The sequence below is a fragment of the Bacteroides sp. LFL-34 genome, assembly GCF_027257075.1.
GTDB lineage: Bacteria > Bacteroidota > Bacteroidia > Bacteroidales > Bacteroidaceae > Bacteroides > Bacteroides ovatus.
Map to the genome: position 1 here is coordinate 115,344 of NZ_JAPQKZ010000011.1, position 42,577 is coordinate 157,920.

At 45.3% G+C, this 42,577-nt stretch carries 34 protein-coding genes; 12 read left to right on the forward strand and 22 right to left on the reverse strand.

All coding sequences use genetic code 11. The features are described 5' to 3' along the window. Positions 1 to 416 precede the first annotated feature (416 nt). The 9 genes from N5O98_RS08965 to atpD form a co-directional block, all read right to left on the reverse strand. Positions 417 to 1,313 (reverse strand): F0F1 ATP synthase subunit gamma, encoded by an 897-nt coding sequence (locus tag N5O98_RS08965; protein ID WP_004308865.1) that lies wholly within the window; start codon positions 1,311 to 1,313, stop codon positions 417 to 419. A 123-nt stretch (positions 1,314 to 1,436) separates the two neighbouring features. Then, a complete protein-coding gene (gene atpA / locus N5O98_RS08970) occupies positions 1,437 to 3,020 on the reverse strand; it encodes a F0F1 ATP synthase subunit alpha (RefSeq protein ID WP_004308864.1) in 1,584 nt (527 codons plus the stop codon). After that, positions 3,020 to 3,580 (reverse strand): F0F1 ATP synthase subunit delta, encoded by a 561-nt coding sequence (locus N5O98_RS08975; protein WP_004295760.1) that lies wholly within the window; start codon positions 3,578 to 3,580, stop codon positions 3,020 to 3,022. Before N5O98_RS08975 ends, atpA begins: the two co-directional genes overlap by 1 nt. A 5-nt stretch (positions 3,581 to 3,585) precedes the next feature. Continuing rightward, positions 3,586 to 4,089 (reverse strand): F0F1 ATP synthase subunit B, encoded by a 504-nt coding sequence (gene atpF / locus N5O98_RS08980; RefSeq protein WP_004295759.1) that lies wholly within the window; start codon positions 4,087 to 4,089, stop codon positions 3,586 to 3,588. A gap of 56 nt (positions 4,090 to 4,145) precedes the next feature. Continuing rightward, complete coding sequence (atpE, locus tag N5O98_RS08985; RefSeq protein WP_004308863.1) at positions 4,146 to 4,403, reverse strand: ATP synthase F0 subunit C; 258 nt, start codon at positions 4,401 to 4,403, stop codon at positions 4,146 to 4,148. Positions 4,404 to 4,511: 108 nt separating this feature from the next. Next, positions 4,512 to 5,654 carry a F0F1 ATP synthase subunit A gene (atpB, locus tag N5O98_RS08990; RefSeq protein ID WP_004303465.1) on the reverse strand — a complete coding sequence of 381 codons (1,143 nt, stop codon included), beginning with the start codon at positions 5,652 to 5,654 and terminating at the stop codon, positions 4,512 to 4,514. Beyond that, complete coding sequence (locus N5O98_RS08995; protein ID WP_004303466.1) at positions 5,638 to 6,072, reverse strand: hypothetical protein; 435 nt, start codon at positions 6,070 to 6,072, stop codon at positions 5,638 to 5,640. Before N5O98_RS08995 ends, atpB begins: the two co-directional genes overlap by 17 nt. Before the next feature lie 83 nt (positions 6,073 to 6,155). Next, entirely contained in the window at positions 6,156 to 6,401 is a 246-nt protein-coding gene (gene atpC / locus N5O98_RS09000; protein WP_004303467.1) for an ATP synthase F1 subunit epsilon, read from the reverse strand. Between the two features lie 12 nt (positions 6,402 to 6,413). Beyond that, complete coding sequence (gene atpD / locus N5O98_RS09005; protein ID WP_004295754.1) at positions 6,414 to 7,934, reverse strand: F0F1 ATP synthase subunit beta; 1,521 nt, start codon at positions 7,932 to 7,934, stop codon at positions 6,414 to 6,416. A gap of 678 nt (positions 7,935 to 8,612) precedes the next feature. Here atpD and purT point away from each other — a divergent pair. Together purT and N5O98_RS09015 are read left to right on the forward strand one after the other, a co-directional pair. After that, positions 8,613 to 9,779, forward strand: coding sequence for a formate-dependent phosphoribosylglycinamide formyltransferase (purT, locus tag N5O98_RS09010; RefSeq protein WP_004303468.1), 1,167 nt, complete (start codon positions 8,613 to 8,615; stop codon positions 9,777 to 9,779). Between the two features lie 21 nt (positions 9,780 to 9,800). Then, positions 9,801 to 10,271 (forward strand): GNAT family N-acetyltransferase, encoded by a 471-nt coding sequence (locus N5O98_RS09015; RefSeq protein WP_004308860.1) that lies wholly within the window; start codon positions 9,801 to 9,803, stop codon positions 10,269 to 10,271. A 151-nt stretch (positions 10,272 to 10,422) separates the two neighbouring features. Here the strand turns inward: N5O98_RS09015 and N5O98_RS09020 are convergent, their stop codons facing one another. From N5O98_RS09020 to N5O98_RS09040, 5 genes are all read right to left on the reverse strand, one after another. Beyond that, entirely contained in the window at positions 10,423 to 11,574 is a 1,152-nt protein-coding gene (locus N5O98_RS09020) for an acyltransferase family protein (protein ID WP_004308859.1), read from the reverse strand. Positions 11,575 to 11,671: 97 nt separating this feature from the next. Further along, the gene (locus N5O98_RS09025) at positions 11,672 to 12,235 is read right to left on the reverse strand and encodes a Crp/Fnr family transcriptional regulator (RefSeq protein ID WP_004308858.1); all 564 of its coding nucleotides are present in this window, start codon (positions 12,233 to 12,235) and stop codon (positions 11,672 to 11,674) included. Between the two features lie 24 nt (positions 12,236 to 12,259). Further along, the gene (locus N5O98_RS09030; protein ID WP_004295748.1) at positions 12,260 to 13,654 is read right to left on the reverse strand and encodes an acyloxyacyl hydrolase; all 1,395 of its coding nucleotides are present in this window, start codon (positions 13,652 to 13,654) and stop codon (positions 12,260 to 12,262) included. Positions 13,655 to 13,687: 33 nt separating this feature from the next. Beyond that, positions 13,688 to 14,311 (reverse strand): chloramphenicol acetyltransferase, encoded by a 624-nt coding sequence (locus N5O98_RS09035; RefSeq protein WP_004295747.1) that lies wholly within the window; start codon positions 14,309 to 14,311, stop codon positions 13,688 to 13,690. A gap of 101 nt (positions 14,312 to 14,412) precedes the next feature. After that, entirely contained in the window at positions 14,413 to 15,930 is a 1,518-nt protein-coding gene (locus N5O98_RS09040; protein ID WP_004295746.1) for a DUF4301 family protein, read from the reverse strand. A gap of 106 nt (positions 15,931 to 16,036) precedes the next feature. On the opposite strand from N5O98_RS09040, the gene N5O98_RS09045 reads away from it, so the two are divergent. Further along, positions 16,037 to 18,256, forward strand: coding sequence for a RelA/SpoT family protein (locus tag N5O98_RS09045; protein WP_004308819.1), 2,220 nt, complete (start codon positions 16,037 to 16,039; stop codon positions 18,254 to 18,256). 14 nt (positions 18,257 to 18,270) lie between these two features. Here N5O98_RS09045 and N5O98_RS09050 read toward each other — a convergent pair whose 3' ends face one another. The 3 genes from N5O98_RS09050 to N5O98_RS09060 all read right to left on the reverse strand — a co-directional run bounded on the left by N5O98_RS09050 (position 18,271) and on the right by N5O98_RS09060 (position 21,152). After that, entirely contained in the window at positions 18,271 to 19,428 is a 1,158-nt protein-coding gene (locus tag N5O98_RS09050) for an MFS transporter (RefSeq protein ID WP_004308817.1), read from the reverse strand. 9 nt (positions 19,429 to 19,437) lie between these two features. Further along, positions 19,438 to 20,259: a 3-methyl-2-oxobutanoate hydroxymethyltransferase gene (gene panB, locus N5O98_RS09055; protein WP_004295743.1), complete on the reverse strand. Its 822-nt coding sequence runs from the start codon at positions 20,257 to 20,259 to the stop codon at positions 19,438 to 19,440. A 245-nt stretch (positions 20,260 to 20,504) separates the two neighbouring features. Continuing rightward, positions 20,505 to 21,152: an HAD family hydrolase gene (locus N5O98_RS09060; protein ID WP_004295741.1), complete on the reverse strand. Its 648-nt coding sequence runs from the start codon at positions 21,150 to 21,152 to the stop codon at positions 20,505 to 20,507. Positions 21,153 to 21,302: 150 nt separating this feature from the next. On the opposite strand from N5O98_RS09060, the gene N5O98_RS09065 reads away from it, so the two are divergent. Further along, entirely contained in the window at positions 21,303 to 22,667 is a 1,365-nt protein-coding gene (locus N5O98_RS09065) for an MATE family efflux transporter (RefSeq protein ID WP_004295740.1), read from the forward strand. A gap of 39 nt (positions 22,668 to 22,706) precedes the next feature. Here N5O98_RS09065 and N5O98_RS09070 read toward each other — a convergent pair whose 3' ends face one another. The 3 genes from N5O98_RS09070 to N5O98_RS09080 are packed head-to-tail and all read right to left on the reverse strand — an operon-like array spanning position 22,707 to position 28,051. Further along, entirely contained in the window at positions 22,707 to 25,025 is a 2,319-nt protein-coding gene (locus N5O98_RS09070) for an ABC transporter permease (protein ID WP_004295739.1), read from the reverse strand. Positions 25,026 to 25,043: 18 nt separating this feature from the next. Continuing rightward, entirely contained in the window at positions 25,044 to 25,718 is a 675-nt protein-coding gene (locus N5O98_RS09075) for an ABC transporter ATP-binding protein (protein ID WP_004295738.1), read from the reverse strand. A gap of 23 nt (positions 25,719 to 25,741) precedes the next feature. Beyond that, on the reverse strand, positions 25,742 to 28,051 hold the full coding sequence (locus N5O98_RS09080) for an ABC transporter permease (protein WP_022199593.1): 2,310 nt from the start codon (positions 28,049 to 28,051) through the stop codon (positions 25,742 to 25,744). 268 nt (positions 28,052 to 28,319) lie between these two features. On the opposite strand from N5O98_RS09080, the gene N5O98_RS09085 reads away from it, so the two are divergent. The 6 genes from N5O98_RS09085 to hcp all read left to right on the forward strand — a co-directional run bounded on the left by N5O98_RS09085 (position 28,320) and on the right by hcp (position 35,119). Continuing rightward, positions 28,320 to 29,123 carry a metallophosphoesterase family protein gene (locus N5O98_RS09085; protein ID WP_004308814.1) on the forward strand — a complete coding sequence of 268 codons (804 nt, stop codon included), beginning with the start codon at positions 28,320 to 28,322 and terminating at the stop codon, positions 29,121 to 29,123. Then, on the forward strand, positions 29,104 to 29,907 hold the full coding sequence (locus tag N5O98_RS09090; RefSeq protein WP_004295735.1) for a hypothetical protein: 804 nt from the start codon (positions 29,104 to 29,106) through the stop codon (positions 29,905 to 29,907). Before N5O98_RS09085 ends, N5O98_RS09090 begins: the two co-directional genes overlap by 20 nt. Positions 29,908 to 30,004: 97 nt before the next feature. Continuing rightward, positions 30,005 to 31,345: a sigma-54-dependent transcriptional regulator gene (locus N5O98_RS09095; protein WP_008777333.1), complete on the forward strand. Its 1,341-nt coding sequence runs from the start codon at positions 30,005 to 30,007 to the stop codon at positions 31,343 to 31,345. Beyond that, the gene (locus N5O98_RS09100; protein WP_004308812.1) at positions 31,342 to 32,655 is read left to right on the forward strand and encodes a sensor histidine kinase; all 1,314 of its coding nucleotides are present in this window, start codon (positions 31,342 to 31,344) and stop codon (positions 32,653 to 32,655) included. Before N5O98_RS09095 ends, N5O98_RS09100 begins: the two co-directional genes overlap by 4 nt. Positions 32,656 to 32,665: 10 nt before the next feature. Further along, positions 32,666 to 33,334 (forward strand): Crp/Fnr family transcriptional regulator, encoded by a 669-nt coding sequence (locus tag N5O98_RS09105; RefSeq protein ID WP_004325775.1) that lies wholly within the window; start codon positions 32,666 to 32,668, stop codon positions 33,332 to 33,334. Positions 33,335 to 33,487: 153 nt separating this feature from the next. Next, positions 33,488 to 35,119: a hydroxylamine reductase gene (gene hcp, locus N5O98_RS09110; protein WP_004308810.1), complete on the forward strand. Its 1,632-nt coding sequence runs from the start codon at positions 33,488 to 33,490 to the stop codon at positions 35,117 to 35,119. Between the two features lie 213 nt (positions 35,120 to 35,332). Here hcp and N5O98_RS09115 read toward each other — a convergent pair whose 3' ends face one another. After that, on the reverse strand, positions 35,333 to 36,517 hold the full coding sequence (locus tag N5O98_RS09115) for a uracil-xanthine permease family protein (protein WP_008777334.1): 1,185 nt from the start codon (positions 36,515 to 36,517) through the stop codon (positions 35,333 to 35,335). A 166-nt stretch (positions 36,518 to 36,683) separates the two neighbouring features. On the opposite strand from N5O98_RS09115, the gene N5O98_RS09120 reads away from it, so the two are divergent. Next, a complete protein-coding gene (locus tag N5O98_RS09120) occupies positions 36,684 to 38,150 on the forward strand; it encodes a potassium/proton antiporter (protein WP_004295729.1) in 1,467 nt (488 codons plus the stop codon). Between the two features lie 281 nt (positions 38,151 to 38,431). Further along, on the forward strand, positions 38,432 to 40,096 hold the full coding sequence (locus N5O98_RS09125) for a long-chain fatty acid--CoA ligase (protein ID WP_004295728.1): 1,665 nt from the start codon (positions 38,432 to 38,434) through the stop codon (positions 40,094 to 40,096). Positions 40,097 to 40,336: 240 nt separating this feature from the next. Here N5O98_RS09125 and N5O98_RS09130 read toward each other — a convergent pair whose 3' ends face one another. Beyond that, positions 40,337 to 42,346, reverse strand: a complete 2,010-nt coding sequence (locus N5O98_RS09130; RefSeq protein ID WP_004308808.1) for a glycoside hydrolase family 97 protein — start codon at positions 42,344 to 42,346, stop codon at positions 40,337 to 40,339. Between the last annotated feature and the right edge of the window lie 231 nt (positions 42,347 to 42,577).

Below are 42,577 nucleotides of genomic sequence, written 5' to 3' on the forward strand. Positions count from 1 at the left end.
GTAGCCTATGTAGTATAAAGAGACTTATGAAAGGTTTATACCCCTTATAAAAAAGCTTTGCTATATAAAAATCGCAGACGTTATACGACTCAATATAGCAAAGCAGAACAATATATAATAAAACTATTAACGATATAACAGCGACTCACCAAAGCAATATCAGACATATCGCACAGCTTCCCCACAAACCTACCCTAGAACATTCAAGCAGCAACACCCACCCCACCAGGTTCCCCGGCCTACTTTTTTCTCCATCAGGCGAGCGCCCGTAACGGAGCGTTAAGAAGGGCAGACTGTTTGAGCGTAGCGAGTTTCTGCCCTTTAGCGAAGTGAAGGAAGCGAGTAGGAGAAAAAAGTCAGCCTTGAATTTTTCTTTGCTTCTTTCTTTTGTTTCAAGACAAAAGAAAGATGATTAATTACTTCATGGATCCCCCTACAATATCCAGCAATTCGTTTGTAATCGCCTGCTGACGACTCTTATTGTACTGCTTCGTCAAATCCTGGATCAGCTCGTTTGCGTTGTCCGTAGCCACTTGCATAGCCAACGTACGTGCAGCATGTTCCGAAGCATTGGAGTCAACAGCGGCAGTAAAAATCTTCTGGCTCAATACAGTGGGGATTAAGCTCGCGATTAATTCCTCTGCGTTCGGTTCGATGATATAATCATTGGCAATCTCGTTCTCCTGTACCTCCTCTTTATTCTCTCTGTCCTCTTCACTTACGACGTTCGTCAGATTAATGGGGAGATACGTCTCACGAAGAAGAATCTGTACCCCCATTGATTTGAAGTGATGATAGATTATTTCCACCCGGTCCACTTCGCCTGCTACATACAGATCCATCAGTCGGTGAGCCAGTTCGGCAGCCTCCTGATACGTTGGTTTGTCGGAGAGCGTTGGAGAAACCTCCTGCGGTTTGAAACCCATCCGTTTGGCCGCTTCATCCACCTTCTTGCCTACCGGGAATATCAAGATATTATCCTGTCCTAAAGTACGGAATTCCCCGATAGTCTGCATCATCATTTTGATGACATTGGCGTTGAAAGCACCACAAAGAGAAGTGTTCGAAGAAAAAACAACGATTGCTACACGCTTCACTTCACGCTCCTGCACATAAGGAGATTCGATAGGCAGGTCCGCGCTTAGGAAGTTAGTCAGAATCTTGTTCAACTTCTTTTGATAAGGCAGCATATTCTCAATGGCCCCTTGTGCCTTGTGTAATTTGGCAGAAGCCACCATCTTCATTGCTGAAGTGATTTTTCGGGTACTCTTGACCGAATTTATTCTGGTTTTTACTTCTTTCAGTGAAGCCATAGTGATAATTAAAAATTAATAATTAAAAATTAAAGGGCGATCTGATTTATAAAAAAGCCAATTAGATAAATCAAAAACCATTCAGATTTATTTTAAAGGCCAATCAGATAAATCAATGACCGATTAGATAAATTGTTTAGTGACCATGGCGGCAGTCTCTTCGATAGCCTTAATCACATTATCATCAATCACACCCGTTTTCAATACATCCAATACATCCTCCTGATGATTCAGTTGCAGCGATTCGATGAAGCTACGTTCAAAGTCCTGCACCTTATCCAGAGGAACATCGTGGAGCAGTCCGTGTGTACCACAGTAGAGAATAGCAATCTGCTGTTCTACGGGCATCGGGCTGTATTGAGGCTGAATCAACAGCTGGCCGTTCTTACGTCCCTTGTCAATCGTCAATGCGGTAATCGGGTCCATGTCGCTACTGAACTTGGAGAACGCTTCCAGTTCACGATACTGTGCCTGGTCGATCTTCAATGTTCCCGCCACTTTCTTCATAGCCTTAATCTGCGCGTTACCACCTACACGGGATACAGAGATACCGACGTTGATAGCCGGACGCGTACCCTGGTTGAACAAGTCAGTTTCAAGGAATATCTGTCCGTCGGTGATAGAAATCACGTTCGTCGGGATATAAGCCGATACGTCACCAGCCTGCGTTTCGATGATAGGCAATGCCGTGAGCGAACCACCGCCTTTGACAATTCCCTTCAGACTTTCCGGAAGATCGTTCATTTCGCGAGCCACTTCCTCCTGACTGATAATCTTGGCAGCACGTTCCAACAGACGGGAGTGCAGATAGAAGATATCACCCGGATAAGCCTCACGACCTGATGGACGGCGAAGAATCAGAGAAACCTCACGATAAGCTACCGCCTGCTTGGAAAGGTCATCATAAACCACCAACGCATGACGACCGGTATCACGGAAATACTCGCCAATGGCAGCACCCGCAAAAGGAGCGTAATACTGCAATGCAGCCGGATCACCAGCCGTAGCAGCCACCACAATCGTGTAGTCCAGTGCTCCGTACTCACGAAGCGTATTAACGATAGAAGCAACGGTAGAACCCTTCTGACCGATAGCCACATAAATACAATATACAGGATCACCTGCCAGGAAGTTACTGCGCTGGTTGATAATCGTATCAATAGCGATGGCAGTCTTTCCCGTCTGGCGGTCGCCGATAATCAACTCACGCTGTCCGCGACCGATAGGAATCATGGCGTCTACCGCCTTCAATCCCGTCTGCAACGGTTGGTTCACAGGCTGACGGTAGATTACCCCCGGAGCTTTCCGTTCCAATGGCATATCATACAGTTCGCCACCAACCAGCCCCTTGCCGTCGAGCGGTTCGCCCAGCGGGTCGATCACACGTCCCAGCATGTCCTCTCCTACACGGATGGAGGCGATACGTTTGGTACGCTTCACGACGAATCCCTCTTTGATCTTGTCCGTCGGACCCAACAGCACAGCACCCACGTTGTCCTCTTCGAGGTTCATCACGATTGCTTTGATACCATTGTCAAACTCCAGCAATTCATTGGCTTCGGCATTTCGCAATCCATAGATACGCACTACGCCGTCGCTCACCTGGAGCACCGTACCGATTTCGTCAAGTTGCACATTGGCGTTGATTCCTTCGAGCTGCTTGCGCAATATATCAGATACTTCGCTTACTTTTATATTTTCAGACATTATACAATTCTCCTATTCTTATCAATAAATTGTTGTTTCACTCGCTTCAACTGCGTGGCAACGCTTGCATCCAGTCGGTAGTCGTTGACATCAAAGATAAATCCGCCTTCGATCGAAGGATCTATCACCGTTTCGAGTTCCATCTGGGCGTGCAAGATATGCTCTGCTGCGGAACGAATCCGGTTTTCCGTTTCCTTGTTGACGGGAACGGCTGTAATGAGCTTACCCACTCCGATATGCTTCAGCTTCCGGTAGAGATCCAGATACATCAGGCTGATAAATTGCAGATAGCCTTCACGCCTGTTTCGCAGTACCAAAGTGATAAAACGGACAAACTCTCTGGTCGATTTTCCGTCACCGTCGGCAGCCGTGCAGACTAACGCCAACTTTTCCTTCGTTGTGATGACCGGATTATCAAGTGCTTCGCGCAAACCGGGCTGTTCACAAAAACTGTGCGACAGCGTCAGGAACTCCTGATATAACCTGTCCTCCAGACCTTTTTCCTGTGCATATTCAATGATGGCTTTTGCATAACGCATTGAGAGTATTCCGACTTCCATCTTCCTTAGTTCTTATTCGGGGTTAGTACTTCATCCAGCATACGGTCGATCATGCCCATCTGTGCTTCCTTGTCCTCAAGACTCTTGCGGAGCACTTTCTCGGCGATGTCCACAGAAAGCACGGCTACCTGGCGACGGATGTCGCGGATGGCTTCGTCTTTCTCTATCTGGATTTGTTGTTTCACCGCATCCAGTTCTTTTTGTGCGGCAATTTCGGCTTGTTTACGGGCCTCGTGAACAATCTTGTCACGTTCTTCCATTGCTTCCCTCAAGATGCGTCCTTGTTCTTTGTTGGCGGCAGCCACCAATGCGTCGCCTTCCTCTTTCAGTTTAGACAACTGGGCATTAGCCTCTCTCGCCACCTCCAAAGACTGGTCGATATAGGTCTTACGACCCTCCACCATCTTGATGATGACGGGGAAGCCGTATTTCGCCAATATCACGAACACAATCCCGAATGAGAGAAACATCCAGAACAGCAGGCCACTATCAGGTAATAGTAATGACATATCTTTTAATTAGAAATTAAAGACTATAAATTAAAAGCTGGGGTGGGTTCTCCCTTTTAGAGGAAGAACACCAACAGACAAACTACTACCGCCAACAGAGCCACACCTTCAATCAAGGCGGCGGCGATAATCATGTTCATACGGATGTCCCCTGATGCTTCCGGCTGGCGTGCGATTGCCTCCATTGCCGAACTACCAATCTTACCAATACCCAAACCAGCTCCGATTACTGCAAGACCTGCACCGATAGCTGCACCTAATTTACTAACTCCTACTGCTGCTGCAGTGGCTTGTAACAATACTGATAGTAACATAATTTTCAGTTTTAAAATGGTTTATATTTTCTCTTGTTTATTATTTAATCATTCATTCCGCGCGTTTATTCCGTATTCTTTTTATCAACGTTTTCACCGCGTTTCATTTCAATTTTCTTCAGCTTTCACTTTGGCACCTTCCTGTGCCAGACCGATAAACACTGCCGACAACATCGTAAATACGTAAGCCTGGATGAAAGCAACCAACAACTCAAGCGCATTCATAAAGATGTTGAACAATACAGAAGCCACCGTCAGCGTGCCGTTCAGTGCAGGCCCCATGCTTGCCGAGATAAAGATCAGGCAGGTAAGCACCAGCATCGCCATGTGTCCCGCCAGCATATTGGCAAAAAGACGAATCATCAAAGCAAACGGTTTCGTAAAGATTCCGAAGAACTCGATGAATGGCATCATCGGTATAGGCACTTTCAGCCACCAAGGTACATCAGGCCAGAAAATATCCTTCCAGTAATGTTTCGAACCGAAGATATTCACTGCCAGGAATGTGCAGACTGCAAGCACCATAGTGATAGCGATATTTCCCGTCACGTTCGCACCTCCGGGGAAGAACGGAATCAATCCCATCATGTTATTGATAAAGATGAAAAAGAACGCTGTCAGCAGATACGGTGCAAACTTCCGGTAGTTGGGTCCTACACAACTCTTGATAATATCGTCGTTCACCATCATGATGAACATCTCCATGAATCCGATAAATCCTCCCGGCGCTTTCGCTCCTTGCGGACGTTTTCTGTACCAGTGTGACACGCTCAATACGATGATGAGCAACAACACGCTGTTGAACAGCAAAGCAAATGTCACTTTCGTGATGGAAATATCCCACGGGCGGACCTGTTCGCCTGCCGCATTATACTCTACCAGTTTGCCCTCGTACTTACTTCCTTCGGGAGCGATGGAAAGTCCTTCATAAGTCCCTCCATTCTCTTCGAGACGGGAAGAAAGGAACGTGTGCCAACCTGTAGTGCTACTATAAACAATAATAGGTAATGGTATAGTAATGTGCGTGTTACCCCACGTCGTAATATGCCATTCGTAGGAGTCGCCGATATGACCGAACACAATTTCTTTCACATCCACCGTGTTCTCCTGTTCCTCTTTCGGAGTAATCTCGTCCTGCGTCTGTTGTGACACCGCTTCCCCCTCCTGTTCCTGTGCAAGAACCGGCAAGCTGACTGCCGCCATGAGGCAGAACAGAATCAACGGAGCTACTATGTTATGCAACTGTTTCATTTTTCTTCTTATTTTTCTTTTTCCGTTTCTGATTCAACTCAAAAGAGAAGAAGAACCAGGTTTCGAATACCAGATATATCAAATAGAACAAGATAAACGTCAGCAGAAAGGCTCTGGCTTCTTCGCGAACGGCAAGACAATAAATCAATACCAGAATCAGCGAAAGAATCATTTTTATCATCTTCGTTGCCAGATACAACAGTAACATTCTCTGTGGAGCATGCCGACGGCAAGCGTCGAAAGCATAAATGCTAAACAGCCCGAAGAAGTAAAAATAGATCGGAATAAACGGATACCCTCCGAAATAATGCCCCGGCAAAGCGAAGTGTAGAATGACAGCTCCGAGTGCCCCGCTAATTACCGCAAATAAGGTATGCCACCAAATAAAATTCCGTTTAGTTTTACTAATATTCACCATGTTACTGTGTTTTTCTGTAAGATTATAACCTCGTTTTTTTCAATTTTTTAATGCTTAGTCTTTGTGCCGGTGAGGAGTTTCCGTCAGGAAACACAGGCAGAAACCGTACCGTCACTCATTTCGACAAAACCGCCCTGAATATCCATCGTGTGCTCTTCTCCGTCCATCGTCGTGTAACTCAACGTTCCCGCTTTCAACGACGAAACAATGGGCGCATGCCCGGGGAGAATAGAAAACGAACCGATCATTCCCGGCAATGTGACAATCTTCACATTTCCGTCGAATATGCTCTTTTCGGGCGATACTATACTCAAATGCAGTTCTTTCATCATGCTATCTTTTTATTTTTTTGCTGCCTGTTCCAGCAATTTCTTACCTTTCTCTATTGCCTCCTCAATGGTTCCGACATTCAAGAAAGCCTGTTCGGGAAGATAATCCACTTCTCCTTCCAGAATCATCTTGAATCCCTTGATGGTGTCTTCAATACCCACCATCACACCCGGAACGCCTGTAAACTGTTCAGCCACGGCAAACGGTTGTGAAAGGAAACGCTGCACACGGCGGGCGCGGTTCACTACCATCTTGTCTTCTTCCGAGAGTTCTTCCATACCGAGGATGGAGATAATATCTTGTAATTCCTTGTTACGTTGCAGAATTTGTTTCACTTGCTGCGCTACGTCGTAGTGTTCCTGGCCAACAATGTGCGGGTCGAGGATACGTGACGTAGAAGCCAACGGGTCTACCGCCGGATAAATACCCAGCTCCGTAATCTTACGGTCGAGCACGGTAGTTGCGTCCAAGTGGCTGAAAGTTGTTGCAGGAGCCGGGTCGGTCAAGTCATCGGCAGGCACATACACCGCCTGTACGGAGGTGATAGAACCTTTGCGGGTAGACGTGATACGTTCCTGCATCGCACCCATTTCCGTAGCCAACGTGGGCTGGTAACCAACAGCGGAGGGCATACGTCCCAAAAGGGCGGACACTTCCGAACCTGCTTGCGTGAAACGGAAGATATTATCAATAAAGAACAGAATATCGCGTTTCTCACCTTCTTTTCCTGCGTCGCGGAAAGATTCCGCCACCGTCAGTCCGGACAATGCCACAGAGGCACGTGCGCCCGGAGGCTCGTTCATCTGACCGAAAATCAGAGACACTTGCGATTTCTCCAGTTCGTTATAATCCACTTTCGAAAGATCCCAGTGACCTTTCTCCATTCCTTCTTTGAATGCTTCGCCGTAACGGATTACACCGGATTCAATCATTTCGCGCAGCAAGTCGTTACCTTCACGGGTACGTTCACCTACTCCGGCAAATACAGAGAATCCATTATGTTTCTTGGCGATATTATTGATAAGTTCCTGAATCAATACAGTCTTTCCTACACCGGCACCGCCGAACAAACCGATTTTACCACCTTTGGCATACGGTTCGAGCAGGTCGATCACTTTGATACCTGTGAAGAGCACCTCTTGCACAGTAGTCAAATCCTCAAACTTAGGGGGGTCGCGATGAATGGAATATGCACCTTTGCGGTCGAGTCCTTTCATACCGTCGATCGAATCACCGACTACGTTCATCAGTCGTCCTTTAATCTGTTCGCCAATCGGCATCGTGATCGGGCCTCCGGTGGGATACACTTTCATGCCTCTCTGAAGTCCGTCAGTACTGTCCATCGCTACGGTACGCACCGTATTTTCGCCGATATGTTGCTGAACTTCTACAACCAGTATTTTGCCGTTTGGCCTCTTTATCTCCAGTGCGTCGTGGATGCTTGGCAGCACCAATTCTGCATCCGTACCCTCAAAGTACACATCGACCACAGGGCCGATCACCTGCGAGATATGTCCGATAATCTGTGACATAAGCAATCTCTAATTTATTTATATTATTCTTTTCTCTCCTTTTTGACTTTATAATATGAAAGGAATGCACATTTTTCGCGTTTTACCTATTTCATTATTATAATAAACAGTTGAGTTCAGTTTTTGTTCAACTATTTTCTATATCCCATAAACTTCTGTCCTTAGAAATAGTTAAAGAAACAACTGCGCAAATGTAGAAACAATTCCGTGTCGTTGTGCTTCCTTTTTCATAATTTGTCGTTCGATAACACTTATTAGACCTACAATGACTACAGATTGACCAATTCAGGCAAATTTCTGCTACAAATCAATAGCAAAACAAGTTTGGGGGCAATAATCTATCAATAAACTAAATTAACCCATCGAGTTTCCTATCTCTTTGTTAAAAATCAATGGATTAGCAAAAACAAGAAATAGTGGCAAAAACAACTAGTTTTGTGCTCGAACACAGAAAAGTCCGTATTTTCATGTTTTCCTTAAGAAAGTTTAAAGCCATATTTCCTGTTTTTCTCCTATCTATTCTATTCCTTATATATTCCGCATTTTTGCATTAAGATTCACATCCATCTTTATAAAGTTCCCAATTTGCATAAAAGAGCAATATAATAACGCCACATACAATTATTATCTCATTTTTTTGCTGTAATTTTGCACCACTAATATAAAACACTCAAAATGATGAAGAAAATACTGTTACTCGGTTCTGGCGAACTAGGAAAAGAATTTGTAATTTCAGCTCAACGTAAAGGCCAGCACATCATTGCTTGCGACTCCTATGCAGGAGCACCGGCTATGCAAGTGGCCGATGAATTTGAAGTATTCGACATGCTGAACGGTGAAGAGCTGGAACGCGTGGTGAAGAAACACCGCCCGGACATCATCGTTCCGGAGATTGAAGCCATCCGTACAGAACGTTTATACGACTTCGAAAAAGAAGGCATTCAGGTAGTTCCCAGCGCTCGTGCTGTGAACTTCACCATGAACCGTAAAGCCATTCGCGACCTTGCCGCCCAAGAACTCGGACTGAAAACAGCCAAATACTTCTATGCCAAAACTCTGGAAGAACTGAAAGAAGCTGCCGATAAAATCGGTTTCCCTTGTGTCGTTAAACCATTGATGTCTTCTTCCGGCAAAGGACAATCGCTCGTGAAGAGTGCCGACGAACTCGAACATGCCTGGGAATACGGATGCAGCGGCAGTCGTGGCGATATTCGCGAACTTATCATTGAAGAATTTATCAAGTTCGACAGCGAAATCACCCTGCTCACCGTTACCCAAAAGAACGGCCCTACCCTCTTCTGCCCTCCTATCGGACACGTGCAGAAAGGTGGCGACTACCGCGAAAGTTTCCAGCCTGCACACATTGATCCCGCCCATTTGAAAGAAGCGGAAGAGATGGCGGAGAAAGTAACCCGTGCCCTCACAGGTGCAGGACTTTGGGGAGTTGAGTTCTTCCTAAGCCATGATAATGGAGTCTATTTCTCCGAACTCTCTCCTCGTCCGCATGACACAGGTATGGTGACACTGGCGGGCACACAAAACCTGAATGAATTTGAATTGCATCTGCGTGCCGTACTCGGCCTGCCCATTCCCGGCATCAAACAAGAACGGATAGGCGCAAGCGCTGTGATCCTTTCCCCGATTGCCAGCCAGGAACGTCCTCAATATCGCGGACTAGAAGAAGTGACCAAAGAAGAAGATACTTATCTCCGCATTTTCGGCAAACCGTTTACACGTGTCAACCGCCGTATGGGTGTGGTACTTTGTTATGCTCCGCTTGATTCTGATTTGGATGCGTTGCGCGACAAGGCTAAGAGAATTGCAGAGAAAGTAGAAGTTCATTAATACAAGAAATTCAGAGATAAGATGAATAAAATCCGCCAAGTAAACCTGTCTGATATTCCAGCACTGCAAGAGCTATATCAGCATACAGTTCTGACTGTGAACCGAAAAGATTATACAGCCGAAGAAGTAGCAGATTGGGCTTCGTGCGGAGACGATACGTCACACTGGAATGAGCTTTTCGAAGAACAACATTATGTGGTTGCAGAAAACGAAGAAGGCGTGATTGTAGGCTTTGGCTCTGTAAACGATGACGGATATATGCACACGCTGTTCGTTCACAAGGACTTTCAGCATCAAGGTGTCGCAACATCTTTGTATAAGCATCTCGAAGCATATGCACGAGAAAGAGGTGCGAAAAGATTAACATCGGAAGTTAGCATCACGGCAAAACCATTTTTTGAAAAACAAGGTTTTCAGGTCGATGAAGAGCAAAAGCGGAAAGCTAATCAAATGTGTCTCACCAATTATAAGATGAGCAAGCAGTTCTGTTAATCACATCTAATCATTTCTAAGATGAAAACATAGAAGAAAGCTCATTTGCAGATAAAGAAAGTCTTATTTTATATAAGAAAAACTCCAGCTATGGTGACGGATAAAGTTACATTAGTGGAGTTTTTCTTTTTAACTTCATGAAATGAAAACGTCATTTCTTACTCAATAAACGTTTAGCCAAATATTTACGTATTGGTTCATCATACAGCTTCAAACACAGATAAGCAAGAATAATACTCAAAATAAAGACACACAAAGCTACGTGCCAGGTTTCACCTAACGTGTAGAGTTGATTCTCAATCAGCCATGCATAGAACAGATACATCAACGGATAATGTATCACATAAACCGGATAAGATATATCTCCCAAAAACTTACATATCTTTGTCGATTGCTTGTCCGTGGTGGTACCCGACGCTCCTATCCACAGAATGATAGGGAAAGCCACAATCACGCAAAACGCTTCATAAACACCATTCATGCAAAGCGGCTCCAACCCTTCCAGATAAGGAACAGAGAACAGGGCAATCAGCGCAATAGCACATATCCAAAATGCACCTTTCACCTTCATAGGCTTGAAATTGCGCGACATAAGCATACCCAACGAAAAAGGGAAAAGCATACGCAAGGAACCGCCCAAAAAGTTAACCCCATCCAGCGTCCAGCCCACTCCTATGTTTCCATAAGTGGAGACATTAAAAACAGCAAACGCCGCCAACGCTACGCCCAGCAACACCACAAACACCGTCAGTGCCTTGTTGGACAAGCGGCGAATGAACAACGCATACAGGATATTGCCGATATACTCAAAAAACAATGACCAGCAAGGACCATTCAACGGAAACATCTCACCGTTGCCACGAACTTCGTACCCAACACCCGGCATGGCAGGAATGAAGAAGATCGTACAAAGCAGAGACAACATTATCATGGAGATAGCTACGTGCGTCCCGTCCCATTGCACACTCCCCTGAATACAGAACGTGATAGCACCGAGAACGGCACCCATAATGACCATCGGATGAAGACGTATCAATCGGCGTTTAAAGAAATCTTTCATGGTGAGACTTTTACCCCAACGGTCGTCGTAAGCATAACCGATCACAAAACCCGAAAGGATAAAAAAGAAATCCACGGCTAAATATCCGTGATTCAGAGTTTCAATAGCGCTATTACTGGCAAAAGCGAAGCCCTCGAATACGTGATACCATATCACCATAAGAGCCGCCACACCGCGAAGTCCGTCAAGAAGATCATAATGCGCCTTGGTGTCTGAAAAAGCTGAAGCAGAAATGTTCGACATTTGTTTTTCTATTAGTAAGTTAGTATTTTCAGAAGGCAAAGATACGGTTTGCGCTACGAAGTTTCTTTGCTCTAAAGCAAAAAAGCCCTGCTAATCGCTATTTTTTAGCACGTACCCGACTAAGGGTATAGATGGAAATGCCCAGAAAAGCAGCCACATATTTCAGCTTCACTCGGTTTATTAATCCGGGATAGCGACGGTTGAACTGTTCGTAGCGTTCTTTGGGCGAAAGTTGGAGGCGCTCCACAAACATGTGGCTAAGCTCCTTATTCACATTCTGATGCAGGATTCTTCCCCAGTTGGCTATGTCGATATATGTTTCGTAGAGGGCATTCAGCTTGTCGATGTGGATGACGTAGATTTTGCAATCGGAAAGCGTTTCAACGCTTTCTACCGATGGTTGCTGATAGTAGAGCGAATCCATGCCGAACGTGACGTCGCCCTCCTGACTGAACCACGTAGTGGTGTCCTCTCCGTTGTGGTGGAATACGGAACGGGCGATGCCCTCTTCAATGAAATATACCAGGCGGTCTGTGACGCCTGCCTGAACGATACGGGTATCTTTGGGATAATACCTTAATTCCATATTCGCCTGAAGCGCTTGAAGTGCTTCGTCGGAAACCGGATAGATTTGCCTGATTTTACGAATGATATGTTCCATTTGGGGGTAATGGCGTATTGGGGGTTAATGACGTACTTTAGGATATTTATTATTAAAACGGAAACCAAGACCGAGCATCAGATAATTAGGGGTCTGGAAATCCTGAAGATTGTAGCCGATGTGAAGGAATGAACTCCGGGTGACGTTGATCTTCAACGCAAAGACCTGATACAGTCCGCGCAAATCGCCACGCCCCAGCACATTCGTTCCCAAGCCGACACCGATGGTAAAAAACGGCATCACGTATTCTGCCCGTCCGGAAAGTCCGAGCGCAAGCTGATTCTGAATGCCCGGCACGAGAAATTTACGACGGGAGGAACCACTGCCTGCATCGTACTCCACCAGCGCATCTTCAGTGTACACATTAGCACTACCGTCATAAACACCGTCCAGCGAAACTCCGAAACGCAGCTTATAGTTGAGATTGTACATCGGAGCAAAGTTGAATCCCGCTACGGGATAGCTGCCCGGTGATGCAATCTGCTTCTCGCCTACATAGACGCCTTTGCGACGCCACGAGCCGAACAACACAAGGTCATAACTGACGTGTCGCGGAAAACGGGGAACGTAGGGATGAACCAATGATTTAGTGAGGTCGGCTTCTTCCCGGTTGAAGTTGTACACCAGTCCGATTTTCGCTCCGGTGGTGTTGACACCTGCATTGGGAAACTTGGTGTTGCCGTTGGAGAAATGCGTGAAGTCTCCGCCGATGATAAAGTCGAAATAACGGGAAAGCGACCAGTTAAGGTAGATACCCGCATTGAGGTAGGCATTCACCCGTGAGCCTACGGCTCCGTTGTAGGAGTTGTAATCGTTGTCATAAGGTTTCCATCCGGCAGAAATACCGAAATTCCACTCGTAATTGAGCGAAAGGCGGGGATTGAAACGGGCAATGCGTGCACCTTGAAAGACATAGAACGTCATCGGATCACCCAGTTGCTTTTTGTCGCCAAAGGTGGTGAAAGCCAAGCCGAAACCTTGATAAGCTCCGCCATAGATGCGGTCGGCACAGGTGTTGGGACGAAACTTGAAAGAGTATTTCAGATGAGCGGCAAATGAACTCTGGATGGGTTTCCACCGTTCGTTCTCGCCTTGCAGGAAAGGATTGGTGGGGAACACGTATTGCGGCCGCGCCTCTATCCCCAACCGGTGAATGAAATGGTGGGGAACGTAGGGAGCTACAGTGTCGGCTCCGCATTGCGGGAAGCTGTTGTGCCGGAAGCCATGAATTTCTTCCTGCAATCTCCGCACTTCTTCACGAAGTTGGCGGACGTCCTGCTGGAGCTGTTCTACGTCTTGCCGCATTTCCTTCACCTCTTTCTCTTCCTGCCCTACCTCCTGCGCACTAAGCGAAGTGCCGGGGAAAAGCAAAGCGGAACAGATTACGGCGATTTCCCATCTGGGTATCTTTACTCTCATATAATAGTCTGGTTTGTCTTTTCAGAACGGAAGTTACAAATGGAGCTTCTCAATAAACTGTGCCACATGATAGCCGTCCATCAACCCATGATGGCAGGTTACGGAAACGGGCATCATCAGTCTTTCTCCATCACGGAAGTACTTTCCGGTGGAGATTTTGGGAACACTGTCGCCCGAACGCATATTGGTGGGGTGCTTCATGTCGGTGAATGAGAGCCACGGCACTGCCGAATAATGAATGGCATTGGGATGGAAAGTGCCTCCTTTGTTGAGTCCCGTAGTGACTTGCAAACGTTCCATTTCTGCCTTTGCCCGACGGATAAAAACGAGTTCGTCCGGATCGTATTCAAAGGCGGCAAAAGAAAAGGTATGGTCGTCACGGCCTACGGTGGCTTCGGGCAGAAGGCTGTCATAGCACACCACCTTATCGCCTTCGATGCGATAACGGAATTCTTCTACCGCAGCAGCGGCAGTCGTTATCCGGTGGAGGACTAACAGGGAAAAGGATATGCCTTTGGTTTTGGCTTCCTGATATGCGCGCGTACAGTCTACCTGAACGGTCACTCCGAAAAACGGATCGTCAAAAGCACTGAAATGTTCGTAATGTTCTCTTCTGTTCCAAGTAGCAATATCGATGATCTTCTCTATCTGATTCATTCTAAACACTCTTTTTTATTTGAGAAACGCAGATTAACGCAAATTATCGCAGATTTAGCCTATTTCCTTTGCGGTAATCTGCGTTTCTAAATTCAGACTCTTTACTGATGTTGCTCACGCAACAAGTCGTTCACTGTTTTTACCGGGTTGAAAGTGGAAAGTGGCACTTCTACAAAGACGGTATTCCAGTCGCTCATCGCTCCGTTCCACAAGCCGGGAAGTTCGAGAGCTTTCAGGTCTTTGCCGTTCTTCGATTTGTAGGAGATGAAGCCTGTTGCTTTATCTACATACTTCACCAGGTCGAACTTATGTCCTTTATAATCGCGCACGGCGCATACGAGGTCTACCGGATTGAAGTGTGTGCCTTTCTCGAACATTTCTTTCTTTTCCGGATCGTCCATGTCGATCTGTGAGCTTTCGAGGATTTGCAGGGAGATGGTTCCGTCGCTGTTGTAAGCAAGGAACGGGCCGCCACCGGGTTCGCCTACGTTCTTCACCATTCCGCAGACGCGCATCGGGCGGTTGAACTTGTTTTTCAGGTAGATGGCGAGTACGGAATCTTCGAGGTCTTTCGTCTCCGGATTCTTGCAGAAGAGTTTCTTTTGCAGGAATTGAAGCATTTCCATCATCTGGTCGTGGGTGTATTTACCGCTGTCGAGCAGGGTAAGGTATTCGAATACTTGTTCTTGCAAAGTCACGAGCACTCCGGCAATCAGTTTCTTATAAGTAACGGTGTCGGCTTTCAGTCTGTCGGGCACTACGTTGTCGATGTTCTTGATGAAGATAATGTCTGCATCGAGGTCGTTCAGGTTCTCGATCAGTGCGCCGTGGCCACCGGGACGGAACAGCAGTTTGCCGTTGTCACGGAAAGGTTGGTTGTCCATGTCGGCGGCAATCGTGTCGGTACTCGGCTTTTGTTCGGAGAAGGTGATGTAATAGTCTACTCCATAGCGTTTGGAAAATTCGTCTACCTTTTCGGCTACCAGCTTCTTGAAGAGTTCACGGTGTTCGGTAGATACCGTGAAGTGCACGTTTACTTTACCGCTCTTTCCGGCAGCATACAAGGCTCCTTCGGCGAGATGTTCTTCCATCGGCGTGCGTGAACCTTCGGGATACTTATGGAATTTGAGCAGACCTTTCGGTAGTGCGCCGTAATTCAGTCCGGCTGTTTCGAGCAGGGCGGATACCACTGCTTTATAGTTGCCGTCTTCGATCAGTCCGGGAATATCTTTTCCGTCGATACGCTGGCAGGCTACATTCAGGTCATCATAGAAAGCAAAATTCTTGATTCCGTCGAAGAATGTCTGTTCGAACTTGGTAGTCGGCCGGTCATAGTCGGCAGACAGGAACTCGAACAGGTTCTTGAACATACGACTCGCTGCACCGGAGGCGGGCACGAACTTCACAACAGTCTTATCTGTGTTGGTATATGCATCCCAGGCGGCCAAATAAGCCTTCTGTTCTTCTGCATCGGGAGCTAATATTCCCTTTTCGATGGAGGCTGCCGCATCCAGCTTCAAAAAGGGGAAACCCGTCTGGAAGCATGCTAATTGTTCTACAATTTGCTCTTCCGTGATGCCTTTCTTGGCAAGCAACTCTTTGTCCTGTGTCGTTATCATAATATCTAATTTTATTAATTGATGCCCAAAAATACAAAATGTTATTTACTTCTTGCCGAATAACCGGGAAAAAAACTAATTTTACATCGAATTAACAAGATTGAATATGGACGACTTTTTTACATCAGAGGAAAAAAAGGAGCTTTTTTCACTCTACCGGCATTTGTTGCAATCTGCAGGAGATAGCATTTCCTGGAAGGATTGCCTAAAGTTAAAGAGACATCTTATCAAAGCGGCCCAGTGTAACGGTCTGCAACGCAATAACTTCGGGATGAATCCCGTCATCAGAGATTTACAAACGGCAGTGATCGTTGCCGAGGAAATCGGTATGAAAGGTTCGTGCCTGATCGGTATCATGTTGCACGAAATCGTGAAGGGGCATGTATTGTCTATCGACGAGGTGAACGCCGAATATGGGGATGACGTAGCAAGTATCATCAAGGGATTGGTGAAAACGAACGAGCTGTATGCGAAGAGTCCGGCTATCGAGTCGGAAAACTTCCGTAATCTGCTGCTTTCTTTTGCGGAGGATATGCGTGTAATCCTGATTATGATTGCGGATCGTGTGAATGTGATGCGCCAAATCAAGGACACGGGCAACGAGGAGGACCGGCTCAAAGTGGCGAACGAGGCTGCTTACCTGTATGCTCCGCTGGCACATAAGCTGGGATTGTACAAGCTGAAATCGGAACTGGAAGATTTGTCTCTCAAATATACGCAGAAGGAAACGTACTATTTTATCAAGGATAAGCTGAACGAGACGAAGGCGTCCCGCGACAAGTATATCGCTGCTTTTATCGAACCGATCCAGAGGAAGGTGTCGGAAGCAGGATTGAAGTTCGACATCAAGGGGCGTACCAAGTCGATTCATTCGATATGGAACAAGATTCAGAAGCAGAAAACGTCTTTTGAGGGGATTTATGACTTGTTCGCCATCCGTATCATCCTCGATTCGGAGCCGGACCCGGCTAAGGAGAAGCAGGAATGCTGGCAGGTTTATTCGATTGTTACGGATATGTACCAGCCGAACCCGAAGCGTCTGCGCGACTGGCTCTCTATCCCGAAAAGCAATGGTTACGAGTCGTTGCACATCACTGTGATGGGCCCGGAAGGGAAATGGGTGGAAGTGCAGATACGTACCCGCCGCATGGACGAGATCGCGGAACGCGGATTGGCTGCTCACTGGAGATATAAAGGTATCAAGGGTGAAACGGGTCTGGACGAGTGGTTGACTTCTGTGCGGGAGGCGTTGGAGAATGCAGACAACGATTCACTGAAAGTGATGGATCAGTTTAAGATGGATCTCTACGAGGATGAAGTGTTTGTCTTCACGCCCAAGGGGGATTTGTTCAAGCTCGCCAAAGGGGCTACGGTATTGGATTTTGCTTTCCATATCCATAGTAAGTTGGGATGCAAGTGTATCGGCGCGAAAGTGAACGGCAAGAATGTGCAGCTCAAACAGAAACTGAACAGCGGCGACCAAGTGGAGATCATGACTTCAAACACCCAGACGCCGAAGCAGGACTGGCTGAACATCGTGACGACTTCCAAAGCGCGCACCAAGATAAGGCAGGCTCTCAAAGAGATGGTGGCACGCCAGCACGCTTTTGCCAAGGAGACGCTGGAACGGAAATTCAAGAATCGTAAGTTGGAATATGATGAAGCGACCATGATGCGCCTCATCAAGCGTTTGGGCTTCAAGAATGTGACGGAGTTTTATCAGCGGATTGCCGACGGTGGACTGGACGTTAACGAGATTCTGGATAAGTATGTGGAGCAACAGAAGCGGGACAGTGATACGCACGATGAAATTGTGTATCGCAGTGCCGAAGGGTATAACTTGCAGGCTGCGCAACAAGAGGAAACGACGTCTAAGGAAGATGTTCTGGTAATCGATCAGAATCTGAAAGGGTTGGAATTCAAGTTGGCTAAATGTTGTAATCCGATTTACGGGGATGATGTGTTTGGTTTCGTTACGGTAAGCGGTGGTATCAAGATACACCGGGCGGACTGTCCGAATGCCAATCAGATGCGCGAACGTTTCGGTTATCGTATTGTGAAGGCTCGTTGGGCGGGGAAATCGGTAGGTACGCAATATCCTATCACGCTGCGGGTTGTAGGGCATGATGATATTGGTATCGTGACTAATATCACTTCTATTATATCCAAAGAGAATGGTATCACGCTGCGCTCCATCGGTATTGACTCGAACGACGGTTTGTTCTCCGGAACACTGACGGTCATGGTGGGTGATACGGGACGTTTGGAGGCTCTTATCAAGAAATTACGTACTATAAAGGGAGTAAAACAAGTTAGCCGGAATTAATTCCGGCTACTCTCCTATCTTACTTTCTTCTTTATATAATAAGGATAGGTAATCAATGCAAAGAAGAGTAAAGCAATGGATGCTACTATCTGTCCGGTATGTAGCATCTTATCTGTATCCAATTCCATGTAGCAGGCGGTAGCGATTCCCAGGGAAATGCCGATTTCGGTTGCCAGCAGATGGGTGGTGTTGGCTGTTCCGCGTTGGCAATGGTGGGATAGCTTTACGAACATCACCAGAAATTCCGGCAGGATAAAGCCTAAGCCCAGTCCTAAGAGTACGGAGGAAATGCCTATGGAGATGTCTGTATTCAGTAGGGACATGGCTACGATTTCCAATCCGAGTCCTATAATGACCAGTCGCAGTGTTTTCTCTTTCAGGAAAAACAGACGTGCAAAGAACAGGGAAACGATGTATCCGAGGGCTGTTCCTACAAAGAACGGTACGGGGATTCCTGTGTTTCCGAGTACGAAATCGTTTAGGAAAGGGTGTACCATGGGAACCAGCAGTCCCGGAATGAAGGTTATCAGGATCAGATTGATGGCAGGAACCCATCCACGAAGCAATAGGAAGCGGTCGAAGGAATAGAGTTTGGTGACAATCGGCGCACGGAAAGGTACGTAGACTCCTGATAACATGAGGATTCCGACAGCTCCGGTTATGACAGATACAGTGAGCAGGGTTTGGAAGGATTGGCTTTGATAAAGCCATACTCCGAGGATAATGCCTGCGATCATTCCCATACGTGCCATCCAGGAGAAACTGACGTTTCCCGCACTGCGCAGTGTGGAGTTGGTGATGTCGATGGCCAATGTGATGCCGGCTGTTGTGCCTATGCCAAAGGCAAGCCCTTGCACGGTGCCCAACAGAATCAGTTCTGTGAGGTTGGTAACAAAGGCGTATCCGATGGTCGCCACTACCATCAGGGCAGCAGCAAACATACAGACGTACTTACGCTTGTATGCATCTACCAGATAGGCATGGAAAGGACCGATGAGGAACATCCCCAAGGTGAAAAAGAGAAAGATTACTCCTGTCTGTGCAGCCGGCACTCCGAGACGGTCGGCCATCTCTACGGAAAGCACCGGAAATAACACATACAAGGATATAAACAACAGCAAATTAGCTACACATATCCGCATAAAATGAACTGTCCACAATTTAACTGCCATATACTATATTTAATATTGTTCCTTCTCGTTGGGGAAGTAGCAATTCTTCACGTCAGAAACGTAACGGCTGATGGCATCGGTCATCACCGTGTACAAGTCAGCATAACGACGCAAGAAACGCGGACGGAATCCGTTGTTCATGCCAAGCATGTCCTGAATCACCAATACTTGACCGTCTACGTGGCCACCGGCACCGATACCGATAATAGGTATGGTCAGTTCGGATGCTACGCGTTCGGCAAGGGTTGCGGGAATCTTTTCGAGTACAATGGCAAAACAGCCTGCTTCTTCTAATAGATGGGCGTCGCGAATCAGTTTTTCGGCTTCGGCGTCGTCTTTGGCACGCACGGTATAGGTGCCGTATTTATTGATGGATTGAGGCATGAGTCCCAGATGTCCCATTACCGGAATGCCAGCACATACGATGCGTCTCACCGTGTCTATGATTTCTTCACCACCTTCGAGCTTCAAAGCGTCAGCGTGGCTTTCTTTCATGATACGGATGGCAGAAGCAAGTCCTTCCATCTCGTTGCCCTGATAGGATCCGAAAGGCATATCAACCACTACCATCGCACGTTTCACGCCGCGTACCACGGATTTGGCATGATAGATCATTTGGTCGAGTGTGATAGGAAGTGTTGTCACATTACCTGCCATTACATTGGAAGCGGAGTCGCCTACCAGGATTACGTCCATTCCCGCACCGTCTACAATCTGTGCCATTGTGTAATCATAAGCAGTCAGCATAGATATTTTTTCACCTCTCTGTTTCATTTCAACCAGGCGATGAGTAGTCACCTTTCTTGAGTCATCTGATATATAACCAGCCATGTCTTTTTAAATTAAAAATTAATGATTAAAAATTAAAACGACGTCAAGCGCCTTCAAAAATCGCGGCAAAGTTATAACATTTAATTCATAACAGAGAAGGAAATGCAAAAAATCCTTTCAAACACCTCGCTTGGATAGCTGGGGAGGCGGTTGGAAGGATTCTGTGAGGTATAATAAAAGCTCCTTAACAATATAAGGAAGCGATTTATCAAGTGCAATAATGCGTTTCGGATTTATTCTTTCTCTTAACGATGCAGGATCAGGAGCTTGTCGTAGGTCATGCCGGTGAAGTCGTCTATTATATAATGTGCTTTGCCAGTGATGGCTTCACGTGTATTGGTGGTGGCAAGTCCGATCACTGTTGCCCCGGAAGTCATTCCGGCTTGCAGGCCGTGGAAAGAATCTTCAAAGACGTAGGTGTTTTCGGGGGTGGCTTCAAAGATTTCCATCCCGAGCAGGAAGCAGTCGGGAGCCGGTTTGGAACGGGCAAACATCTCTCCGGTCAGGATGCGGTCTACCATTCCTTTAAATTCGGGGTGGGCATTGTAGACGTTAGCCATCTTCTCTTCGTTGGAGCTGGTGACTACGGCTATCTTTGCACCGTTACGGCGAAGATCGGCTATAAAGGCTTCTACTCCGGGGATGTATTCGTAGGACATCTTTTGCTCGTAAACGTAGAGTTCGGCGCTTATTTCAAGCTGGGCTTCGGGTTGGTCCGAGAAATACTTTTCATAGATTTGCAATAATGTCTGTCCCTTAATACGGCGGCCGAAATCTTCTTCATTCAGATATTTCCGTCCCTGCTCGTCCCAGAAGACTGTGTACTGCGTTTCTGTATCCATAATGACACCATCAAAATCGAAGAGTGCCGCAATCGTTTTCGTTGTATTCATATATAAACTTTCTTTTTACCTAAACGTTAAACCTTGTGTATCCGTCGTTGCAAAGTTCCGAATAATCATCGAATCAGGCAAATAATTCGTACCTTTGCAAAGCTAAAAAAAACGTAACATACGTTTTTATCCAACAAAATCTACTAGCGCATGAGCAAGAACGACCCACATATCTTAGGCAAAGAAAGTATCGGCAAATTGCTGTTACAATATTCCATTCCTGCAATTATCGGAATGACGATTACTTCTATCTATAATATTATTGATAGTATCTTCATCGGACATGGTGTAGGCCCAATGGCGATTGCCGGACTAGCCATCAGCTTTCCGCTGATGAATCTGGTGGTGGCTTTCTGTACATTGGTATCGGCGGGCGGTTCTACGCTGGCGTCTATCCGTCTGGGGCAAAAGGACATGAAGGGGGCTACGGAAATCTTGTCACACACGTTGATGCTCTGTATCACTAATTCGTTCTTCTTTGGTATTTTGTCTTTCATCTTCCTGGATGATATATTGGTTTTCTTCGGGGCCAGTAGCGAGACGCTTCCTTATGCGCGGAGCTTTATGCAGGTGATCTTATTGGGTACTCCTATCACTTATACGATGATTGGGTTGAACAACGTGATGCGTGCTACCGGATACCCGAAAAAGGCGATGTTGACTTCGATGGTGACGGTGGTAGCGAACATTATCCTCGCTCCTATCTTTATTTTCCACTTTGAATGGGGAATGAGGGGAGCTGCTACGGCAACGGTGATTTCACAGTTGATCGGTATGGTGTGGGTGGTGAGCCATTTTGTCAAGAAAGACAGTACGGTGCATTTTGAGGGGAATATCTGGAAGATGAAACGGAGGATTGTGGAGAGTATCTTCGCCATCGGTATGTCTCCTTTCCTGATGAATGTGTGTGCGTGTGCCATTGTGATTATCATCAATAACAGTCTGCAAAATTACGGGGGCGATATGGCGATTGGTGCTTATGGGATTATTAACCGTTTGCTGACGCTTTATGTGATGATTGTGTTAGGTCTGACGATGGGTATGCAGCCTATTGTGGGGTATAACTTCGGAGCACAGAAGATAGACCGTGTGAAACAGACATTGCGACTGGGGATTATCTCCGGGGTCGTGATTACCAGTAGCGGGTTTATTATCTGCGAGTTCTTCCCTCATGCCGTATCGGCTCTTTTCACGGATAGCGATGAATTGATTGATTTGGCCGTAGACGGTATCCGGCTGGCTGTATTGATGTTCCCGTTTGTAGGGGCGCAGATTGTGATTGGTAACTTCTTCCAAAGTATCGGGAAGGCTAAAATAAGTATTTTCCTTTCGCTGACGCGACAGTTGCTTTATCTTTTGCCTTGCTTGCTGCTCTTTCCCAACTGGTGGGGATTGGAAGGTATCTGGATTAGTATGCCGGTATCGGATGCATTGGCGTTTATTACGGCGGTTGTCAGTCTGATGATTTACATTAAGAAAGTGTCTAAACAACATCCGGAAACGGTAGCGGAATAAAGCATTAACTGCTTTACTCCGCCTGTTGGTTTTTATTCTTTATTCTGCTTTGATGCTCTTTACGGGGTTTTCATTGGCAACGTGCCAGGCTTTCACTACCACGCAAGCCACGATAACCAATAGTACCAGCAGGGCTATTCCTATAAAAAGTAACAGATCCATATCAATTCGTTCGCTAAACTGTTCCAACCATATTTGGCCTGTAAAATAGGAAGCGGCAGTACCTATCAGCACAGAGATTACGGAGATATTCAGAATGTCGTATATCAATAGTTTCAGGATGCCGGAGGCCTCTGCCCCATTCACTTTGCGTATGGCTATTTCCTTGCTGCGGCGTTGAGTTTCTCCATTCACATAGCCAATCAATCCCGTGATGACAATAAGCAGGATGAAGCAGGACGAAATCCAGACTGCGTTACGGAAACGGTATACGCTCTTATAGCCTTCGCGAATCATGCTGTCTACTGAATTGAAGTTCAGGGCTACATTCGGGAATGTTTTTGCCACACATTCGTTCAAGCGTTTCAGGTTCTCGTCATAGGGTTCTTTTAGACGAACATTGATGGTGTGATTGGCCGATTCTTTATCGGCAATCAATACGATAGGAGACTGACTGGAATAGAAACTTCTATTACGAATATCATCAAACACTCCCACGATGGTACCTTCTACCCCACTCACTGATTTTCCTACGGCACCATCGGTCCATTTCATCAAACGAACGAGTTCTTTATTTACCAATAGATCGCCTTTTTTCTTGATGGTAGTGCCTTCTGTTATTCTGATTCCCATCACATTCGGATAATCATAGTCGCACATATTGAAATTAAGGGTGGCAATGCGTTTGCCGTCGTTACCAATCAATCCACGTGTCCAATATTCTCCCAGTACGCTGTGTGTGGATGCCGATACCCCGTCCACCATCGGTTGGCGGAGCAACTCGTCTTTTACATGTTCTACTGTTTCGCCGGACATCCAGGTTTCGGCTTCTACCAGTCCCGGAATCTTGATTCCCATATCTCCATTCATCAGGTGAGAATATTGTAACAGGGTAACCAGCAATAATCCGAGTACAAAGGAGGTACCCGTGAACTGGACAAATAGTAATGAACGTTTCCATCCTCTTTTTCCATCCGTATAGTGCCGGAATACCTGCGTGACGGGAATACGTGAGAACAGTTTTCCCGGTATGCCTCCTGCCAGGAGGAAAAGGACTACTACAGTGAGCAAGGGTATCCAAATGATGTCCCAGGCAAACAGTGAGGCAAGGCTGGTTCCCAACAGGTCTTCGATCAATTCGCCCATGTTGATTATCAACAGGAAGCTAAACAGGACGGATAGTAGAACCAATACTCCGGTTTCTGCCAGAAACATGCCAAAGATGTTTCCGGAACTGGCTCCACTGCATTTATGCACTCCTACGCTTTTTGCACGACGACTGATAGTGGCTATTGAAATCAACATATAATTCATGATGGCTACAAAAAACACTGAAAAGCCGAGGAAGCCGAATATCATCAAACGTTTCTGGGTATCGGCAGAATCCAGATGGCGTTTCGAAAGAGGAACAACGCTGTATTCCAACTTCCAGTCATCCCATTGCAAGGGGCTGTATTTTGCCATTACTTGTTGAATTTTGCTGTTCACCTTGTCTATATCCGACGCATGACGCAAGCGTGCAAAGGCATAAAAGATATCATTCCCATTCCAACCGTTACCACTCGCATAGCGACCATCGCGGTGGATGGTAATCACAAAGTCACGGGAGAGCATCGAATTTTCGGGTATGTCTTTATAGACGCCGCGAATTGTGAGCTCCAACTGCTTGTCGGCCGAAAGGGTTTTCCCAATAGGGTCTGCGCTACCGAATGTTTCACGGGCAAAATGTTCTGATACAAATATGCTATTCGAGATGATGAGATCTTTCGCGTTCCCTTTTAGTACGGGTATACCCATCGTTTCAAAGAAACAGGTGTCGACCATCATGTAATTTGCTTTTGACAGCAGTTTGTCTTCCTTATAAATATGATAAAACTGGGAAGGAAGTACACAGGTGGCTGATTCTATTTCTTCAGGCATATCCTGCGCCAAGGTAAAAGCTACCGGATCACAGACGGTATAGTCATAATTCATTCCGTCATCACCCTGCACTTCGCCGGTCGTCATATTCTGTGCCGCTATTCTCGCCATTATCAGATTCTCCGCTTCCGGGTAACATTTCTCATAGCTCATCTCAAAAGCTATTTGCGAGAAAAGCAAGATGCCAACTGTTAGTCCTAAAGAAAGGGAGAGCACTCTTACGATATTCAAAGTACGCTCATGCAGTAATGTACGTATGCTATAATAGATTTGTCTCATACTTGCTTCTGATCTGGTTTATGCTATCACACTGGCTACCAGGCTGCCGTCGAACAAATGAACTGTACGATGGGCAAAGGATGCGTCGTGTTGTGAGTGTGTCACCATGATGATGGTTGTTCCTTCTTTATTCAGTTCGGTCAACAGGTTCATCACTTCTGCCCCATTCTTTGAGTCGAGGTTACCGGTCGGCTCATCGGCGAGAATCAGTTTCGGGTTGGTCACTACGGCACGGGCAATGGCGACACGTTGTTGCTGACCACCGGAAAGTTGTTGCGGAAAGTGTTTGGCACGATGGCTGATGTTCATCCGTTTCAGAATGTCTTCTACCATGCGGCGGCGTTCGGATGCTTTAAAGCCCAGGTATGTCAGAGGAAGTTCTACATTCTCGTAAACATTCAGCTCGTCGATCAGGTTAAAGCTCTGGAATACGAATCCGAGTTTGCCCTTACGCACATGGGTACGTTCTTTCTCTTTCAATCCGCCCACTTCTTCACCCATCAAGCGGTAGGAACCTTCGGTGGGGTTATCGAGCAAACCCAGAATATTCAACAAAGTGGATTTACCACAACCGGAGGGGCCCATAATGGCTACAAACTCTCCCTCTTTTACTTCAAGGTTTACGTGATTCAAGGCAACTGTCTCTACTTCGGAAGTACGGAATACTTTACTGATGTTGTTTATTTCAATCATACTCTTTTTATTTATGTTTTTAATTATTCACTTTTAAGGCTATTCACCGGATTTTCATTGGCAATCCGCCACGATTTCCAAAGTACGCAGGCTACGATAACGAGAAGATTTACAATCGCTATCAGTACATACGCCGCCCAACTGACAGGCACGTGCTCGGCAAACATATCCATCCACATATCATTGACGTACCATGATGCCGCTACACCGATCACAACGGCTGCAACGGCTACATAGAGCACATCTTTCACCAACATTTCCAGAATGCCGGAGGCTTCGGCACCATTGACTTTACGTATGGCAATCTCTTTGGAACGGTGGCGGACTTCATCGGTTGTGTAGCCTATCAATCCCATCATCATCACAAAGAACATGGTAACCGCCGCCAGTATGGTAGCATTGCTGAAGACGCGGATGGAGTTATAACTCTCTTTTATCATCTGCTCCATCGAACGGAAATCGACCGTTTTATCGGGGAAAGCGTCTGCCGATACTTTATTCAGTTTCTGAAGATTCTCTGCAAAAGGTTCTTTCAGCCGGACATGAACACAGTTTCCGAAATTCTTGGTACTCATCAGGATGAAGGGTGCTTGCGGGTTGGTGAAATTACCGATCCGGAAGTCTTTAATCACTCCCACTACTTTACATACGTAGCCTGAATTATAGACAGTACGGTTCAATAGCTCTGTTCCCCAATGCATCCATTCGCCGTATGTTTCATTGATGGCTACTTCGTTTTCATTCCGTGGCATACGCCCCTCCTTCATCACCATACCCATCATCTTTGGATAGTCTTCCATCATTTCGCAAAAACGGGAGGAGAAAAGTGATTGTCCACTTTCATCCTGAATCATCGTTCCACTATAACTATAGACGGGATGGGAATCGGCACTGGACACGGACTCTACATAAGGCAGGCCACGGAAGAAAGTCAGGGCATAGTCCTGGTTTTCTTTATTGCCGAAATCAGTATTGGCTACGACAACGCGCTTCGGATTGTATCCCAGGTCTTTGTTCAAGACATAGTAGTATTGCAGCATCACCACATACATCAATCCGCAGATGAAAGCTACGCCGGCAAACTGCACGAATAATAGCGGGCGTTTCCATCCTTTTTTTCCTTCTGTGTAGCGGCGGAAGACTTGTGAAACGGGGATTCTGGCAAAGATGCGTCCGGGCAGTGCTCCTCCTATGAGGAACAGGATAGCTACCGTCAGCAGGGGTACCCAAAGACGGTCTAAAGAGAACAGGGCTCCGAGTTCAACGGCGGTTGTGTCTTCTATAAAGTCGCGGAAGTTCAGTAAGATTAATCCCATCAATAGCAAGGCGAAGAGAATAATGATAGCTGTTTCCAATAGGAACATTCCCAGGATTTTGCCGCTGCCTGCACCGCTACACTTATGTACGCCGATGGCTTTGGCACGGTATGAGAGTGAAGAGATGGAGATCAGTACGTAGTTCAAGGTAGCGATAAAAAGGATGATTATTCCCAAGATAGACATGATGTTCCGCATCCGCTTCACGTCCGGTTCTTCCCTGTATACATCACGGATCGGCTTTACAAAAGCGGTATAACCTACCACTTTCTGGTCTTCCGCAGGACGATATTTCTTTATCAGGTCATTCAACCGTGCATTCACCACGGATTTGTCTGCTCCGGGACGAAAACGGATAAATGCGATCCAGCTATCGCCTCCCCTCCAGGAGTAATTTCCCCATCCACGGCTCCATACGGTAGGCAGAGAAATCACTGCATCCGGTCTGACGGTAGCATTTTCGGGTATGTCGGCGTACGTGCCTTTCACTGTCAGTTCTATTTCTTTATTATAGGAGATTACTTTGCCTATCGGGTTTTCTTGGTCGAACATCTTACGCGCCAACCGGTCACTAAGAAAGACAACATCTTTCTGCATCAGTTCTTTTTCCGGAACACCGCTCAAAACATCGATACCCATAGTTTGAAAGAATAGTGAATCGGCTGTCACTTTGTTAGCTTCAAAACGGACACTTCCATAATAAAGAGGGGCACTCATCCAGACACAATAGCTGGTGGCTGCTTCCACTTCTTTAGGAAAGTTCTCCTGTATGGCACCCGCCACCGGTCCGCAGTTCATTTCCTGCGGCTCAAAGGTTTGGCCATTGGCGGAAAAGACGGAGAAGATCTGATACAGGTTATCATAATCTTTGAAGCATTTGTCAAAGCTCTGTTCGAAAGCCACGCGGGCAAACAACAGGATGCTCATCGTCAGCCCCAACGCCAAAGAGAGGATTTTGATAACGTTGGAACCATGCCCCCGCAATAAAGTACGGATCACATAATAGATTTGTTTCATATTATATTTTATTTCTGTTTTTTCTATTTTCAAGAATGCAGAAAGCATGCCAAAAAAGAATAACAATTCATTATCAAGTGTTTATCATTTCAACCTTTCTGAATATTGTCTAAAAATTAGACAGTACCGTCTAATTTTTAGACAACCGGGAGACTATTCCATTTCTCCTTTAAATTGTTCCAACAGTCTCTATTATCCATGGGGAGATTGTCCATCCCGATAGAAAACTTTATCTTTGCATCTAGTTTTCTAAACTATTAAAGTAATGATGAAGAGGAAGAATTTATATGCACTGTTTTCGTGCCTGTTCCTTTCGGGATGCGGTATGATAGACTATCATCCGTATGACGTCCGCATCAGCGGAGAAACAGAGGTCAACGCCCACAATATGGAAAGAATAGAAGCAAATTGCCAGGGTAAAACTACGATACGGTTCGTGACAATGGGCGACTCACAACGATGGTATGACGAAACGAAAGATTTTGTAAAAGCAATCAATCAACGAAATGATATTGACTTCGTTATCCACGGAGGGGATATGAGTGACTTCGGACTGACTAAGGAATTTCTTTGGCAAAGGGATATCATGAACGGACTTCATGTGCCTTATGTGGCTCTGATCGGAAATCATGACTGTCTGGGAACGGGAGCGGAAACCTACAAGGCTGTATTCGGCCCCACAAACTTCTCTTTCATCGCAGGAGATGTGAAGTTTGTCTGCCTGAATACCAACGCTTTGGAGTATGATTACTCCGAACCTGTACCGGACTTTACCTTTATGGAAAATGAGATAACGAACAGGCGGGATGAGTTTGAAAAAACGGTCATTTGTATGCACGCGCGTCCCTATACGGATGTGTTCAATGATAATGTGGCAAAAGTATTCCAACACTATGTCAAACAGTATGCAGGAATACAGTTCTGCACGGCCGCCCATACCCATCACCATCAGGACGATGTGATTTTTGATGATGGAATACATTATGTTACCAGTGATTGTATGGATTACCGTACTTATCTGGTATTTACAATAACTCCGGAAAAATACGAATATGAGCTGGTTAAATACTAATTATATCTTACGCGCGGGAGTACTGTCCGTGCTTCTCCTGCTTCCCGGTCTGATGTCTGCTACCTGCAAGAGGGATACAATCATCAACAACTACAAGGATGATTCGCTCCGTTTTATCATCAAGGATGATTCAATTATCACCTTTCGTAACGGGGAGTCTTCATTCACCATTATCAAAGCGGACTCCGTGTTGCCTGCCACACCGAAGCACACCAAACATACCCGCTACGATAATCGGGTTCACCGTTTCCGCAGAAACTGGGAACGGATTATCCCGACTCATTCCAAAATACAATATGCCGGAAATATGGGATTGCTCTCTTTCGGTACAGGATGGGATTATGGAAAACGTAATCAGTGGGAAACGGATGTATTGCTCGGATTCATTCCGAAATATTCTTCGAAGAAAGCAAAAGTGACCATGACGCTCAAGCAGAACTATATGCCCTGGAGCATTAATATTGGAAAAGGATTCTCGACAGAGCCTCTTGCCTGTGGTCTTTATGTGAATACCGTATTTGGAAATCAGTTCTGGGTGAACGAACCGGAACGTTATCCGAAAGGGTATTATGGTTTCTCAAGCAAAGTGCGTTTCCATGTCTTTATGGGACAACGCCTGACCTATGACATTGACCCGCAACGTAGATTTATGGCCAAGTCTGTAACCTTTTTCTATGAAATAAGTACGTGTGACCTTTATGTGATTAGTGCGGTAAACAATAGTTATCTCCGTCCACGTGACTACCTTAGTTTATCATTCGGATTGAAGTTCCAGTGGTTATGATTGGAGACACAAGGGGGATAAAATCAATTTTGAATTACGATTCTTGAATTATCACATCCTTTTTTCGTAAGTTTGCGCTTTACAAACTTGAACGAAAATGAGTAAATCTGGAACAATCATCATTGTAGACGACAATAAAGGGGTGCTGACTGCCATACAAATCCTTTTAAAAAGTTATTTTTCAAAGGTCGTTGCACTCTCCTCGCCTGTCACCCTGACGAGCGTCCTGCGGGAGGAAATGCCGGAAGTGGTATTGCTGGACATGAATTTCACATCGGGCATCAATACCGGCAATGAGGGATTATTCTGGTTACATGAAATAAAAAAAGTACGTCCGGATCTTCCGGTCGTACTTTTTACGGCTTATGCCGATATTGAACTGGCTATCCGGGGTATTAAAGAAGGAGCAACGGACTTTATCGTCAAACCCTGGGACAACCAGAAACTGGTGGAAACGCTGCAAACTGCAGCAACCTCTACGCACAACGATAGGAAAACGGCAAGTAAAGAAAAGCCTGTTCACTCGCCTATGTACTGGGGAGAAAGCAAGGTTATGCAACAACTACGGGCTTTGATTAAAAAGGTTGCCGTCACCGATGCCAACCTCTTGATAACGGGTGAAAACGGAACGGGAAAAGAGATGCTGGCACGGGAAATCCATGCGCTTTCCAACCGCAAATATAAAGAAATGATTGCTGTGGATATGGGAACCATCACCGAATCTTTATTCGAGAGTGAGCTTTTCGGACATATAAAAGGGTCGTTCACTGATGCACACGCCGACCGGACAGGTAAGTTCGAGGCTGCCGAAAAGAGTACGCTGTTTCTCGACGAAATAGGAAACTTGCCCTACCATCTGCAAGCAAAGCTACTAACCGCCATCCAACGGCGAAGCATTGTGAAAGTGGGAAGTAACACGCCAATTCCTATTGATATCCGACTGATATGTGCCACGAACCGGAACCTGCAGGAGATGGTAGCGAAAGGCGAATTCCGGGAAGACTTGCTCTACCGCATCAATACCATTCATGTGGAAATTCCTCCCCTGCGCGAACGGAAAGAGGATATTATCCCATTGGCCGAACGATTTATGGTTCACTTCTGCAAGCAATATGACAAGTCGTTGATGAAGTTCACTCCCGAAGCAAAGGATAAATTGACTGCGCATCCCTGGTATGGTAATATCCGCGAATTGGAGCACGTCATCGAAAAGGCGGTTATCATCAATGACAGTCCGCTGATTCCTGCTGAATTATTCCAATTATCCGTACCACGGATAGCCATTCAGGAACAGAGTATCTCCACCCTGGAAGAAATGGAAGTGCAGATGATACGGAAAGCGCTCGATGCCTGTGCGGGAAATCTATCGGCAGTGGCCGCTCAACTGGGAATAACCCGGCAGACGCTCTATAACAAGATGAAAAAATTCGGATTATGAGCTCACTGATCCAACAACTGGGGATTCGGTACTGGTTCAGAGTTTTGCTGACTGTACTTTTCTGTATATCGACCGTCTGGTTCGGTATTCATCAATCATACGGTTGGCTGGGCGTCAGTCTTTGTCTGCTGGTACTTAGCATCATCTGGCAAATCCGCCTGTACCAGCTTCACACCAAGCAGGTGCTTTTCATGATTAACGCGCTTGAAAATAATGATAACACTTTTCATTTTCCCGAAGAAAACGGTACTCCCGAAAGCCAAAAGATCAACCGGGCACTCAACCGGGTGGGACATATCTTATATAATGTAAAAGCGGAAACCGCACAACAAGAGAAATATTACGAGCTGATTCTGGATTTTGTCAGTACAGGATTGCTGGTACTCAATGACAATGGGGCTGTTTATCAGAAGAACAAGGAGGCACTCCGTCTTTTGGGGCTGAATATATTCACGCATATCCATCAGTTGAGTAAAGTAGACACTACGCTCATGGAGAAAATAGAGAACTGCCGTCCCGGAGACAAACTGCAAGTGATATTTCACAACGAACGGGGAACCGTTAATCTATCCATACGTGTATCGGAAATCAATGTGCGCAAAGAGCATCTGCGTATTCTGGCTCTGAACGACATCAATACCGAACTCGATGAAAAGGAAATAGATTCATGGATTCGCCTGACACGGGTTCTGACGCATGAAATCATGAATTCGGTCACTCCTATCACTTCTCTTTGTGACACTCTTCTTTCCATGTCCGAGGATAAAGACGAAGAGATCAGTCACGGGTTGCAGACCATCAGCACCACAGGAAAAGGGTTGCTCTCTTTTGTAGAATCTTACCGGCAGTTTACACGCATACCTGCACCGGAACCGTCATTGTTCTACGTGAAAGCGTTCATAGAAAGGATGATTGAACTTGCCCGCCATCAGAATCCGTGTGACACCATTTGTTTCCACACGGAGATTTCTCCTGCGGACTTAATTCTGTATGCGGATGAAAACCTCATCGCCCAGGTGGTTATCAATCTTCTGAAGAATGCCATCCAGGCAATCGGCAGCCAGCCGGATGGTAGAATCGAGCTTCGGGCTTATTGCAATGATATGGAAGAAATATGGATCGAGATCAAAAACAACGGTCCTGAAATCCCGTCGGAAATAGCAGAGCATATCTTTATTCCTTTCTTCACCACCAAAGAAAATGGTAGCGGAATCGGGCTTAGTATTTCACGACAGATCATGCGCCTTTCGGGCGGGAGTCTCACTTTGCTGCGGGAGAAAGAAACAACGTTTATTTTAAAATTCAAATAACTATTGATATATGATACCTGCACTCGTCAACAACCCCTTATTCCGAGGGATCACTCCGGAAAGACTTTTTGCCGATCTGGAAGAGATCAGTTTCCATACACGTTCTTATAAGAAAGGGGAAATCCTGGCTCAACAGGGAGCTGTGTGCAATCGCCTCGTCATCCTGACCAAAGGAAGCGTACGTGGAGAGATGATTGATTATTCGGGGCGTCTTATCAAAGTGGAAGACATCGCTGCTCCAAGAGCGATTGCCCCTCTGTTTCTGTTCGGTGAGGAGAACCGCTATCCGGTGGAAGTGACTGCCAACGAACCGACAGAGGTTATCGAACTTCCTAAATCAAGTGTATTGAGTTTATTCCGTAAGAACGAGCAGTTTTTGGAAAACTATATGAATCTTTCTGCCAATTATGCACGGACTTTATCGGATAAGCTTTTCTTTATGTCGTTTAAAACGATTCGTCAGAAACTTGCTTCGTACTTGCTCCGATTATACAAACAGCAACAACAGACGCATATCACCCTCGACCGTTCACAACAGGAATTGAGTGATTATTTCGGAGTATCCCGTCCTTCCCTCGCCCGTGAACTGGCGCACATGCAGGAAGATGGATTATTGATAGCCGATCGCAAGCATATCACTATTTTACAGAAAGAACAACTGGTACGGCTTATTCAATAATAGGAGCAGTTTAAAGATTTATGAATCGAATAATGAGTGTTTTAGATAAAAAATATTCATTGTTGTAACATTGGTTACAGAATCACCTGAAACTTTTCCTCTACTTTTGCGTTCAATAAATAAAATATTGGACTAATTAAAAACGTAAAAGTTATGAGTATGTTCTGTTATCAATGTCAAGAAACCGCAATGGGTACCGGCTGTACCTTGAAAGGTGTGTGCGGTAAAACGTCTGAAGTGGCTAACCTGCAAGATTTACTACTCTTCGTAGTACGTGGAATTGCTGTCTACAACGAACATCTGCGTAAAGATGGACATCCTTCCGAACAAGCAGACAAATTTATCTATGATGCTTTGTTCATTACCATCACCAACGCCAATTTTGATAAAGTGGCTATCACTGAAAAAATCAAAGAAGGACTGAAACTGAAAAATGAACTTGCCAACAAGGTAAAGATCGAAAATGCTCCCGACGAATGTCTTTGGAATGGAAGCGAAGATGAGTTTGAAGAGAAATCAAAAACTGTCGGTGTGCTTCGCACTCCCAACGAGGATATCCGCTCACTGAAAGAACTTGTACACTATGGCCTGAAAGGAATGGCTGCCTACGTAGAGCATGCGCATAACCTGGGCTACGAGTCACCGGAAATATTTGCTTTCATGCAACATGCCTTGTCTGAACTGACCCGCAATGATATTACAGTGGAAGAACTGGTTCAGCTGACTTTGGAAACAGGAAAGTATGGAGTATCGGCAATGGCACAGCTGGATAAAGCGAATACCAGCAGCTACGGAAATCCGGAAATCTCACAAGTGAGTCTCGGTGTACGCAATAATCCGGGTATATTAATCAGCGGACATGACTTGAAAGACCTGGAAGAGTTATTGGAACAAACAGAGGGTACAGGAGTAGATGTATATACTCACAGCGAAATGTTGCCTGCACATTATTATCCTCAACTAAAGAAGTACAAGCATCTGGCAGGAAACTACGGAAACGCCTGGTGGAAGCAGAAAGAGGAATTTGAAAGTTTCAACGGTCCTATCTTGTTCACAAGTAACTGTATCGTTCCGCCACGTGCAAATGCCAGCTACAAGGATCGTATTTACATCACAGGAGCCTGCGGCTTGGACGGGGCACATTACATCCCCGAACGTAAAGACGGAAAACCGAAAGATTTTTCTGCACTGATTGCTCATGCTAAACAATGTCAGCCACCGGTAGCCATTGAAAACGGAACGATTATCGGAGGATTCGCTCATGCACAGGTGACAGCCCTGGCAGATAAAGTGGTGGACGCCGTGAAAAGCGGAGCTATCCGTAAATTCTTTGTAATGGCAGGATGCGACGGACGTATGAAGAGCCGTGAATACTATACGGAATTTGCTCAAAAATTACCTGGTGACACCGTGATTCTTACTGCCGGTTGTGCCAAGTACAGATATAATAAACTGGCTTTAGGTGATATCAACGGCATTCCGAGAGTGTTGGATGCAGGACAATGTAACGACAGTTACTCATTGGCCGTCATCGCTTTAAAACTGAAAGAAATCTTCGGATTGGATGATGTGAATCAGTTGCCTATCGTATACAACATCGCTTGGTACGAACAAAAGGCGGTCATTGTTTTATTGGCATTACTGGCTTTGGGAGTGAAACACATTCATTTGGGTCCTACACTTCCCGCTTTCCTTTCACCGAATGTCAGGAACGTATTGATCGAACAATTCGGGATCGGAGGTATCAGTACAGTGGATGAAGATATTGTGAAGTTTCTATCATAAATGATAAGGAAACAGAAGGGTATTTTACAAGCAGATTCTCTTCTACAAAATAGTGACGGTATTTGATAAGGATAGTGACGGTATACAACAACCATACCGTCACTATTTCCATCATATACCGTCACTATCTTTTTTTCTATATTAGGAGGACTCCTGCTTAATCAGGAGTCCTGCATTTACTCCCGCATAGTGGATGTTTTTTTGAATAGAATTTCAATCCTCTCTGGGTAATATTAAATTGAGAACTACTCCCACCAAAGCTGCCAGTCCAATGCCGGACAATGAAAAATCGCCCCAATTAAAAGCAGCGCCACCAATGCCGACAGTCAGTGTCAAAGATACAATGATTATATTTCTGGTACGGCTCAAATCAATGCAATTATTCACAAGATTACCAATACCCGCACAAGCAATCGTTCCGAAAAGCAATAACATGATGCCGCCCAGTACCGCACTTGGAATGGATCTTAATAATGCACTGATTTTACCGATAACGGAGAATAAGATAGCGGAAATGGCAGCTATTCGGATCACTTGCGGATTAGTAATCTTTGTCAGTGACATGGCTCCTGTCACTTCCGAATAGGTAGTCACAGGAGGCCCACCCAGCAATCCGGCACAGAAACAGGCCAGACCATCACCCAATAAGGTGCGGTGCAACCCCGGATCTTTCACGAAATCTTTTCCGGTGACCGTATTAACGACATAAATATCACCAATATGTTCTATCACCGGAGCAATGGCTACCGGAATCATAAACAACACAGGTTCCCATGAGAATTTAGGAAAGACAAACTGCGGCAATCCAATCCAGGCAGCATCCCTGACACCGGACAAATCCAAATCGTAGAAAAGCCATGCAGCCAGATACCCTACTACAATTCCACAGAAGATAGGAATCAGTTTCAAAAGCCCTTTGGCTTTCATTGAAACAACGACTGCGGTAACCAACGAAAGCAGTGCCAGTACCCAGTTCTCTTTTGCCATATTCACTCCTGTTCCCGCCAGTGACAAACCTATCAGAATGATGACAGGTCCTATGACAACAGGAGGAAACAGCCGCTCAATCACCCTCACTCCCTGCCATTTGACAAGCGCACTCATCACAAAGTAAACTAATGCTACTCCAACCATGCCGGATAAGGTGCCGGGCAACCCATAAAGTTCTGTCGCTTTAATGATAGGCGCAATAAATGCGAAACTACTCCCCAGAAAGACAGGAACCTTTCCACGCGTAACCGCATGAAAGATAAGCGTACCAATACCTGCTGTAAACAGAGCTGTAGAAGGGTCAAGCCCTACCAATAACGGTACGAGTACCGTAGCACCGAAAGCTACAAACAAGAATTGTACCCCCACCACCCCTTTCCTCAAAGGTGTAAGATTATTTGAATCCATAAGTATAATGTAGATTATTCTTTGCAAAATTAGTCTTTTTAGACAATTTAACTCCCTTTTTTCACAAAAATACATCCAAAAAGAGTTTTTATTTGTTGTTAATAATGTGTAACTTCGCACGGTGAGAATTAATACGACAATTTTATAACTTTATAATATATTGCCTATGATATTTACAGCAGAAAACACCCTACTTATCGGTTCTATCTTACTTTTCGTCAGCATCGTTGTTGGAAAAACCGGATACCGCTTTGGAGTACCTACCTTATTATTGTTCCTCGTAGTAGGAATGTTGTTTGGAAGTGACGGCCTCGGCCTGCAGTTCCACGACGCGAAAGACGCCCAATTTATCGGTATGGTGGCCCTTAGTATTATCCTTTTCTCGGGAGGTATGGATACGAAATTCAGAGAAATCAAACCTATTCTAGGTCCCGGTATCGTGCTTTCCACTGTCGGAGTACTACTTACAGCTCTTTTCACCGGACTCTTTATCTGGTGGATATCAGGTATGAGCTGGTCAAATATTTATTTACCTATCACTACTTCCCTGCTTTTGGCCTCCACCATGTCATCTACGGATTCGGCTTCGGTGTTCGCCATTCTCCGTTCACAGAAGATGAACTTGAAACACAACCTTCGTCCCATGCTGGAACTGGAGAGCGGAAGTAATGACCCGATGGCCTATATGCTTACCATTGTCCTGATACAGTTTATTCAATCGTCAGGTATGGGAGTCGGAGCTATCGTAGGCTCTTTCGTCATCCAGTTTATCGTCGGCGCGGCTGCCGGATATGTACTTGGAAAGCTAGCTATCCGGATGTTAAATAAGCTCAATATTGATAATCAAGCCTTGTATCCCATCTTATTACTGGCATTTGTGTTTTTCACTTTCTCCATCACCGACTTACTGAAAGGTAACGGATACCTTGCCGTATATATCGCCGGTATCATGGTGGGAAACAATAAAATCATGCACCGTAAGGATATCTACACCTTTATGGACGGACTGACCTGGTTGTCGCAAATCATCATGTTCCTTTGCCTGGGATTGCTTGTCAACCCGCACGAAATGCTCGAAGTAGCTGCCGTGGCATTGTTGATTGGTGTTTTCATGATTATTATCGGGCGCCCGTTAAGCGTGTTCCTTTGTCTGCTTCCATTCCGGAAAATCACGATGAAATCACGTATTTTCGTATCTTGGGTAGGATTACGCGGTGCAGTTCCTATCATCTTTGCTACCTATCCGGTAGTGGCGGGCGTAGAAGGTTCGAACCTCATTTTCAACATTGTATTCTTTATTACCATTGTCTCATTGGTCGTACAGGGAACAACCATTTCTTTCGTCGCCCGGATTTTGAATCTTTCCAAACCGCTGGAAAAAACCGGTAACGACTTCGGAGTGGAACTTCCGGAAGAAATAGACTCTGATCTTAGTGACATGACTATCACCAAAAGTATGCTGGAAGAAGCAGACACATTGAAAGATATGAATCTTCCGAAAGGCACGCTGGTAATGATCGTGAAGCGCGGAGATGAGTTCCTGATTCCCAACGGAACACTGAAACTGCACGAAGGAGATAAACTATTACTTATTTCCGAAAAATCCAAAGAAGAAGATACTGATTCAGAATAACATCTGAAAAGAGTTATTCAGTACACTATAACTGATTCGTCTCCACGCATGGAACCTCTTGCCTTGGCAAGACATTCGTTTCATCTTCATGCGTGGAGACGAAATGTTTTATATAGGCCAATGAACTAGTTCTAAGGAAGAAACACGAATGACCTTTATCCGGCTGATAAAATTGTTCGCTCCCCCTCCGTTAATTAACCGTAAAACTTGAATTTAAAATTCGGTTTACATCTACGAAGTATTAATTTTGCGCAGTTTTAAACTAAATGTGCAAAAATCGAATGGAACAAGAACATCAGTTCATTGATTATATTGAGCAAAGCATCATCAAAAACTGGGACAAAGATGCCTTAACTGACTATAAAGGAATTACCCTCCAATATAAGGATGTAGCGCGTAAAATCGCTAAATTTCACATCGTCTTGGAGAGTGCCGGCATCCAGCCGGGAGATAAAATAGCCGTTTGCGGACGTAACAGTGCTCACTGGGCAGTTACTTTCCTGGCGACTATCACTTACGGAGCTGTTATTGTTCCCATTTTGCATGAATTCAAGGCAGATAATATTCATAATATCGTCAACCATTCCGAAGCCAAATTACTTTTCGTCGGCGACCAGGCATGGGAGAACCTGAATGAAGATGCCATGCCTTTGTTAGAGGGCATCGCTTCGCTGGCTGATTTCTCGGCATTAGTGTCCCGGAACGAAAAACTCACTTACGCTTTTGAACACCGGAACGCTATTTACGGTCAACAGTATCCCAAGAACTTTCGACCGGAACATATTTGTTACCGGAAAGATCGTCCGGAAGAACTGGCTATCATCAACTATACTTCCGGTACCACGGGTTACTCTAAAGGAGTGATGCTCCCCTATCGCAGTCTTTGGTCAAACGTGGCTTATTGCTTCGAAATGCTTCCCGTTAAACCGGGAGATCATATCGTTTCCATGTTGCCTATGGGACACGTGTTCGGTATGGTATATGATTTCCTTTACGGATTCTCTGCAGGTGCACACATCTATTTCCTGACGCGTATGCCGTCTCCAAAAATCATTTCCCAATCTTTCTCCGAAATCAAACCCAAAGTGATTTCTTGTGTACCGTTGATTGTGGAAAAGATTATCAAGAAAGATATTCTTCCTAAAGTAGACAGCAAAATCGGCAAGTTATTGCTGAAAGTGCCTATTGTGAACGATAAAATCAAATCGCTGGCACGACAGGCTGCCATGGAAATCTTCGGTGGAAACTTTGACGAGATTATTATCGGAGGTGCTCCTTTCAATGCGGAAGTAGAGGCTTTCCTTAAAAAGATAGGGTTCCCCTACACCATCGCTTACGGTATGACGGAATGTGGTCCGATTATTTGTTCCAGCCGTTGGGAAACACTGAAACTTGCTTCCTGCGGAAAGGCAACCAGCCGAATGGAAGTCCGTATTGACTCACCGGACCCGAAAACACATGCCGGAGAAATCGTATGCAGAGGAATGAATATGATGCTGGGATATTATAAAAATCCGGAAGCTACGGCGCAAATTATTGATGCTAACGGTTGGCTGCATACCGGTGACCTCGGTACGTTGGATGAAGAGGGTTATGTGACAGTCCGCGGACGTAGTAAGAACCTGCTTCTCACCTCTAGCGGACAGAATATCTATCCCGAAGAAATTGAAAGCAAGCTGAACAACATGCCGTATGTTTCGGAGTCACTGATCGTCTTACAGCACGAAAAACTGGTAGCCCTGATCTACCCGGATTTCGACGATGCTTTCGCTCATGGATTGCAGCAGACGGATATTCAGAAAGTAATGGAGCAAAACCGTATCGAATTGAATCAACAGCTTCCTAACTATTCTCAAATAAGCAAGATTAAAATCCATTTTGAAGAATTTGAAAAGACTGCGAAAAAGTCAATCAAGCGCTTTATGTATCAGGAAGCAAAGGGATAATTATCCCGGATAACACAATGAGTATCCTTGCAATAATTCTCATAGTATTAGGCACGGATTATATAAACTGATAATGAGAACATGCTTAATAATAAAAACGGTGAACAGCCTCAACACTGTCCACCGTTTTTTCTAACCTCTAACTAACTTTATTTATACTACCTATTTTTCTATCTTCCTACCTAAAAACGAATCCTATTTCCATTATTAACAGTCTAACTTTATAATCAATCGATCTTTTTAAAGTGCCATAAATGAAATAGCCTGTCCGCCTCCGGCAGCCATTCGTATGTTCAACGTATTTTCAGAAGTAACCGTTTGTTCCGTTATCCGGTAATCCGTAGGATTTGATTTCCAATCCGCATTCTCTCCATCCGCATAGATGACAGCTTTATACTGTTTGCCCGGTTCCAGGAAATCCAGTTTTATTTCCAGTGTACGGGGTTTCTCGTTCGTTGCCGCTCCCAAGAAATAGTTGCCTTTTGCTTTACGCACGATGGCTACAAATTCCCCCGGTTCTCCTGCCAATGCTTTCGATTCGTCACAATCCGGATCGAAATCGCGGAAGAACTGGAAAGCCGGATGGCCTTCATAATTTTCAATCATATCAGATGCCATCTGCAAGGGAGAATACAAAATCACCCAGTTAGCAAGCTGTTTCGCCAATGTTGTATTCACACGGCTGTTTCCTTTATCCTGATCGTTCCATTTCTGGCGACGGGGAGAATCTTTGGTGTTCAGAAACAAAATATCAAACGTACCCGGTGTATAATCCAGCGGACCGGACAGCATACGGGTGAACGGCAACATGACATGATGAGACGGAGGATTTCCTTCGCTCCATGCATTCCATTCCATCCCTCTCACTCCTTCACGTGTCATCATATTAGGCCATGTACGACGGATACCGGTATCTTTAATAGGTTCGTGCGCATCCAGCGTCATTTTGTGACGGGCAGCTGTTTCCACCACTTTCTGATAGTGGTTGACCCCATATTGGCTGTGATGAAGATAACCATTCGGGAAAGCTCCCGCATATCCTGTCTTAAGGACATGGATACCGTGGTCTGTGTACCATTGCATAGCATGATCCATCTGGCGCTCATAGTTGGGAATATTCCCTCCGGTCTCGTGATGGCCGATAACTTCAACTCCTTTTTCCTTTGCATAACGAACCACTTCATCAATGTCAAAGTCAGCATACGGTTTCGTAAAGTCAAAGTTTTGCATACCACCCCAGCTTTCCCAGCCTTCATTCCAACCTTCAAACAAAACGCCTTCAATCTGATTGGTAGCGGCAAAATCAATGTATTTCTTGGCATTGACAGTAGTGGCTCCATGACGTTCATCCATCTTCCAGGTTTCTACGCCGAGATGCATCCCCCACCATACACCTACATATTTCATCGGACGAATCCAATCGGTCGTTTCTATTTTACTTGGTTCATTCAGATTTAAAATCATAGCCGAATTAATCAGACTAACGGCATCCGGAACAATCTGAATAGTACGCCAGGAAGTAGTGAAATGATTACCTTTACGCACTTTCACACCATCAGGCCATGGAGCAAGTTCAGCTTTCAACGTATAGTTTCCTGCCTGCTTCAAAGTCATTTCCGAGAAATCGTACAATGCCGCTTCATGAATACTTCCGTAGACGCCATCGGCAGTTTTAAAGGTGAAAGGAGTATTGGCTGTCTCCACCTCGGAAATGGGACGTTGCGCATAAAGCAATTCATAAGTTTCGGCACTGGCAGGAATAGACCATGATGTACCGTCTTGGCGAAAACGGAAAGTTGTCAGTTCATCCGTAATCAATAGGGAATCCGCTGCGGGCACATTATATTCATAACGGAACCCTACCCCATCATCAAACACACGGAAACGGAGAGTTAACTCCACCTGATCTTTATTGACCAAATTTACCGCCATCTCATTATAATGATTCCTATTGGTTTTATTTTCACCCCATGGTTGCGTCCATGTTTCATCTTTACTGTCGAAAGTCGTGTTTTTTATCTGAAATCCTCCGCCCAGGTTGATACCGTTTTTCTCCGTAAATCCCAATGTCGAATTTTCAATCAACAATGAGTCATCTACTAAAATGTTATACAACGGTTTACCGTTGTCATCTACTGTTAAAGCCATTTTGATATGACCGTCCGGCGATTTCACTTCCGTTTTCGGACTGCTACACCCGTAACATCCCAGCACACACAGAAAAGCTCCAATGACATAATTTATTTTCATAGCATATCTATTGTTTGTATATAGTACAACTCAAAAAGCAGGGCAGACACATTATATTTTTTACTATATTCTCGTTTGTAATTTCCTTACTATATTGTTGGTTATTAACATATTATCATTTGCTAATGTCGATTATTTTCCTTATCTTTATAAGATATATTAAAACATAAACTAACATGAAAATTGGCATAATTGACCTTTGTAAACAAATAGAAGATCCTAGGATGAACC

Bases quoted from the DNA above. Each gene is read 5' to 3' on its own strand.
- N5O98_RS08995 (WP_004303466.1), bottom strand. From the start codon at position 6,072: ATGGTGAATATTAGTAAAACTAAACGGAATTTTATTTGGTGGCATACC.
- N5O98_RS09015 (WP_004308860.1), top strand. From the start codon at position 9,801: ATGAATAAAATCCGCCAAGTAAACCTGTCTGATATTCCAGCACTGCAA.
- N5O98_RS09060 (WP_004295741.1), bottom strand. From the start codon at position 21,152: ATGAATACAACGAAAACGATTGCGGCACTCTTCGATTTTGATGGTGTC.
- N5O98_RS08965 (WP_004308865.1), bottom strand. From the start codon at position 1,313: ATGGCTTCACTGAAAGAAGTAAAAACCAGAATAAATTCGGTCAAGAGT.
- N5O98_RS09070 (WP_004295739.1), bottom strand. From the start codon at position 25,025: ATGAGACAAATCTATTATAGCATACGTACATTACTGCATGAGCGTACT.
- N5O98_RS09095 (WP_008777333.1), top strand. From the start codon at position 30,005: ATGAGTAAATCTGGAACAATCATCATTGTAGACGACAATAAAGGGGTG.
- atpD (WP_004295754.1), bottom strand. From the start codon at position 7,934: ATGTCACAGATTATCGGACATATCTCGCAGGTGATCGGCCCTGTGGTC.
- panB (WP_004295743.1), bottom strand. From the start codon at position 20,259: ATGGCTGGTTATATATCAGATGACTCAAGAAAGGTGACTACTCATCGC.
- N5O98_RS09045 (WP_004308819.1), top strand. From the start codon at position 16,037: ATGGACGACTTTTTTACATCAGAGGAAAAAAAGGAGCTTTTTTCACTC.
- N5O98_RS09020 (WP_004308859.1), bottom strand. From the start codon at position 11,574: ATGTCGAACATTTCTGCTTCAGCTTTTTCAGACACCAAGGCGCATTAT.
- N5O98_RS09085 (WP_004308814.1), top strand. From the start codon at position 28,320: ATGAAGAGGAAGAATTTATATGCACTGTTTTCGTGCCTGTTCCTTTCG.
- N5O98_RS09075 (WP_004295738.1), bottom strand. From the start codon at position 25,718: ATGATTGAAATAAACAACATCAGTAAAGTATTCCGTACTTCCGAAGTA.
- N5O98_RS09120 (WP_004295729.1), top strand. From the start codon at position 36,684: ATGATATTTACAGCAGAAAACACCCTACTTATCGGTTCTATCTTACTT.
- N5O98_RS09090 (WP_004295735.1), top strand. From the start codon at position 29,104: ATGAGCTGGTTAAATACTAATTATATCTTACGCGCGGGAGTACTGTCC.
- N5O98_RS09080 (WP_022199593.1), bottom strand. From the start codon at position 28,051: ATGAAACAAATCTATTATGTGATCCGTACTTTATTGCGGGGGCATGGT.
- atpF (WP_004295759.1), bottom strand. From the start codon at position 4,089: ATGTCATTACTATTACCTGATAGTGGCCTGCTGTTCTGGATGTTTCTC.
- N5O98_RS09115 (WP_008777334.1), bottom strand. From the start codon at position 36,517: ATGGATTCAAATAATCTTACACCTTTGAGGAAAGGGGTGGTGGGGGTA.
- N5O98_RS09050 (WP_004308817.1), bottom strand. From the start codon at position 19,428: ATGGCAGTTAAATTGTGGACAGTTCATTTTATGCGGATATGTGTAGCT.
- N5O98_RS09025 (WP_004308858.1), bottom strand. From the start codon at position 12,235: ATGGAACATATCATTCGTAAAATCAGGCAAATCTATCCGGTTTCCGAC.
- N5O98_RS09105 (WP_004325775.1), top strand. From the start codon at position 32,666: ATGATACCTGCACTCGTCAACAACCCCTTATTCCGAGGGATCACTCCG.
- N5O98_RS09035 (WP_004295747.1), bottom strand. From the start codon at position 14,311: ATGAATCAGATAGAGAAGATCATCGATATTGCTACTTGGAACAGAAGA.
- N5O98_RS09040 (WP_004295746.1), bottom strand. From the start codon at position 15,930: ATGATAACGACACAGGACAAAGAGTTGCTTGCCAAGAAAGGCATCACG.
- purT (WP_004303468.1), top strand. From the start codon at position 8,613: ATGAAGAAAATACTGTTACTCGGTTCTGGCGAACTAGGAAAAGAATTT.
- N5O98_RS09100 (WP_004308812.1), top strand. From the start codon at position 31,342: ATGAGCTCACTGATCCAACAACTGGGGATTCGGTACTGGTTCAGAGTT.
- atpC (WP_004303467.1), bottom strand. From the start codon at position 6,401: ATGAAAGAACTGCATTTGAGTATAGTATCGCCCGAAAAGAGCATATTC.
- N5O98_RS09030 (WP_004295748.1), bottom strand. From the start codon at position 13,654: ATGAGAGTAAAGATACCCAGATGGGAAATCGCCGTAATCTGTTCCGCT.
- atpA (WP_004308864.1), bottom strand. From the start codon at position 3,020: ATGTCTGAAAATATAAAAGTAAGCGAAGTATCTGATATATTGCGCAAG.
- N5O98_RS08975 (WP_004295760.1), bottom strand. From the start codon at position 3,580: ATGGAAGTCGGAATACTCTCAATGCGTTATGCAAAAGCCATCATTGAA.
- atpB (WP_004303465.1), bottom strand. From the start codon at position 5,654: ATGAAACAGTTGCATAACATAGTAGCTCCGTTGATTCTGTTCTGCCTC.
- hcp (WP_004308810.1), top strand. From the start codon at position 33,488: ATGAGTATGTTCTGTTATCAATGTCAAGAAACCGCAATGGGTACCGGC.
- N5O98_RS09130 (WP_004308808.1), bottom strand. From the start codon at position 42,346: ATGAAAATAAATTATGTCATTGGAGCTTTTCTGTGTGTGCTGGGATGT.
- atpE (WP_004308863.1), bottom strand. From the start codon at position 4,403: ATGTTACTATCAGTATTGTTACAAGCCACTGCAGCAGCAGTAGGAGTT.
- N5O98_RS09065 (WP_004295740.1), top strand. From the start codon at position 21,303: ATGAGCAAGAACGACCCACATATCTTAGGCAAAGAAAGTATCGGCAAA.
- N5O98_RS09125 (WP_004295728.1), top strand. From the start codon at position 38,432: ATGGAACAAGAACATCAGTTCATTGATTATATTGAGCAAAGCATCATC.